General features: G+C 58.9%; 54 protein-coding genes and 1 other RNA gene (1 of these 55 running past the window's edge). 23 read left to right on the top strand and 32 right to left on the bottom strand.

The annotated features are described in order from the left end of the window. Both SWE17_RS08045 and SWE17_RS08050 read left to right on the top strand, forming a co-directional pair. Nucleotides 1–449, top strand: a 449-nt coding sequence (locus SWE17_RS08045; protein ID WP_322992583.1) for a serine hydrolase domain-containing protein, incomplete at its 5' end; no start/stop codon positions are given. 40 nt (nt 450–489) lie between these two features. Continuing rightward, a complete protein-coding gene (locus SWE17_RS08050) occupies nt 490–2,109 on the top strand; it encodes a long-chain-fatty-acid--CoA ligase (RefSeq protein ID WP_322992584.1) in 1,620 nt (539 codons plus the stop codon). A gap of 69 nt (nt 2,110–2,178) precedes the next feature. Here the strand turns inward: SWE17_RS08050 and SWE17_RS08055 are convergent, their stop codons facing one another. After that, on the bottom strand, nt 2,179–2,796 hold the full coding sequence (locus SWE17_RS08055; RefSeq protein WP_322992585.1) for a glutathione S-transferase family protein: 618 nt from the start codon (nt 2,794–2,796) through the stop codon (nt 2,179–2,181). A gap of 173 nt (nt 2,797–2,969) precedes the next feature. On the opposite strand from SWE17_RS08055, the gene SWE17_RS08060 reads away from it, so the two are divergent. After that, on the top strand, nt 2,970–3,785 hold the full coding sequence (locus SWE17_RS08060) for an SDR family oxidoreductase (protein ID WP_322992586.1): 816 nt from the start codon (nt 2,970–2,972) through the stop codon (nt 3,783–3,785). A 78-nt stretch (nt 3,786–3,863) separates the two neighbouring features. On the opposite strand, the gene SWE17_RS08065 is transcribed toward SWE17_RS08060, so the two are convergent. Both SWE17_RS08065 and pyrF read right to left on the bottom strand, forming a co-directional pair. Further along, on the bottom strand, nt 3,864–5,222 hold the full coding sequence (locus SWE17_RS08065) for an MFS transporter (protein ID WP_322992587.1): 1,359 nt from the start codon (nt 5,220–5,222) through the stop codon (nt 3,864–3,866). 7 nt (nt 5,223–5,229) lie between these two features. Next, nucleotides 5,230–6,072 carry an orotidine-5'-phosphate decarboxylase gene (gene pyrF / locus SWE17_RS08070; RefSeq protein WP_322992588.1) on the bottom strand — a complete coding sequence of 281 codons (843 nt, stop codon included), beginning with the start codon at nt 6,070–6,072 and terminating at the stop codon, nt 5,230–5,232. A gap of 34 nt (nt 6,073–6,106) precedes the next feature. On the opposite strand from pyrF, the gene SWE17_RS08075 reads away from it, so the two are divergent. After that, nucleotides 6,107–6,994, top strand: coding sequence for a DMT family transporter (locus SWE17_RS08075; protein ID WP_322992589.1), 888 nt, complete (start codon nt 6,107–6,109; stop codon nt 6,992–6,994). A 34-nt stretch (nt 6,995–7,028) separates the two neighbouring features. Here SWE17_RS08075 and lpxC read toward each other — a convergent pair whose 3' ends face one another. The 17 genes from lpxC to dksA all read right to left on the bottom strand — a co-directional run bounded on the left by lpxC (nt 7,029) and on the right by dksA (nt 26,553). After that, the gene (lpxC, locus tag SWE17_RS08080; RefSeq protein ID WP_322992590.1) at nt 7,029–7,952 is read right to left on the bottom strand and encodes a UDP-3-O-acyl-N-acetylglucosamine deacetylase; all 924 of its coding nucleotides are present in this window, start codon (nt 7,950–7,952) and stop codon (nt 7,029–7,031) included. 102 nt (nt 7,953–8,054) lie between these two features. Next, nucleotides 8,055–9,263, bottom strand: coding sequence for a cell division protein FtsZ (gene ftsZ, locus SWE17_RS08085; protein WP_322992591.1), 1,209 nt, complete (start codon nt 9,261–9,263; stop codon nt 8,055–8,057). Nucleotides 9,264–9,406: 143 nt separating this feature from the next. Next, nucleotides 9,407–10,636: a cell division protein FtsA gene (gene ftsA / locus SWE17_RS08090; protein WP_322992592.1), complete on the bottom strand. Its 1,230-nt coding sequence runs from the start codon at nt 10,634–10,636 to the stop codon at nt 9,407–9,409. 40 nt (nt 10,637–10,676) lie between these two features. Beyond that, nucleotides 10,677–11,453 (bottom strand): cell division protein FtsQ/DivIB, encoded by a 777-nt coding sequence (locus tag SWE17_RS08095; protein WP_322992593.1) that lies wholly within the window; start codon nt 11,451–11,453, stop codon nt 10,677–10,679. An 8-nt stretch (nt 11,454–11,461) separates the two neighbouring features. Further along, nucleotides 11,462–12,427 carry a D-alanine--D-alanine ligase gene (locus SWE17_RS08100; protein WP_322992594.1) on the bottom strand — a complete coding sequence of 322 codons (966 nt, stop codon included), beginning with the start codon at nt 12,425–12,427 and terminating at the stop codon, nt 11,462–11,464. After that, nucleotides 12,424–13,833 carry a UDP-N-acetylmuramate--L-alanine ligase gene (gene murC / locus SWE17_RS08105; protein ID WP_322992595.1) on the bottom strand — a complete coding sequence of 470 codons (1,410 nt, stop codon included), beginning with the start codon at nt 13,831–13,833 and terminating at the stop codon, nt 12,424–12,426. The genes SWE17_RS08100 and murC overlap by 4 nt, the downstream gene beginning before the upstream one ends. Then, nucleotides 13,830–14,894 (bottom strand): undecaprenyldiphospho-muramoylpentapeptide beta-N-acetylglucosaminyltransferase, encoded by a 1,065-nt coding sequence (gene murG, locus SWE17_RS08110; RefSeq protein ID WP_322992596.1) that lies wholly within the window; start codon nt 14,892–14,894, stop codon nt 13,830–13,832. Before murG ends, murC begins: the two co-directional genes overlap by 4 nt. Then, nucleotides 14,891–16,141: a putative lipid II flippase FtsW gene (gene ftsW / locus SWE17_RS08115; protein ID WP_322992718.1), complete on the bottom strand. Its 1,251-nt coding sequence runs from the start codon at nt 16,139–16,141 to the stop codon at nt 14,891–14,893. Before ftsW ends, murG begins: the two co-directional genes overlap by 4 nt. Before the next feature lie 47 nt (nt 16,142–16,188). Next, complete coding sequence (murD, locus tag SWE17_RS08120; protein WP_322992597.1) at nt 16,189–17,883, bottom strand: UDP-N-acetylmuramoyl-L-alanine--D-glutamate ligase; 1,695 nt, start codon at nt 17,881–17,883, stop codon at nt 16,189–16,191. A gap of 3 nt (nt 17,884–17,886) precedes the next feature. Next, nucleotides 17,887–19,065, bottom strand: coding sequence for a phospho-N-acetylmuramoyl-pentapeptide-transferase (gene mraY, locus SWE17_RS08125; protein WP_322992598.1), 1,179 nt, complete (start codon nt 19,063–19,065; stop codon nt 17,887–17,889). After that, nucleotides 19,055–20,515 carry a UDP-N-acetylmuramoyl-tripeptide--D-alanyl-D-alanine ligase gene (locus SWE17_RS08130; RefSeq protein ID WP_322992599.1) on the bottom strand — a complete coding sequence of 487 codons (1,461 nt, stop codon included), beginning with the start codon at nt 20,513–20,515 and terminating at the stop codon, nt 19,055–19,057. The genes mraY and SWE17_RS08130 overlap by 11 nt, the downstream gene beginning before the upstream one ends. Further along, entirely contained in the window at nt 20,512–22,065 is a 1,554-nt protein-coding gene (locus SWE17_RS08135) for a UDP-N-acetylmuramoyl-L-alanyl-D-glutamate--2,6-diaminopimelate ligase (protein WP_322992600.1), read from the bottom strand. Before SWE17_RS08135 ends, SWE17_RS08130 begins: the two co-directional genes overlap by 4 nt. Beyond that, nucleotides 22,065–23,798: a penicillin-binding protein 2 gene (locus tag SWE17_RS08140; RefSeq protein WP_322992601.1), complete on the bottom strand. Its 1,734-nt coding sequence runs from the start codon at nt 23,796–23,798 to the stop codon at nt 22,065–22,067. Before SWE17_RS08140 ends, SWE17_RS08135 begins: the two co-directional genes overlap by 1 nt. Then, entirely contained in the window at nt 23,795–24,091 is a 297-nt protein-coding gene (gene ftsL, locus SWE17_RS08145; protein WP_322992602.1) for a cell division protein FtsL, read from the bottom strand. Before ftsL ends, SWE17_RS08140 begins: the two co-directional genes overlap by 4 nt. Continuing rightward, nucleotides 24,088–25,017: a 16S rRNA (cytosine(1402)-N(4))-methyltransferase RsmH gene (rsmH, locus tag SWE17_RS08150; RefSeq protein WP_322992603.1), complete on the bottom strand. Its 930-nt coding sequence runs from the start codon at nt 25,015–25,017 to the stop codon at nt 24,088–24,090. The genes ftsL and rsmH overlap by 4 nt, the downstream gene beginning before the upstream one ends. Nucleotides 25,018–25,022: 5 nt before the next feature. Further along, nucleotides 25,023–25,451: a division/cell wall cluster transcriptional repressor MraZ gene (gene mraZ / locus SWE17_RS08155; protein WP_108311949.1), complete on the bottom strand. Its 429-nt coding sequence runs from the start codon at nt 25,449–25,451 to the stop codon at nt 25,023–25,025. Nucleotides 25,452–25,800: 349 nt separating this feature from the next. Beyond that, nucleotides 25,801–26,553 carry an RNA polymerase-binding protein DksA gene (dksA, locus tag SWE17_RS08160; RefSeq protein ID WP_416234999.1) on the bottom strand — a complete coding sequence of 251 codons (753 nt, stop codon included), beginning with the start codon at nt 26,551–26,553 and terminating at the stop codon, nt 25,801–25,803. Between the two features lies 1 nt (nt 26,554). Here dksA and SWE17_RS08165 point away from each other — a divergent pair, with 1 nt between their 5' ends. Beyond that, nucleotides 26,555–26,941 (top strand): hypothetical protein, encoded by a 387-nt coding sequence (locus tag SWE17_RS08165; RefSeq protein ID WP_322992605.1) that lies wholly within the window; start codon nt 26,555–26,557, stop codon nt 26,939–26,941. A gap of 250 nt (nt 26,942–27,191) precedes the next feature. On the opposite strand, the gene SWE17_RS08170 is transcribed toward SWE17_RS08165, so the two are convergent. The 4 genes from SWE17_RS08170 to dapF all read right to left on the bottom strand — a co-directional run bounded on the left by SWE17_RS08170 (nt 27,192) and on the right by dapF (nt 30,968). Continuing rightward, nucleotides 27,192–28,271, bottom strand: coding sequence for a GTP-binding protein (locus tag SWE17_RS08170; RefSeq protein ID WP_322992606.1), 1,080 nt, complete (start codon nt 28,269–28,271; stop codon nt 27,192–27,194). 119 nt (nt 28,272–28,390) lie between these two features. Then, entirely contained in the window at nt 28,391–29,365 is a 975-nt protein-coding gene (locus SWE17_RS08175; RefSeq protein ID WP_322992607.1) for a tyrosine recombinase XerC, read from the bottom strand. Between the two features lie 18 nt (nt 29,366–29,383). Beyond that, entirely contained in the window at nt 29,384–30,073 is a 690-nt protein-coding gene (locus SWE17_RS08180; RefSeq protein WP_322992608.1) for a DUF484 family protein, read from the bottom strand. A gap of 25 nt (nt 30,074–30,098) precedes the next feature. Next, nucleotides 30,099–30,968 carry a diaminopimelate epimerase gene (gene dapF, locus SWE17_RS08185; RefSeq protein ID WP_322992609.1) on the bottom strand — a complete coding sequence of 290 codons (870 nt, stop codon included), beginning with the start codon at nt 30,966–30,968 and terminating at the stop codon, nt 30,099–30,101. Nucleotides 30,969–31,018: 50 nt separating this feature from the next. Here dapF and SWE17_RS08190 point away from each other — a divergent pair, with 50 nt between their 5' ends. The 3 genes from SWE17_RS08190 (at nt 31,019) to SWE17_RS08200 (ending at nt 34,080) form a co-directional block, all read left to right on the top strand. Next, nucleotides 31,019–32,665, top strand: a complete 1,647-nt coding sequence (locus SWE17_RS08190) for an MBL fold metallo-hydrolase (protein WP_322992610.1) — start codon at nt 31,019–31,021, stop codon at nt 32,663–32,665. Nucleotides 32,666–32,693: 28 nt separating this feature from the next. Beyond that, on the top strand, nt 32,694–33,389 hold the full coding sequence (locus SWE17_RS08195; RefSeq protein ID WP_322992611.1) for a S4 domain-containing protein: 696 nt from the start codon (nt 32,694–32,696) through the stop codon (nt 33,387–33,389). A gap of 169 nt (nt 33,390–33,558) precedes the next feature. Next, nucleotides 33,559–34,080, top strand: a complete 522-nt coding sequence (locus SWE17_RS08200) for an Rrf2 family transcriptional regulator (RefSeq protein WP_322992612.1) — start codon at nt 33,559–33,561, stop codon at nt 34,078–34,080. 64 nt (nt 34,081–34,144) lie between these two features. On the opposite strand, the gene rnpB is transcribed toward SWE17_RS08200, so the two are convergent. Then, nucleotides 34,145–34,497, bottom strand: an RNA gene (gene rnpB, locus SWE17_RS08205) — RNase P RNA component class A. Between the two features lie 105 nt (nt 34,498–34,602). Here rnpB and SWE17_RS08210 point away from each other — a divergent pair. Beyond that, the gene (locus SWE17_RS08210; RefSeq protein ID WP_322992613.1) at nt 34,603–36,420 is read left to right on the top strand and encodes an NAD(P)/FAD-dependent oxidoreductase; all 1,818 of its coding nucleotides are present in this window, start codon (nt 34,603–34,605) and stop codon (nt 36,418–36,420) included. Between the two features lie 56 nt (nt 36,421–36,476). Here the strand turns inward: SWE17_RS08210 and SWE17_RS08215 are convergent, their stop codons facing one another. Then, nucleotides 36,477–37,121 (bottom strand): response regulator transcription factor, encoded by a 645-nt coding sequence (locus SWE17_RS08215; protein WP_322992614.1) that lies wholly within the window; start codon nt 37,119–37,121, stop codon nt 36,477–36,479. 185 nt (nt 37,122–37,306) lie between these two features. Continuing rightward, entirely contained in the window at nt 37,307–37,942 is a 636-nt protein-coding gene (locus tag SWE17_RS08220; RefSeq protein ID WP_322992615.1) for a response regulator transcription factor, read from the bottom strand. Nucleotides 37,943–38,179: 237 nt separating this feature from the next. On the opposite strand from SWE17_RS08220, the gene SWE17_RS08225 reads away from it, so the two are divergent. After that, the gene (locus SWE17_RS08225) at nt 38,180–38,434 is read left to right on the top strand and encodes a VF530 family protein (protein WP_322992616.1); all 255 of its coding nucleotides are present in this window, start codon (nt 38,180–38,182) and stop codon (nt 38,432–38,434) included. Nucleotides 38,435–38,457: 23 nt separating this feature from the next. On the opposite strand, the gene SWE17_RS08230 is transcribed toward SWE17_RS08225, so the two are convergent. Beyond that, complete coding sequence (locus SWE17_RS08230; protein ID WP_322992617.1) at nt 38,458–38,937, bottom strand: SET domain-containing protein; 480 nt, start codon at nt 38,935–38,937, stop codon at nt 38,458–38,460. Between the two features lie 112 nt (nt 38,938–39,049). On the opposite strand from SWE17_RS08230, the gene SWE17_RS08235 reads away from it, so the two are divergent. Then, complete coding sequence (locus SWE17_RS08235; RefSeq protein WP_322992618.1) at nt 39,050–40,525, top strand: amidase; 1,476 nt, start codon at nt 39,050–39,052, stop codon at nt 40,523–40,525. A gap of 170 nt (nt 40,526–40,695) precedes the next feature. Here SWE17_RS08235 and SWE17_RS08240 read toward each other — a convergent pair whose 3' ends face one another. Both SWE17_RS08240 and glmS read right to left on the bottom strand, forming a co-directional pair. Beyond that, nucleotides 40,696–40,887: a hypothetical protein gene (locus SWE17_RS08240; RefSeq protein WP_322992619.1), complete on the bottom strand. Its 192-nt coding sequence runs from the start codon at nt 40,885–40,887 to the stop codon at nt 40,696–40,698. Nucleotides 40,888–41,114: 227 nt separating this feature from the next. Continuing rightward, nucleotides 41,115–42,977 (bottom strand): glutamine--fructose-6-phosphate transaminase (isomerizing), encoded by a 1,863-nt coding sequence (gene glmS, locus SWE17_RS08245; protein WP_322992620.1) that lies wholly within the window; start codon nt 42,975–42,977, stop codon nt 41,115–41,117. Nucleotides 42,978–43,117: 140 nt separating this feature from the next. Here glmS and SWE17_RS08250 point away from each other — a divergent pair, with 140 nt between their 5' ends. Then, nucleotides 43,118–43,603 carry an Lrp/AsnC family transcriptional regulator gene (locus SWE17_RS08250; RefSeq protein ID WP_322992621.1) on the top strand — a complete coding sequence of 162 codons (486 nt, stop codon included), beginning with the start codon at nt 43,118–43,120 and terminating at the stop codon, nt 43,601–43,603. A gap of 90 nt (nt 43,604–43,693) precedes the next feature. Beyond that, entirely contained in the window at nt 43,694–44,506 is an 813-nt protein-coding gene (locus tag SWE17_RS08255; RefSeq protein ID WP_322992622.1) for an SDR family oxidoreductase, read from the top strand. A 30-nt stretch (nt 44,507–44,536) separates the two neighbouring features. On the opposite strand, the gene glmU is transcribed toward SWE17_RS08255, so the two are convergent. Continuing rightward, nucleotides 44,537–45,946: a bifunctional UDP-N-acetylglucosamine diphosphorylase/glucosamine-1-phosphate N-acetyltransferase GlmU gene (gene glmU / locus SWE17_RS08260; RefSeq protein WP_322992623.1), complete on the bottom strand. Its 1,410-nt coding sequence runs from the start codon at nt 45,944–45,946 to the stop codon at nt 44,537–44,539. A 204-nt stretch (nt 45,947–46,150) separates the two neighbouring features. Between glmU and SWE17_RS08265 the strand changes: the two genes are divergently transcribed. The 4 genes from SWE17_RS08265 to ilvA all read left to right on the top strand — a co-directional run bounded on the left by SWE17_RS08265 (nt 46,151) and on the right by ilvA (nt 51,992). Continuing rightward, a complete protein-coding gene (locus SWE17_RS08265; RefSeq protein WP_322992624.1) occupies nt 46,151–46,681 on the top strand; it encodes a proprotein convertase P-domain-containing protein in 531 nt (176 codons plus the stop codon). Continuing rightward, nucleotides 46,681–47,535: a DUF6279 family lipoprotein gene (locus tag SWE17_RS08270; RefSeq protein WP_322992625.1), complete on the top strand. Its 855-nt coding sequence runs from the start codon at nt 46,681–46,683 to the stop codon at nt 47,533–47,535. Before SWE17_RS08265 ends, SWE17_RS08270 begins: the two co-directional genes overlap by 1 nt. Nucleotides 47,536–47,855: 320 nt before the next feature. Further along, nucleotides 47,856–50,372 carry a TonB-dependent receptor domain-containing protein gene (locus SWE17_RS08275; protein ID WP_322992626.1) on the top strand — a complete coding sequence of 839 codons (2,517 nt, stop codon included), beginning with the start codon at nt 47,856–47,858 and terminating at the stop codon, nt 50,370–50,372. Between the two features lie 42 nt (nt 50,373–50,414). Continuing rightward, the gene (gene ilvA / locus SWE17_RS08280; protein WP_322992627.1) at nt 50,415–51,992 is read left to right on the top strand and encodes a threonine ammonia-lyase, biosynthetic; all 1,578 of its coding nucleotides are present in this window, start codon (nt 50,415–50,417) and stop codon (nt 51,990–51,992) included. Nucleotides 51,993–52,001: 9 nt separating this feature from the next. On the opposite strand, the gene SWE17_RS08285 is transcribed toward ilvA, so the two are convergent. Then, nucleotides 52,002–52,478 carry a type II secretion system protein N gene (locus tag SWE17_RS08285; RefSeq protein WP_322992628.1) on the bottom strand — a complete coding sequence of 159 codons (477 nt, stop codon included), beginning with the start codon at nt 52,476–52,478 and terminating at the stop codon, nt 52,002–52,004. A 21-nt stretch (nt 52,479–52,499) separates the two neighbouring features. On the opposite strand from SWE17_RS08285, the gene gspG reads away from it, so the two are divergent. The 6 genes in view from gspG to gspL are tightly spaced (at most 12 nt apart) and all read left to right on the top strand, a layout consistent with a single transcriptional unit that may run on beyond the window. After that, entirely contained in the window at nt 52,500–52,937 is a 438-nt protein-coding gene (gene gspG / locus SWE17_RS08290) for a type II secretion system major pseudopilin GspG (RefSeq protein ID WP_322992629.1), read from the top strand. Next, nucleotides 52,912–53,394, top strand: a complete 483-nt coding sequence (locus SWE17_RS08295) for a prepilin-type N-terminal cleavage/methylation domain-containing protein (RefSeq protein ID WP_322992630.1) — start codon at nt 52,912–52,914, stop codon at nt 53,392–53,394. The genes gspG and SWE17_RS08295 overlap by 26 nt, the downstream gene beginning before the upstream one ends. Next, complete coding sequence (gene gspI / locus SWE17_RS08300; protein WP_322992631.1) at nt 53,391–53,765, top strand: type II secretion system minor pseudopilin GspI; 375 nt, start codon at nt 53,391–53,393, stop codon at nt 53,763–53,765. The genes SWE17_RS08295 and gspI overlap by 4 nt, the downstream gene beginning before the upstream one ends. Beyond that, complete coding sequence (locus SWE17_RS08305; RefSeq protein ID WP_322992632.1) at nt 53,765–54,460, top strand: PulJ/GspJ family protein; 696 nt, start codon at nt 53,765–53,767, stop codon at nt 54,458–54,460. Before gspI ends, SWE17_RS08305 begins: the two co-directional genes overlap by 1 nt. After that, nucleotides 54,457–55,413, top strand: coding sequence for a type II secretion system minor pseudopilin GspK (gspK, locus tag SWE17_RS08310; protein WP_322992633.1), 957 nt, complete (start codon nt 54,457–54,459; stop codon nt 55,411–55,413). Before SWE17_RS08305 ends, gspK begins: the two co-directional genes overlap by 4 nt. Nucleotides 55,414–55,425: 12 nt before the next feature. Next, a protein-coding gene (gene gspL / locus SWE17_RS08315; protein ID WP_322992634.1) for a type II secretion system protein GspL crosses the window boundary here: on the top strand, nt 55,426–56,510 show its 5' portion. The gene runs 148 nt beyond the window's last position; only the first 1,085 of its 1,233 coding nucleotides appear in the window; the start codon lies at nt 55,426–55,428; its stop codon lies off the right edge, out of view.

Genomic DNA, 56,510 nt, shown 5'->3' on the forward strand with positions numbered 1-56,510 from the left:
ACCCCGATGGCGGTGTGCCCATGAAAGTGCTGGAGCCTCGCCAAGTGCCCGCCATGGAAGGCGGTGGCGGCGGTCTGATGTCCACCGCCATGGACTACGCCCGCTTTTTGCAATGCCTGCGCAACCGGGGCGAGCTGAACGGCGTGCGCCTGCTGGGCCCGCACACGGTGGACTACATGACCGCCGACCACTTAGGAAACATCCCGGCCGATGGCACGCTGCTGCCCCCAGGCCACGGCTTTGGCCTCGGGTTTGCGGTACGCACCCATTTGGGCATGTCGCCAGTGCCCGGCTCGGTGGGCCTGTACTACTGGGGCGGTATCGCGGGCACCACCTTTTTTGTGGACCCGGCGCTCGACATGGTGGCCATGCTCATGATCCAGGCCCCCAACCAAAGGGATTACTATCGCCCCCTGTTCCGCGACCTGGTGTACGCGGCGCTGCTGTGAATTTGACCTGCAAAAAACCATTGATCTTCAGGAGACAAACATGCCACAACCCGGCCTCATGATGAACCGCCCCATGCTCATTTCGGGCATTCTTGAACACGGCGCTGCGCAGTTTGGCGAGCAGGAAGTCGTCTCACGCGAGACGCATGGCCCGCTGCACCGCAGCACCTATGCCCAAGTGGCCCGCCGCTCCCGTCAACTGGCCAACGCCTTGGCGCAGATGGGCCTCAAAGCGGGCAGCGCCATCGGCTCGATCGCCTGGAACAACCACCGCCACTTGGAAGCGTATTACGCGGTGTCTGGCAGCGGCATGGTCATGCACACCTGCAACCCGCGCCTGCACCCGCAGCAGCTCATTTATGTGATCAACCACGCCGAAGACGAAGTGGTGCTGTTCGATGCCACCTTTGCGCCACTGGTCAAAGGCATTGCCGCGCATTGCCCCAAAGTCCGCGCCTGGGTGTGCCTGGCCGATGCGGCCAACACACCCGCCATTGACGGTGTGAGCGTGCTGAACTACGAAGACCTGATCGCGGGTCACCCAGGCACCTTCGACTGGCCCGAACTCGATGAAAGCACGGGAGCCGCGCTGTGCTACACCTCGGGCACCACCGGCAACCCCAAGGGCGTGCTGTATTCACACCGCGCCATCGTCATGAACGCCACCACCGGCTGCATGCCCGATGTGCTGGGCCTGTCTGCACAAGAAACCATCTTGCCTGTAGTGCCCATGTTCCACATCAACGCCTGGTGCATCCCCTACGCCGCACTGATTGCGGGCACCAAACTGGTGTTGCCCGGCCCCAAACTCGACGGCCCCAGCTTGTACGAGCTGATGGACGCCGAGCAGGTCACCATCAGCGCGGGCGTGCCCACCATCTGGATGGGCCTGATCCAGCATGTGGAGCAAAACAACTTGCGCTTTGCCCACATGAAGCGCACCTGCGTAGGCGGCTCGGCCATGCCCATGGCCCTGATCGCCAAGTTCGTTGACGTCTATGGCGTGGAGGTGCGCCACGGCTGGGGCATGACCGAGACCACTGCCGTGGCCACCATGAGTTTGCTGACGCGCACCGACCGCCAAAAACCTGCAGCCGATCAACACGCCATCGTGGCCAAACAGGGCCGCGCGGTATCGGGCATCGAAATCAAAATCGTCGATGAAAACGGCACCACCCTGCCCCGCGACGGCACATCCCAAGGCGAGCTGATGGTGCGCGGCCAGTGGATCGTGGAGCGTTACTTCAAGGCCGAGAAGACCGCATTGGTGGACGGCTGGTTCCCCACGGGCGACATCGCCACCATCGACGCGCAGGGCACCATGCAGATCCGTGACCGCACCAAGGACGTCATCAAGACCGGTGGCGAGTGGATCAGCTCGATAGACCTGGAAAACGCCGCCATCGGGCACCCTGCTGTGGCCATGGCCGCCGTGATTGGCGTCAAGCACCCGAAGTGGGACGAACGCCCGCTGCTGTTCATCGTGCGCAAGCCGGGGCAAACGGTTGAGAAGCAAGAGATCCTGGACTTTTTGGCCACCAAGGTCGCCAAGTGGTGGGTACCCGACGATGTGGTCTTCCTCGAATCCCTGCCCGTGGGCGGCACTGGCAAGGTTCAGAAAAACGAACTGCGCAAAGACTACGGCGGCGTGTTCAGCTGAACCTCTGCCTACCGGCAGCAGCGCCAGCCTCCTCACTTGTCATGCCGGACTTGATCCGGCATCCATCCCTCAAACCTTGGCGCTCGGCCGCTCGTTCATGCGGTCGCGCCAGGCTTGCAGGGCCAGCATGCCCTCGTCGCCGGGCACGAACTTCATCAAGCCCCGCGCAAACTCCAGCGCGCAAAACGCAGTGATGTCGGCAATCGTGAAGCGCTCACCCGCGATCCAGGGCTGGTTTTGCAGCCGCTGGTCAAAACCCCGCGCCACCTCGCGCACCTTCTCGGCCTGCGAACGGCCAAACTCTGGGAACTGGGGCTTCTCCAAAGCCGCCAATCCCGGGTGGCTGTGGCGAATCGCGTTGGCAATGCCGCCCAGCAGATACAGCTCCACCTGACGGTCGGCCATCTCGATGAAGCCGCGCTCGTCGCCCTCACCCATCAGGTTGGGCTCCGGGTAGCGGCCCTCCAGCAAAGTGCAGATTGCCCGCGTCTCGGTGATCACGCGGCCGTCATCCAGCTCCAGCGCAGGCACTTTGGCCAGTGGGCTTTTGGCCAGGTATTCGGGCGTGCGGTGCTCGCCGCCATTCAGGTCCATGTTGACCATCTCGATGCCGGTGATGTTTTTCTCGACCAGGAACATCAGCACCCGGCGAGGGCTGGGGGCACGGTGGGCGGTGTAGAGCTTCATGGCTTGTCCATTTGTTGGCGGGATGCCTTCTATCGTAGACGCTTCTTGCTGTTGGTATCTGTTTTCAAATCTGACCTGTTGGCTCATGGATAGTACTGAGATGCCTGTGACCAGTGTCTGATCAAATATCAGGAGACGACGCTCGCACAATCTTTCGCAAACTTTATTCAGCCATGAAAAAAATCAGCAATTCAGGTCCCGTGGTGGTGGTCACTGGAGGTGCCCGCGGTATTGGTTTGGAGATTTGCAACACATTCTTGAAGCGCAGTTTCCGTGTCGCAGCTCTGGATGTAGACAAGGAAACGCTGGCCAAAACCGAAGCCAATTTCAACAGCCCAGATTTCTTGGCGATCCACTGTGATGTGTCCAACCCCATCCAAGTATCGCGCTCTATCGCTCGAATCGAGAAAAAGTTCGGCCGCATCGATTCACTCGTCAACAATGCAGGCGTCGCCATTTTCAAACCGATATTGGAAGTGACTTGGGAAGATTGGCGTCACATCATGGACACCAATTTGGATGGTGCCTTTTGGTGCACCCAGGCCTGTGCAAAGGTCATGCTCAAAAACGGGGGTGGCAGTGTGGTCAACATTGCCTCAATATCGGGCCTCAGAGCCAGCACACTCAGGGTGGCCTATGGCACCAGCAAAGCCGCCATCATCCATCTCACGAAACAGCAGGCTGCAGAATTGGGAGATGTTGGGATTCGCGTGAACTGCGTTGCACCAGGCCCCGTGGCCACTGAAATGGCCAAGCTGGTTCACAGCAAGGCGATCATCAAGGACTATCACGACACCATTCCCATGAACCGCTATGGCAGCACAGCAGAAATAGCCAACGCAGTAGCCTTTCTTTGCAGCAGTGAGGCCAGCTATATCAATGGCCAAACCATCGCTGTAGACGGTGGTTTTGATGCCTCTGGTGTTGGTTTGCCCACTTTGCGAAAAAGTCGCAAAAGCCCATCACGACAAAAAGTCGATTCAAACTAATTGGGTGTTCAAGCCACGCCATTTCCGGCTTTTCGTCATGACTGAACACTCGCGCTGATGCTTTGCTGAGACCCAGCGTCAGCGAGCGCGCAATCTGGCCATGCTCAGCAAAGCGCCCAGGCCTGCCGTGAGCGCGCCCAGCATCACCGCATGGCCCGCACCCAGCGGTCCGAACAGGTTGAAGCTCAAGGCCACCAAGGCCGCGCCGGTGGCTTGTCCAGTCAAGCGCGCCAACGCGACCATGCCACTGGCTCCGCTGGCGCGGTGGGCTGGCGCACTGGCCATGATGGCGCGCAGATTCGGCGACTGAAACAGCCCAAAACCCACACCGCACAGTGCCATGCACAAGGCCATGGCGCCAAATGGAACCTCCACCCCAGACACCCCCAAACCGAACATGCCCAGGCTCAGAATGCCCAGGCCCACGCCCCCCAAAATGGCGGGCGGATATCGGTCGGACAAGGTCCCCGCCACGGGTGCCATCAAGGCCACCACCAGTGCCCAGACAGACATGAGAACACCGGTTTCTACAGGGGGCCGATCGAGCTGCTGTTGAAAAAAGAAAGGCAATGCCACGAACGCCAGTCCTTGTGTGGTGAAGGCGCTCAACGAAGTGAAGACCGACAGGCTGAACAAGGGCCGACGCATCAGGTCCACGGGCAGCACAGGGGCTGCATGACCTCGCTGGCGCAGCAGCAACCAACCGCCGCTGCCCAACATGAGACCCAATGCGGTCAGCACCACAGCCAAGCCTTTTTGCTGAGCCACGGCACTGAGCGTGAACACCAGCGACGCAAAACAGACGGCCGACAGCAGCGCCAACACATGGTCATAGGGGGCGTCGGTCTTGGCAGGTTCGTTGCGGGGCAAGTAACGCCACGCCAAAAAGAACCCCAGCATGCCCAGCGGAGCCTGCAAGCCAAACAACCAGGGCCAAGGCAAAACCGCCAGCAAGAGCGAAGCCACCGTCGGCCCCAGGCTGTAGCCCAGGCCCACGATCAGGGCGTTGATGCCCGCGCCGCGCCCCAGCTTTTCCGGAGGGAAGATGCCTTGGATCAAGGCCAGGTTGACGCTCATCACCCCCGCCGCACCCACGCCCTGAATGGCGCGGAAAAAGGCCAGCCACTCCAGCTGCGTGGCGCAGGCACTGGCCAGTGCCGCCAGATTGAAGAGCACCATGCCCAGCAAAAACACCTTGCGTGCGCCCCAACGGTCACCCAAAGCGGCCAAGGGCAGCAGCACCGCCACCACCGCCAGCTGGTAGGCATGAACCACCCAAACCGACTCGGCAGGCGTGCTTTGCAAAGCCGCACCGATGGCGGGCAAGGCCATGTTGGCAATCGACTGATCGAGCGATCCGAGGAAAACCGCCATCAGCAGGGACAGCAAGGCCATCCAGGGCATGCCGTTTGGCGCTGGCTGGGTGGCAGCGCTCATCAGGGCATCAGGCCTTGGCCGCTTCGAGCGTGTCCCGCGTCTGCATGGCGACCTGGCGGGCGGCTTGTTCGAAGTCGTCACCGCTCGATGCATACAGCACGGCCCGCGAGGAGTTGACGATGATGGAGCCAGCGCTGCTGCCATCGGCATTCGCCCGCCAACCGGCTTTGACGGTGGCGACCGCATCACCACCTTGCGCGCCCACGCCGGGAATCAGCAGGGGCACGGTGGGGGCCAGTTCGCGCACGCGCTCGATTTCGGCGGGATACGTGGCACCCACCACCAGGCCCAGTTGGCCGTTCAGATTCCAGGGGCCTTGGGCCAGGCGGGCCACATGTTCGTACAGGCGTGGCTGGCCCTCGACCGAGGCCAGGCGCTGGTTTTGCAAATCATCACCACCAGGGTTGGAGGTGCGGCACAGCAGGAATGCGCCTTTGCCTTCGTACTGGAGGTACGGCGCCACAGAGTCCCAACCCATGAAGGGCGAGAGGGTGACGGCGTCAGCGCCGTAGCGCTCAAAGGCTTCTTTGGCGTATTGCTCGGCCGTGCTGCCGATGTCGCCGCGCTTGGCGTCCAGGATGATCGGCACCTGAGGTGCCACGCGGCGCATATGCTCCATCAGGCGTTCGAGCTGGCCTTCGGCGCGGTGCGCGGCAAAGTAAGCGATTTGGGGTTTGAAGCTGCTGACCAAGTCGGCCGTGGCGTCGACGATGCGGGCGCAAAAGTCGTAGATCTTGTTGGCATCGCCCTTGTAGGCGGCAGGGAACTTGGTGGGTTCGGGGTCCAGGCCCACGCAAAGCATAGAGCCGTTTTGGCGCTCGGCGGCGCGCAGCATGTCAAGGAAGGTCATGGCGGGATTTTAAGGGCCGACTAAGATGCACCCCATGCAAAAGCTTTCTTCGCGCCAATGGACCATCCTGGTCTTGCTCACCATCGTCTGGGGAATCAACTGGCCCATCCTCAAAATCGGTGTCACCGGCTTTCCGCCGCTGACCTTTCGGACACTGTGTCTGTGGCTGGGCACCCCTGTTTTAGGTCTGGCACTGGTGGCCATGAAAGTACCGTTCCGGATTCCCCGTGCACATTGGCGCGAGCTGCTGGTGCTGGCGGTGTTCAACATGTTCATCTGGCACGCCTTGATCATCATCGCGGTGCAATCGCTGTCCAGCGGACGCGCTGCCATTCTGGGCTACACCATGCCCATGTTTTCGGCCTTGTTGGGCGCTTGGTTTTTTGGTGACCAATTGGCCAAACGTTCATGGGCAGGTGTCGCGGCAGCCAGTGTGGGTGTGGTGCTCTTGCTGTGGCATGAGCTGTCCAATTTGAGTGGACGCCCAACGGGTGTGTTGTTGGCATTGGGTGCAGCCAGCACCTGGGCGCTGGGTACCCAGATGCTTCGCAGAACACAGATACCGGTGCCCACTTTGGCGATTTCTTTCTGGATGACTTTGATGACCACCGGGGTGATGACAGTGCTGGCCTTGGTGTTTGAAGCCGATCAATGGGTGGCACCCACACCTTCCAACTGGTTTGCGATTGTCTTCAACGCGGTGCTGGTGTTTGGCTTTGCACACGCAGCGTGGTTTTATCTGGCTCGCAGTTTGCCGCCTGTCGCCTCGACCTTGAGTGTGATGCTCATCCCCGTGCTGGGCGTGTTCAGCGGCGCGGTGTGGCTGAACGAAATTTTGCACTGGCAGGATTGGGCCGCTGTGGGCTTGATGGTGGCTTCCATTGCCTGTGTGCTTTGGCCCCAAAAAACACGCTCACCCTAAACAGGGGTGAGCCTCCAGCCCACCTGGCCTGGTCTCACCAGGCAGGTTGCAGGGCCGCCATGCCCTTGGGGGCCTCGTTGGCTCGGTCAAAACTCACCACCTCATAGGCATCAGGTTGGGAGAAAAGTTCGCGAAGCAGCAAGTTGTTCAAGGCATGGCCCGAGCGGAAAGCCGTATAGGCCGCCAGCAAGGGCTTGCCGGCGATGTACAAGTCACCCATGGCGTCGAGGATCTTGTGCTTGACGAACTCGTCGTCATAACGCAGCCCATCGGCGTTCAGCACTTTGTAATCGTCCATGACAATCGCATTGTCCAGACCACCGCCCAAGGCCAGGCCATTGGCACGCATCATTTCCACATCTTTGGTGAAACCGAAGGTGCGTGCACGGGCAATATCGCGTGCATAAACGCCTTCGGACATGTCAAACACCACCTGCTGTCCGGTGGAGTCCACCGCGGGGTGACGGAAATCGATCTCAAAGCTGAGTTTGTAGCCGTGATAAGGCTCCAGCCGGGCCCACTTGATGTTGCTGCCCTCGCCTTCACTGACCTGAACCGGTTTGAGCACGCGCAAAAAGCGCTTGGGGGCGTTTTGCTCGACGATGCCGGCGCTTTGCAGCAAGAAAACAAAAGACGCTGCGGAGCCATCCAGAATGGGCACTTCCTCGGCCGTGATGTCCACATACAGGTTGTCGATGCCCAACCCGGCGCAGGCCGACATCAGGTGCTCCACGGTGAAGACCTTGGCTTGGCCCTTGGAAATGGTGGAGGCCAATCGGGTATCGGTGACCGATTCGGCGCGTACAGGAATATCCACCGGCTCAGGCAGATCCACCCGGCGAAAGACAATGCCGGTATCGGGCGCAGCTGGGCGCAAGGTCAGCTCTACCCGCTGGCCGCTGTGCAAACCCACGCCAACGGCGTGGGTCAAGGTTTTGAGGGTGCGTTGAGCAAGCATGCCTTGATTTTAATGGCCCAGCCAAGACTGGACCTGACGCAGAACCCGACAGGCCAATGCCCATCGGGTGCTTCGTCAGGTCAACCGACCCCAACCATGCGCTCAGTCGGCCTGTTTGCGCAAGAAGGCTGGGATTTCGATGTCGTCCATGCCCGCATTGGCCATGCCATCCACGCGAGCAGCGGCGTGGGTGCGGTTGCTGCGCCAGATGGCTGGCGTGTTCATGCCGCTGGCGCTCAGACTGGCGGCCGTGTTCAGGGGCGCTGAAACCGCGTCCTGGCCACCCATCATGAAGGGCATGTTGTCCGTGCCCGTGCGCAAGACCTTGAGCTCAGGACGTGCAGCGCCGGCTTTGGCCAGGCCTGTGGCCACCACGGTGACGCGAATCTGGTCACCCAGGCTTTCATCGTAAGCCGTGCCGTAGATGACGTGGGCTTCTTCGGAAGCGCAATCACGGATGGTGTTCATCGCTTGCTTGGATTCAGACAGCTTCAAGGAACCCTTGGCTGCGCTGATCAGCACCAACACACCGCGTGCGCCCTTGAGGTCAACGCCCTCGAGCAATGGGCAGGCCACGGCCTGTTCGGCCGCAATGCGCGCACGGTCGGGTCCGCTGGCGGCGGCAGTGCCCATCATGGCTTTGCCGGGCTCGCCCATCACGGTACGCACGTCTTCAAAGTCGACGTTCACATGGCCCGGCACATTGATGATCTCGGCAATACCGCCCACAGCGTTTTTCAACACATCGTTGGCATGCGAGAAGGCCTCGTCTTGCGTCATGTCTTCGCCACCAGGCAATTCCAGCAGTTTTTCGTTCAAAACCACAATCAGGGAATCCACATTGGCTTCCAGCTCTCGCATGCCCTCATCGGCATTCGACATGCGGCGCTTGCCCTCGAAGTCGAAAGGCTTGGTCACCACACCCACCGTCAGGATGCCCATTTCTTTCGCAATTTTGGCGATCACCGGCGCTGCGCCCGTGCCCGTGCCGCCCCCCATGCCTGCCGTGATGAACAACATGTGCGCGCCTTCGATGGCTGCACGGATATCGTCCTCGGCGGCCTCAGCGGCTTCGCGGCCTTTGTCTGGCTTGCTGCCAGCGCCCAGACCGGTCTGACCCAATTGGACAAAACGGTGCGCAGCACTGCGTGCCAGGGCTTGCGCATCGGTGTTGGCGCAAATGAATTCAACACCTTGCACTTCGCGCTCGATCATGTGCTCGACAGCGTTGCCGCCGCCGCCGCCCACGCCGATCACCTTGATCTGGGTGCCTTGGTTGAACTCTTCGGTTTGGATCATTTCAATGGTCATGGTGCTCTCCTAAATATCTGCAGTTGCCTGAATTTGTAAACGTGTTTTTTTAAAAATGAATGTGCGGGTCGGGGCCGGTCAACATCGACAAGGCCTGGACCAGATCGGACTGCCGCGGATTGCAAAAGCAGGGTTCCATTGCATCAGAAGGTCCCCACGATGAAGTCCTTGAAGCGCCCAAAAGCGTTGTTCACCGAACTTTTCTTCTGGGTGACCTTGTAGCCACGCAAACGGGCCAGTCGGGCTTCTTCGAGCAAGCCCATGACGGTGGCTGCACGCGGCTGACTCACCATGTCGGCCAGTCCACCTGCGTATTTGGGCAAGCCCCTTCGAACGGGCTTGAGGAAGATGTCTTCGCCCAATTCAATCATGCCGGGCATCACCGCGCTGCCGCCGGTGAGGACAATGCCCGATGACAACACCTCTTCATAGCCCGACTCACGGATGACCTGGTGGACGAGTGAAAAGATTTCTTCGATGCGCGGCTCAATCACGCCGGCCAGCGCTTGGCGGCTCAGCATGCGGGGCCCACGATCGCCCAGACCCGGGACCTCCACCTGCGCATCGGGATCTGCCAGCAGTTGCTTGGCGAAGCCGCTTTCAACCTTGATGTCTTCGGCGTCCTTGGTCGGCGTGCGCAAAGCCATGGCAATGTCGCTGGTGATCAAATCGCCTGCGATCGGAATGACCGCTGTGTGCCGGATGGACCCATTGGCGAAAATGGCCACATCCGTGGTGCCTGCACCAATGTCCACACAGACCACGCCCAGCTCTCGCTCGTCTTCAGACAACACCGCCAGGCTGGACGATTGGGGGTTGAGCAACAACTGGTCAACTTCAAGGCCGCAGCGGCGCACACATTTGATGATGTTCTCTGCCGCGCTTTGCGCGCCGGTCACGATGTGTACTTTGGCCTCCAGCCGCATGCCACTCATGCCGATGGGCTCCTTCACCTCTTGCCCATCAATCACAAACTCTTGTGGTGCGACCAGTAGCAAACGCTGATCGCTGGAGATGTTGATGGCACGGGCCGTCTCCATCACCCGGGCCAGATCGGCTTGGGTGACTTCCTTGTCCTTGATGGCCACCATGCCGCTGGAGTTGATGCCACGGATGTGGCTGCCCGTGATGCCCACGTTGACGCGGGTGATTTTGCAATCGGCCATCAACTCGGCTTCTTTCAAAGCCTGCTGGATGCTTTGCACTGTGGCATCGATATTGACCACCACCCCACGCTTGAGGCCGTTGCCAGGAGCGATGCCCAGACCGGCGATCTTGAGCTCACCATCGGGCATCACCTCGGCCACCACCGCCATCACTTTGGAGGTGCCAATGTCCAAGCCCACCACCAGATCTTTGTACTCTTTTGCCATTTGAATCACCGTTTCTGTTTCATTCTTTTGCTCTGATCACTCAGAGCTTTTTCTTGCCATCTGTGTCGAGCGTGGTCACACCCCGCAAACGCAGGGCATAGCCGTCTTTGTGACGCAAATCTGCACCTGCCAAAGCGGTAGGCGTGCGGCCATAACGGGCCGTCACTTGCGACAACGTCTTGAAAAACACCTGCAACTGGGCTGTCATCTCTGCTTCTGTTCCTCGGCCCAACTCCAGCAATGCGCCACGATCGGTCAAGACACGCCAACTGCCTCGTGGCGTCAACTCCAACTGATCGATGCCCATGTCCATCGTCTCAAAGATCGGCAAGAGATGGCGGTACATCTGCACCACCGCCGCTGACTGGGCATCGGGGCCCTTCAAGCGTGGAAGCTTGTCAATGTCGACGTCCTCCACATTGGCCTCGAACACGCGGCTTTGCTGGTTCACCATCTTGTTGGCACTCTCATCGCCCCACAAGGCCATGGGCTCATGCTCCACCAACACCGTGCGCAAACGGTTGGGGAAATCACGGTGCACCACAGCACCCCGAACCCAAGGCACGGCTTCAAATGCTTCTTTGGTGCGATTCAAATCCATCGTGAAAAAGTTGCCCTGCAATTGCGGCACCACGTTGGCCCGAAGGGTGATGGCGTTGTTGCGCGTGACTTCACCTTGCACTGTGATCGCCTGGATCGCAAAAAGAGGATGACGCAACAACCACCAAGCGCCACCGCCCAGCAACAGCAACACAAACACGGCCAACAACGAGGCAGCGGCCATGTTCATGAGGCGAACGTCCAGTGGCAATGGCATGGTGGCTTTCACCCTTTAGCCTCCTGCACATGGTCCAGTGAAGCCGAAGCCAGCAAATGACAGCACAAGGCTTCATAGCTCATGCCTGCGGCCTTGGCCGACATGGGCACCAATGAGTGACCAGTCATACCCGGCGAGGTGTTGATTTCCAACAAATAGGGCTGACGGGTGGTGGCATCGATCATCACGTCAATGCGCCCCCAACCACGGCAACCCAACACTTGGTAGGCCTTGACGATCAGTGCCTCAATGGCAGCTTCTTCGGCCGCAGGCAAACCGCAGGGCACCAAATACTGGGTGTCGTCAGTGAAGTACTTGTTTTGGTAGTCGTAATTGCCTTCGGGCGCCACGATCCTGATCACAGGCAATGCGCGGGCCGAAGCGCCTTCCCCCAATACTGGGCAAGTCACTTCATCACCCACGATGCATTGTTCGCACAGGATGTCGGCATCGCATTGCGCGGCAGCATTCAAAGCGGCAAACAGATCTTGGACCTGCGTGACTTTGGTCACGCCAATCGATGAACCTTCACGGGCAGGTTTGACGATCATGGGCAAACCCAGACTCGAAACCAAATCGCTCAAGGAGACCTTATTCAACTCCTCACGGCGCACCAGCACATAACGCGGCGTGGGCAGACCCTCGGCCAGCCAGACCCGCTTGGTCATGGTTTTGTCCATGGCGATGCTGGAAGCCATCACCCCCGAGCCCGTGTAGGGCAAACCCATCAACTCCAAGGCCCCTTGCACGGTGCCATCTTCGCCATAACGACCATGCAACGCAATGAAGCAGCGGGTAAAGCCCTCGCGCTTGAGCTCGCCCAAGTCACGCTCTGCGGGGTCAAAGGCATGCGCATCCACGCCCGATGCGCGCAGAGCCTGCAAAACACCTTGGCCAGACATCAATGACACTTCGCGTTCGGCCGATTGCCCGCCCAGGAGAACGGCAACTTTGCCCAAATTCACAGTGTTCATGCAGCCCCCCCCAACTCGACCACTTGGCCAGGCACCGCCCCAATGGAACCCGCACCCATGCAAATGAGCACATCGCCATCGCGTGCATTGCTCAGCACGGCTTGAGGCATGTCGGCAATTGCATCGACAAAAATGGGCTCGACCTTGCCCGCCACGCGCAATGCACGTGCCAGAGAGCGACCATCGGCGGCCACAATCGGCGCCTCGCCTGCGGCATAAACTTCGGCCAACAAGACGCTGTCGCAGCCTTGGCCAATCACTTTCACAAAGTCTTCGAAGCAATCGCGGGTTCGGCTGAAGCGGTGCGGCTGGAAAGCCAATACCAAACGACGCCCTGGAAATGCACCACGGGCAGCCGCCAAGGTGGCCGCCATCTCCACGGGGTGATGGCCATAATCGTCAATCACCGTGAAGTGACCCGAACCGCCCGGCACAGTCACTTCGCCGTAACGCTGAAAACGGCGCCCCACCCCTTTGAAGTTGGCCAATGCCCGCTGCACCGCAGCGTCTTCCACACCCAACTCCACAGCCACAGCCACGGCGGCCAAGGCGTTGAGCACGTTGTGGAGCCCAGGCAAATTCAGCACCAAAGGCAAATCAGGCAAGGTCACACCATTGCGGCGTTGCACTGTGAAACGCATCTGACCTTGTGCGGCTTGCACATCGACGGCGCGCACTTGTGCACCTTCGTTCAATCCATAAGTGGTCACTGGCCGTGCAATGTCATTCAGAATGGATTGCACGCCCGGATCGTCAGAGCAGAGAATGGCTGTCCCGTAAAAGGGCATGCGGTGCAAAAATTCAACAAATGCACCCTTGAGTTTGCCCAAGTCATGGCCGTAGGTTTCCATGTGGTCAGCGTCGATGTTGGTCACGACAGCCATCACGGGCAACAAGTTCAAGAACGACGCATCGGACTCGTCAGCCTCCACCACGATGTAGTCGCCCGTGCCCAACTTGGCATTGGCCCCGGCGCTGTTCAAGCGACCACCGATCACAAAGGTCGGGTCCAACCCGGCCTCGGCAAGCACACTGGCCACCAAACTGGTCGTGGTGGTCTTGCCATGCGTGCCGGCAATGGCCACGCCTTGTTTCATGCGCATCAACTCTGCCAGCATCACGGCACGGGGCACGATCGGGATATGGCGCTCACGAGCGGCCAGCACCTCTGGATTGTCGGCTTTGACAGCGGTCGAAGTGACCACGGCATCGGCGTCTTTCACATTCGCAGCCGAGTGCCCCACGTGGGTAGCGATACCCAGAGCCGCCAAGCGGCGAAGCGTGGCGCTGTCGGACAAGTCTGAGCCCGAAATTCGATATCCCAAATTGAGCAAGACCTCGGCGATACCGCTCATGCCGGAGCCACCGACACCAATGAAGTGAATTTTCCGGATGGCGTGTTTCATGCAGCCAACTCCTCACAAGCCATCACGACCTCCCGAGTCGCATTTGTTTTTTTCTGAACATGGGCTTTTTCGGCAGCAGCCAGCAAGCGCGGGCGTGTCATGCCTGCCAAAAAGTCAGCCAGCGCTTGGGCGGACAATTCCGCTTGTGGCATGAGCCAACCACCACCCTGCGCCACCAGAAACTGTGCATTGGTGGTTTGGTGGTCATCCACTGCGAAGGGGAAAGGTACATAGACGGCTGCCACGCCGACTGCTGCCAACTCGGTCACAGTGCTGGCGCCCGCGCGGCAAATGACCAAATCAGCTTGCGCAAATGCCGAAGCCGTGTCGTCAATGAAAGGCGTCAACTCGGCCTCCACACCAGCTGCTTGGTAGTTCGCACGCAATGCGTCGATTTGTTTGGCGCCACTTTGGTGAACCACCACGGGACGGACCGCCACAGGCATCAAGGCCAAGGCCTGGGGCACGGTGTCATTCAAAGCCTTGGCACCGAGACTGCCGCCCACCACCAAAACGCGCAAGGGACCTGTGCGTCCAGCGAACCGATCGGCTGGTGCAGCTTGCTCGGTGAAAGCACGACGCAGCGGATTACCCACCCAATGCCCTTGTTTGAATACACCTGGGAACGCTGTGAACACCCGGTCTGCCACTTGGGCCAGCACTTTGTTGGCCATACCCGCCACAGAATTTTGCTCGTGCAAAACCACAGGTTTGCCGCTCAGTGTCGCCATCATGCCGCCAGGGAAAGTGATGTAACCGCCCAAGCCCAGCACCACGTCGGGCTGGACACGGCGGACCACTTGCCAGCTTTGCCAGAAGGCACGCAGCAGCATCAAGGGCAAGACGACCAGCGTTTTCACGCTCTTGCCTCGCACACCACCAAAGCTCACGGGCTCAAAGGCGAAGCCACGCGGCGGCACCAACTGGCTCTCCATGCTGTTCGGTGCACCCAACCAGTGGACGCGCCAACCGGCTTCGCGAAGGGCTTCGGCCACAGCCAAGCCCGGGAAAATGTGCCCACCTGTTCCGCCGGCCATGACCAGTGCGCATTTGGCGCTCATGAACGACCTCCGCGCATCATCTGTTTGTTTTCGGCATCGATGCGCAGCACCACCGCGATGGCAATCAGGTTCATCATGATGGCTGAACCGCCATAACTCATCAATGGCAGCGTCAGACCCTTGGTGGGCAATGCGCCCAGATTCACACCCATGTTGATGAACGCTTGAAAACCAATCCAAATCCCCACGCCCTGGGCAACCAATCCGGAGAACACTTTGTCCAATGCGATGGCTTGCCGACCGATCACCATGATGCGACGGCTCAGCCACAAAAATAGGCAGATCACCAAGGTCACACCGACCAAACCAAACTCTTCGCCAATCACGGCCAACAAAAAGTCGGTGTGTGCCTCAGGCAACCAGTGCAACTTTTCAACACTGCCGCCCAAACCTACGCCCCAGACCTCGCCACGACCAATGGCGATCAAGGAATGCGACAACTGGTAACCCTTGCCCAAAGCATGCTCGGCGCTGAAAGGGTCCAGATAGGCAAAGATGCGGTCACGGCGCCATGGAGAGGCCGCAATCATGGCCACAAAAGCCCCGACCAAGACGGCAAAAATCAGGAAGAACATGCGGGCGTTCACGCCACCCAAAAACAAAATACCCATGGCGATGATCGCGATCACCATGAATGCGCCCATATCGGGTTCGGCCAACAAAAACACACCCGCGAGTGCCACAGCAGCCCCCATGGGTAGGACCGCACGGAAGAAACGTTCTTTGACCTCCATCTTGCGCACCATGTAATCGGCCGCATAAATGATGGTGGCGAATTTGGCCAACTCAGAGGGCTGGAAGTTCATGATGCCAAATGAAATCCAGCGTCGCGCCCCATTGACGCCTTTGCCAATGAACGGCAGCAGCACCATGGCCAACAAAATCAGCGACACCACAAACAATGGCCTGGCCACCTTTTCCCAAGTTTCTGTGGGAACTTGGAAAGCGAGAAGGGCCATGACGCCACCCACCACCATCGAGATCACATGCCGGGTCAAAAAATGTGTTTGTGAGTAACGGGCAAAACGCGGGTTGTCTGGCATGGCAATGGAGGCCGAATAGACCATGACCATGCCCCACATCATCAAAGCCACAACGACCCAGACCAGCGCTTGATCGATGCTTTGCAAGCGTGCACCGGAACCCACGCCTTGTCGGCTGGCGTCATAGCCCCCCAAATTGACCGGCAAACTGGCCGATCCAGCCGCTGTGGGTTGCCAGCCTTGGCCTGATAACAATTGGCCCATGCGAGAGATGCCGGCTTGAAGGCGCTGCGAAAAAGTCAGTGCATCACTCACAGCCCACCCTCCATGACCACGCCTGCAGCTTCGGCCAAATGGGCCACCGCTTGGCAAAACACCTCAGCCCGATGGCCATAGTTTTCAAACATGTCAAAACTGGCGCAAGCGGGCGACATCAACACCGCGTCGCCGCTTTGCGCTAACTGGGCAGCTTGCACAACAGCATCGGTCATATCGGTAGCGTCATGCAGCTTGACGTTGGTGTCCTGCAACACTTCGCGAATCAGGGGAGCATCACGACCGATCAAGACCACAGCACGGGTGTAGCGCGACACGGGGTCTGCCAAGGGCGAGAAATCTTGCCCTTTGCCGTCGCCACCCAAAATAACCACCACACGCCGTTCTGCGCCCAAGCCTTGCAAGGCTGCAACTGTCGCGCCCACGTTGGTGCCCTTGCTGTCGTCAAAAAATTCAACCTCGTTGATGATGGCCACGGGCTCCACGCGATGCGGCTCACCTCGGTATTCACGCAAGCCATAGAGCATGGGGCCCAAGGCGCATCCTGCGCTGCTGGCCAATGCCAAAGCAGCCAGCGCATTGATGGCATTGTGTCGCCCGCGAATGCGCAAGGCATCAGCAGGGATGAGACGCTGAAAGTGCAACTCTTGCACTTCATCTTTGCGGCGACGGCGTGTTTCATCGGCTTCCAGCGCACGCACCAGCCAAGTCATGCCGTTGGTCACTTCGATGCCGAAGTCGCCTGGATGCTGAGGCATGTCGCCACCAAAAGTCAAACAGGCACGTTCCATGGGCTTTTGCAGTTTCACCTTGATGGGTGCAGGCCGCATCGCCATGACTTGTGCGTCATCTCGGTTCAACACCATCAAGGCTTGTGTACCAAAAATACGTGCTTTGGCCTGGCCATAAGCGGCCATGTTGCCGTGCCAATCCAAGTGGTCTTGGGACAGGTTGAGTACCGTAGCGGCTGAAGGCTCGAAGCCTTCGCTGCTGTCCAATTGAAAACTTGACAATTCCAGCACCCAAACCTGTGGCAAGGCTTTTGCCATAGGGTCTACGACCACCGGAAGCACGGGAGCCAGCACCGTCGAAATGGCTTCTTCATCGTCCAGACCTGGCTCGGTTTCTTCTGCGGCATCCATGAGATTCACCGATGCATGTGGCACTTCTGCCGCTTCTGGGGTCTCATCTTGTTGCGCCTGCAGCTCTACGTGGGCTTGCGCTTCCAGCAGGGCTTGGGCCAATGTGTCGAGCAAGGTGGGGCCAATGTTGCCTGCCACTTTCACGGTTTTTCCCGCATGCGCCACCAACTGGCCAGTCAGGGACGTCACCGTGGTCTTGCCATTGGTGCCGGTAATCGCCAAAACCTGCGGCGCGTAGCCAAAACGGGTTTTCAAATCCTGCAAACCTGCGGCGAACAAACTCAATTCGCCGCCTTGCCACAAGCCCATGGCTTGGGCGGCATCGACGACGGGGGCGACAACGTCGGGTGCGAGACCTGGACTGCGGAACAAGGCGCGGACCGATGTGCCCTCGACCAGACTGGCCACGAATGCCCCCGACACAAAACGCACGGCAGGCCACTCGGTCTGCAAAGCAGTCAACTGGGGCGGTGTTTCACGCGTGTCCGCCACAGTCACGTCGGCACCGGCTTGCGCGCACCAACGGGCCATCGCGAGGCCCGAAGCACCCAAGCCGAGAATCAGAACGTGTTGACCTTGGAGCTGCATGGTTTATCTCAGCTTCAGGGTCGACAAGCCGACCAGGCACAGCAGCATGGTGATGATCCAGAAACGCACAACCACCTGCGTTTCCTTCCATCCGCTCTTTTCAAAATGGTGGTGCAAAGGCGCCATTTTCAAGATGCGTCGACCTTCACCGTATTTTTTCTTGGTGTATTTGAAGTAAGTCACCTGCGCCATCACAGACAGCGCCTCGACCACAAAGATGCCACCCATGATGGCCAAAACAATTTCCTGCCGAACAATGACGGCAATGGTGCCCAAGGCTGCGCCCAGCGCCAAAGCGCCCACATCGCCCATGAATACCTGCGCAGGATGGGTGTTGAACCACAAGAAGGCCAGGCCTGCGCCCGCCATCGCGGCACAGAAAATCATCAGTTCGCCCGATCCGGGAATGTGAGGGAAGAACAGGTACTTGGAATACACCGAGCTGCCCGTGACATAGGCAAACACGCCCAACGCTGAACCCACCATGACCACCGGCATGATGGCCAGACCATCCAAACCATCGGTGAGGTTGACCGCGTTGCTGGATCCGACGATGACCAGGTAAGTGAGCAATACAAAGCCCAGAACGCCGAGTGGGTAATTGATTTCCTTGAAGAAAGGCACCTGCAAACCAGCCTTGGGCGGCAGGCTCACGTCAAAACCCGACAGAACCCATTGCGCAAACAAGTCCAAGACGCGCAGATTGGACACTTCGGAAATGCTGAACACCAAATACAGCGCGGCCAACAAGCCGATGACCGATTGCCAGAAATACTTTTCGCGCGAACTCATGCCCTCAGGGTCTTTGTTGACCACTTTGCGCCAGTCATCGACCCAGCCAATCGCCCCAAAGCCCAGCGTCACGATCAGCACGATCCAGACAAAACGGTTGGACAAGTCAAACCACAGCAACGTGGAAATCGCGATCGACAACAAAATGAGCACCCCACCCATGGTCGGTGTGCCACTTTTGGACAAGTGCGACTCCATGCCATAGCCACGGATGGGCTGGCCAATCTTGAGAGAAGTCAAGCGACGAATGACCCAAGGACCCGCGGCCAAGCCGATCAAGAGCGCCGTCATGGCGGCCATCACTGCTCGGAAGGTGATGTATTGGAAAACGCGCAAAAAGCCCCACTCGGGCGACAAACTTTGCAACCATTGGGCCAGGCTAAGCAGCATGGGGCTCCCCTTTTTTATTGTGGTGTTGTGCGTGGTGGGCAGCGCCAGTTGACAAAAGGGCTTCGACGACGCGCTCCATCTTCATGAACCGCGAGCCTTTGACCAGAACACTTTGAAACGTCTCCACGTGGGTTGTGGCCACAGTCAAGAGCTTGTCCGTGTCGGCAAAATGTTGCGCAGCACCAAATGCCTGAGCGGCGTGCACGCACAACTCACCCACGGTGTAGAGCGCCTCGATCCCACGTTGGGCGGCATAAGAACCCACTTCAGTGTGAAACTCAGCACCTTGGTTCCCCACTTCACCCATGTCCCCCAAAACCAGCAAACGCGGCGCAGGCAATTCGGCGAGCACATCGATGGCGGCTCGAACCGAATCGGGGTTGGCGTTGTAGGTGTCATCCACCAAGGTCACGTCATGACCTGAGGTGTGCAATACCAATGCACGCGAACGGCCTTTGACAGGTTCAAATGCGATCAAACCTTGAGCCACAGCGGCCAAAGGCACGCCAGCTGCCAGGGCGCAAGCACTGGCCGCCAAGGCATTTTTCACGTTGTGTCGTCCGGCAATGTGCAAATGCACCGGGGCAGTTCCCTGAGCTGATTTGAGGGTGAACTGCCAAGCCCCCGATTGCCAGACCACAACCGCTGATCGGACATCTGCGGACTCAGAAGCAGCATCTGCTGCCATCGAAAAAGTGCGCTGGTCACGTTGACCCGACAAAGACTGCCAGACAGCGGTGAAGGCGTCATCAGACGGAAACACGGCCACACCTGATGCTGGCAGAGCTTGCAGCACGGCGCCGTTTTCATGCGCCACAGCCTCGACCGTTCCCATGAACTCTTGGTGTTCACGCTGCGCGTTGTTGACCAGCGCTACTGTCGGTTGGGCTAACCGAGAAAGGTAAGCGATTTCGCCAGGGTGGTTCATGCCCAGCTCAACCACAGCCACGCGGTGGTGGGCACGCAAATTGAACAAGGTCAGCGGCACCCCAATGTCGTTGTTCAAATTGCCCTGGGTTGACAAAGCAGCCTCACCCGCATGGGCACGCAGGATGCTGGCGATCATTTGCGTCACGGTGGTTTTGCCGTTGCTACCGGTCACCGCAATCAAGGGGAGTTCGAATTGCGAACGCCAGCTTGCCGCCAACTCGCCCAAAGCGATGCGCGCATCGGGCACCACCAGGGCAGGCAAATCGTGCGCAGCAGCTTGTGCCTCACCAGACGCTTCGCAAACAACCGCCACGGCACCCTGTGCTTTGGCTTGGGCAATGAACTGGTTGCCGTCAAACCGCTCACCGCGCAAAGCGACAAACAAATCACCCGGCTGCAGACTGCGGCTATCGGTGTGCACGCGATCGGCGACCACGGACTGAACATTCACGCCTCGCCCTTGGCTCAGCCAGTTGAGGGCCAGCGCTAACTTCAAATGCATCGAAGTTGTAGCGTTCATGCGAGCACCCCTTGATGCTTTGCGGCGCGTTGTTGCAAAGCCATGCGGACTTGCACCTCATCTGAGAACGGATGCCGCACACCCATGATCTCTTGCTCTGTTTCATGGCCCTTGCCAGCCACCAAGATCACATCTTGATCGGCCGCTTGGGCGAGTGTCTGGGCAATTGCCAAAGCCCGGTCCAGCTGGACGTGGGCCTGCTGGGGGATTCGCAAACCCGCCACCATGGCCGCCAAAATGGCTTCGGGCTTCTCTGAACGGGGGTTGTCACTGGTCAACACCACCTGATCAGCGGCTGCTTCGGCGGCTGCTGCCATCAAGGGTCGCTTGCTGCCATCGCGGTCACCGCCGCAGCCCAATACACACCACAGACGACCACCACGGAGTTTGGCTTGTGAGCGCAATGCGGCCAAGGCGTGAGCGATGGCATCGGGTGTGTGGGCATAGTCCACCACCGCCAACGGCAAATTCCGGTCGCCCTGTGTGTTCATGCTGGCCAAGTCAACGTTCACACGCTGCATGCGTCCCGGCACAGCACTCAGGTGCGCACAAGCACGGACGCAGGAAAGCAAATCAAACCCCAGGGCACGCAAACTGCCGATCACGCCAAGCAGGTTGTCGATGTTGTACTCACCCATCAAGCGTGTGTGCAGTGTTTGCACCTCATCGCCTTCGATCACTTCAAAAGCCAGGCCATCCGCATGGGGCAATACTCTGGCCTGCAAACGCGCCGTTGAATGGTCTGCCGGGTTTTTAGAGCAGCTCCAGACTTGGAGGGAGCCACCTTCGAGTTGCTGGGCCAACGCAGCCCCTTGCGCATCGTCGATGTTGATGACAGCGGCCTGTAAACCCGACCAGTCAAACAGGGCAGCTTTGGCAGACCAATAAGTCGCCATGTCGCCGTGGTAATCGAGGTGGTCTTGGGTGAAATTGGTGAACACCGCCACGCGAATCCGTGTACCGTCCAAGCGGTGCTCAGCCAAGCCGATCGATGAGGCTTCGATGGCGCAATGCAACACGCCAGCATCGGCAAAAGTTCGGAATTGCCGTTGCAACAAAACTGGGTCGGGGGTAGTCATACCCGTGCTCACCAAGTGAGGCAACTGTCCCACACCCAAGGTGCCCACCAAGCCACAAGCTTGTTGCAAAGCAGGCGATGACAAGGCTTGCGCCAACCACCAAGCCGTCGAAGTTTTGCCATTGGTACCGGTGACGGCCAATACGTTCAAAGCCTGGCTGGGTTGCTCGTAATAAGCATCGGCCACCAAGCCGGTCTGAGCCTTAAGACCTGTCATGCATGCCAACTTGCTGTCCACTTGGGGGGCTTGCAACCCTGCCAACCAAGGGCTGTGGCCATCTTCTTCCATCAAGCAAGCCGCGGCCCCTTGCGCCAAAGCTTGGGCCACATAACGACGACCATCGGTGGCGGCGCCTGGCCAAGCAATGAAACCGTCGCCTTCTTTGACCAAACGGCTGTCGGTACGCAACTCACCCTTGACGTGCGTGCGCAGCCAACGGGCGGCTTCAGGGACGTTGTGCAGCATCTGCATCAGAACGACTCCTCAACCGACTTGGCCACAATCTGCGGCTTGACCGCCATGTCGGGCTGAACGCCCATCATGCGCAAAGTTTGCTGCACAGTTTGGCTGAACACGGGCGCTGCCACATCACCGCCGTAATACCGGCCATTGCTGGGTTCGTCGATCATCACCGCCACCACGATGCGCGGCGCTTCGATGGGCGCCATTCCGACAAAAAAGCCGCGGTATTTTTTACCCGCATAACCCTTGCCTTCTTGCTTGTGGGCTGTACCGGTTTTACCGCCCACGGAATAACCCATGGTTTGCGCTTTTTGTGCCGTACCACCCGGGCCTGCTGCCATTTGCAGCATCTTGCGCATGGATTTGGCGTTCTCAGCGCTGAACACCCGCACGCCTTGCACTTGCTGCTCGGCCTTCATGAGGGTGGCAGGAACCACTTCACCGTCGCGTGCAAAAACTGTGTAAGCACGCGCCACTTGGAACAAACTGCCCGAAATGCCATAGCCGTAGCTCATGGTGGCCTGCTCAATCGGACGCCAGGTTTTGTAAGGCCGCAAACGCCCACTCACCACACCCGGGAAAGGCAACTGAGGTTTTTGCCCAAAGCCCACTTGTGCAAACATTTCCCACATTTCGCGGGGCTGCAACTGCATCGCCATTTTCACGGTACCCACGTTGCTGGACTTTTGAATCACTTCATTGACCGTCAACACGCCGTGCGGGTGGGCGTCAGAGATGGTCGAGCCTGTGATGGTGATGCGACCAGGGGCTGTCTGAATGGGCGTTTCGGGTTTGACCAATCCTTTTTCCAAAGCCAGCGCCACGGCAAAGGGCTTCATGGTCGAACCGGGTTCAAAGGTGTCGGTCAAGGCACGGTTACGCAGCTGCTCACCGCTCAGGTTGACACGTTTATCGGGTGAGTAGCTGGGGTAATTGGCCAGCGCCAATACTTCACCCGACTGAGCATCCAGCACCACCACGCTGCCCGCCTTGGCCTTGTGTTCCAAAACCGCTTCACGCAGTTTTTGGTAGGCGAAAAACTGGACTTTGCTGTCAATGCTCAGTTGCAAGTCTTCGCCATCCACTGGCGGCACGGTCTCGCCCACGTCTTCGACCACACGCCCCAAGCGGTCCTTGATGACACGGCGCGAACCCGGCTTGCCAGACAGTTGTTTTTGGAAAACCAGCTCCACGCCTTCTTGGCCTTGGTCTTCCACGTTGGTGAAACCCACAATGTGCGCAGCCGCCTCGCCCTCAGGGTACAAACGCTTGTACTCCTTGATGTCGTACACGCCTTTGATGCCCAGCGCCAAAATTTGCTTGACCACGGGCTCATCCATTTGACGACGCAACCAGACAAAGGTTTTTTCATCGTCCTTGAGTTTCTTGTCCAGATCAGCGGGCGACATGTCAAGCAAGCGGGCCAATTCACGCAGCTTGGCAGGATCGCGCTCGATGTCCTCTGGGTTGGCCCAAATGCTGGGCGCAGGTACGCTGGACGCCAACAACATGCCGTTGCGGTCCAGCACGCGGCCCCGGTTGGCGGGCAAAGTCAGGGTCCGGGCAAAACGCACCTCACCTTGGCGCAGGAAAAAATCGTTGGCAAACACTTGCACATAGGCAGCACGGGCAATCAAACCGGTAAAGCCCAGGGCAATGGCCGCCACAATGAATTTGCTGCGCCAAACGGGCGTCTTACTGGCCAGCAATGGACTGGACGAGAGCTGAACGCTGCGGCTCATGGACGCGCCTCCTGCACCGAGGGAGCAGCACCGGGCTTGCTCACATACTGTGTGATGCCGGGAGAAGCTGGGCGCATTTGCAATTGCTGACGCGCAATTTGTTCAACGCGCAAAGGCGTGGCCTGTGCGCGTCGCTCAACCTGCAGGCGGTCGTGGTCGACTTCCAGGCGCTTGGCTTCTTTGTTGGCCGACTCGAGCGCCATGAACAAACGACGTGTTTCATACTGGCTGTGCACCAAAGCCAAGGCGCTGACCAATACGGCCAGCAACAAAAAGATGCTCAAGCGCGTCATGCCGGCACCTCGGTGCGCTCAGCCATGCGCATGATGGCGCTGCGCGAACGGGGGTTGCCACGCACCTCCGCTTCGCTTGGGCGAATGCGGCCATGGGTCTTCAAGCGCATCTTGACCGGTTCGGCAAAAGGCACACGGCGGTCAACCACTTCTTTGGAGTGCTTGGCCATGAACTGTTTGACGATGCGGTCCTCCAGCGAATGGAAACTGATCACCACCAAACGGCCACCAGGTGTCAAGACCTGCAAACTGGCGTCTAACGCTTGTTCGAGCTCCGCAAGCTCTGCGTTGATGAAAATCCGAAAAGCCTGAAATGTCCGCGTTGCAGGGTTCTGGCCCGGCTCGCGAGTTTTGACCGTGTCAGCCACGAGCTGGGCCAAATCGGTGGTGGTTGAAATTGGGCCCCGCTCTTGTCGGCGAGCCACAAGCGCCTTTGCAATCTGAAAAGCAAACCGTTCTTCGCCATAGTCACGTATCACCTCCGTGATTTGATCCACCTCTGCGGTGGCCAGCCAATCGGCCACACTTTGTCCGCGCGTGGTGTCCATGCGCATGTCCAGTGGGCCGTCAAAACGAAAAGAAAAACCCCTCTCGGGGCTGTCAATTTGGGGAGAGCTGATGCCCAGATCCATCAAGACGCCGTCGACACTGCAGGGAGGCAGTTCACCCAGGTTCGAAAAGCCTTCATGGCGAATCGAAAAACGGCTGTCTGCAATGCGCCCAGCTTCTGCAATCGCCTCGAGGTCTTTGTCGAAAGCTTGCAAGCGCCCTTGGTCCGACAAGCGCGAAAGGATCAGGCGGGAGTGACCACCGCGGCCAAATGTGGCGTCCACGTAAGTCCCATCAACCCCGGCAGATGCTTGCAACAATTCGTCCACAGCCTCATTCAAGAGCACGGTGGTGTGGGTTAATACGCTGTCGGTCATGGCATTCAGAAGGAGAAGTCCTTGAACACATCGGGCATGTCGCCCTGCATGGCCTGCGCTTCTTGCGCGTCGTAAGTGGCTTTGTCCCACAACTCAAAGTGGTTGCCCATGCCCAGCAACATGGTGTCTTTGGCGATGCCTGCAGCCTGACGCAGCTCCGGGGAAATCAAAACACGGCCCGTGCCATCCATTTCGACATCCATGGCATTGCCCAGAAAAATCCGCTTCCACCACTGCGCAGACATGGGCAACTGCGCAATGCGCTCACGGAACTTTTCCCACTCAGGACGGGGGAACACCATCAGGCAGCCGTGGGGGTGCTTGGTGATCGTCAGCTGGCCCTGCGCCGTGGCGCTCAGGACGTCACGATGCCGGGTCGGTACAGACAACCGCCCTTTGGCATCCAGACTCAGCGATGAAGCCCCTTGAAACACAGAAACGACCTTTTTCAGTTGAATTGCACCAGCAGAGACACTTTTCCCCACTTAATTGCACTTTTTTGCACTGTATCAGGAATTCGATCCAACTCAACCGGTGTAGATCGTTTTTTTTCAATGAAATCAATGGCTTAGCGCTGAAATTGAAGCCAACCAGAAGCGGATTTTCTTTGTAAATTAGGCACTTACAGAGGGCAATGAAAGTAACCTGTGAAGGATTAAAAAAAATTAAAAATAACAAATGCAACAAAGCCAATAGCGTTTTTCCGATGTACCAACCAGTCTCCGGACGTAAAAAAACCCCTGAGAAGGGGTTTTTTTACGGATGCTGCAGCCAGTGTGCCGCTCAATCACCAAACATTTTCTGCTTCAACTCTCGACGTTGCTGCGCCTCAAGGGACAAGGTGGCGGTAGGACGCGCCAACAAACGACCGACACCAATGGGTTCACCCGTTTCGTCGCAATAGCCGTATTCGCCGCCGTCAATCAATGCGATGGATTGCTCGATTTTTTTCAGCAGCTTGCGCTCACGGTCACGGGTGCGAAGTTCAAGCGCATGCTCTTCCTCGATCGTGGCGCGGTCGGCCGGGTCGGGCACGACCACCGTGTCTTCTCGCAGATGTTCTGTCGTGGCGCCCGCACTGTTCAAGATGTCCTGCTTCAAAACCGACAGCTTGCGCCGGAAGTAGGCCATTTGAACGTGGTTCATGTACTCGTCGTCCGACATGGCCAAGATTTCGGCATCGGTCAATGCTTCCACGGGCTTGTTCTTCCAATTGTTGGCCAGTTTGGGGTCTTTCTTGATGGGCACGAAAGGCATCGAAACGACGGCCACAGGCGTGGTGGGCATGAAACTGGACTTGGCCGCGGTGGAGGCCACCGCTGGAGGCAAGGAAGGCACCGTGATTTGGGCCAAACGCGCCGAAGGCCGTGTTGCACGGACCAATTGATCGGGCGCTGCGGGAGATGGCGCAGCAGGTGCTGCCACCGTTTCGACCACTGGGGCGGGCGCAGGAGTCGGCGCCGCCACTTTTTTAACTGTCATAGATTTCGCTTCAGGTACGGGGGTCGCCTTTTTGAGAGACGACGCGGGAGCCACCTTGGCCTTGCCGGCAGGGGATGACTTAGAGGCTGCTACGACCGATTTGGGAGCGGGCGCAGCAGCTTTTGTTTTGGCCGCAGGCAACTTGGAAGTGGCCGTGGCTGTCTTTGTTTTGCTTGGGGTCTTGGCGGTAGGAGGCGCTGCTTTGGGTTTGGAAGCCACAGGGGTCGTTGCTTTGGCCTTGCTCACCGTTTTAACGGAGGGTTTGGCTTTGACAGCAACGGTCTTTTTGGCCAGCGGTTCTTTCACAGCCACGGCTTTTTTAGCAGGGGCTGTTTTGGCTGGCACAGACTTCTTGGCTGCAGCCGCTTTGGCCGAGTTGGTTTTCACAGGGGCCGCCACTTTTTTCTTCGGGGTCGTCACGTCTTGTCTCCTAGCCGCGTGAAAAGGCAGGCCCACACCTTTTGCTACCAAGTAGCAAGCGATTGAAAAACCTGTTGATTTGCAATTCAAACCCCTGCTGCAGACCTGTCGGGGTTCAGGCCACCCCTAAAAGGGGGAGGCTTCAGGCGGGCGATTGTAGCGATAAGAACGGTTGAAAAATGCCCTGACCAAGATTAAAGGGCGGGTTCACTGTGCATTGACACACCAGAATGTCCGTGCATGCCTGGGACAGAGCTAGACCTGAGCCACAGTCACACCAAGCATTGCTCCAGGCCCTGGAGCAAGATGTCTTTGGGCAAATCGATGCCGATGAATACCATTTTGCTCGTTTTAACTTCGCCATCGGCCCACATGGGGCCCAAATCGCTGCCCATGAGCTGGTGAACGCCCTGGAAAATCACCTTGCGTTCGGTGCCACGCATGTTCAACACCCCTTTGTAGCGCAGCATGCGGGGGCCGTAAATATTGACGATCGCCCCCAGGAAATCTTCCAACTTGGCCGGGTCAAAGGCTTTGTCCGATCGGAAAACGAAGCTTTTGACATCGTCATCGTGGTGATGGTGGTGGCCTTGCTCGTGGGCATGCGAAGGGTGGTCACAGTGCTCGCCGTGTTCGTGATCATGTTGGTGAGACGGGTGATCGCAATGCTCACCATGCTCATGGTCATGGGCATCTTCTTTGAGGAAGTCCGGGTCGATGTCCAATTTGGCATTCAGGTTGAAGCCCTTGAGGTCGAACACCTCAGACAAGGCTACCTCGCCGAAGTGCACCACTTTTTGCGGCGCACGGGGGTTCATGTGTTTCAGGCGGTGCTGCAGGGCTTCGAGTTCTTCGGGCGAGACCAAATCGGCCTTGCTGATGAAGATCTGGTCGGCAAAGCCCACCTGACGACGCGCTTCCTGGCGATCGTTGAGCTGCTGGGCCGCGTGCTTGGCGTCTACCAGGGTCAAGATGGAGTCGAGCAAAAAGGTCTCGGCGATCTCGTCGTCCATGAAAAAAGTCTGCGCCACCGGGCCGGGGTCGGCCAGACCCGTCGTCTCTATGACGATGCGGTCAAAGCTGAGCAAGCCCTTGCGGCGCTTGGCGGCCAGCAGCTGAAGCGTGACACGCAGGTCTTCGCGGATGGTGCAGCAGATGCAGCCGTTGCTCATCTGGATGATCTGCTCATCGGTGTCCGAGACCAGGATGTCGTTGTCGATGTTTTCTTCGCCAAACTCGTTCTCGATCACGGCGATTTTTTGGCCATGGGCCTCGGTCAGCACGCGCTTGAGCAGTGTGGTTTTGCCCGAGCCCAAAAAGCCGGTCAGGATGGTGGTGGGGATCAGGGACATGGCGCGGTTCCAGTTCAGGACAAGAAAACAAGAGTTGGGGAGTGTAGCGATGAATTCAAGCGCCGCACCTGCCCGCCGGGCATGGCCTTACTCCGCAACCGAGCAGCCCGGGCGGGCCTTTATTTGCGTTTGGCGCGGGGGTGGGCTGCGTCGTAGGTTTTGGCCAGGTGCTGAAAATCCAGCCGCGTGTAGACCTGGGTGGTGCTGATGTTGGCGTGGCCCAGCAACTCTTGCACGGCCCGCAAGTCGCCGCTGGACTGCAGCACATGGCTGGCAAAAGAATGGCGCAGCATGTGCGGGTGCACCGGGGTGGCCAGACCCGCCAACAGGCTGCGGCGCTTCAGGCGCTGCGCCACACTGCGGGGCGTGAGGCGTGTGCCATGCCGCCCAGGAAACAATGCCAAGGCCAAATGGGATACCCCTTTGACGGGCTGCGTCAACATGCCAGTCAACTGAGAGCGCAAGGCCAGCCAATGCGTGAGCGCCTCGATGGCCGAACGCCCCAAAGGCACGGTGCGGCGCTTGCTGCCTTTGCCTTGCACCTGCACTTCGGCATTGGGTAAATCGATCCAGCCGCGCCCGGCACGGGCAGCCTCGGTGCTGGCCACCACGTCCAGCCCGGTCAGCTCGGCAATGCGCAGGCCGCAGCCATACAGCAGCTCGACCATGGCCGCGTCGCGGGCTTCCAGCCAGGGGTCGTCGTTGTCCTCTTCGTGCTCGGCCAATTGCACCGCTTCGTCCACGCCCAGCGCTTTGGGCAGGGGCTTGGCCACCCGCGGGGCCCGCACATCGGCCACCGGGTTGTGCGGGATCAGGCCCTCGCGCCCCAGCCAGGTGTAAAACCCGCGCCAACCCGACAAGATGAGCGCAATGCCGCGCCCGCTGCGCCCGGCGCTGTGCATCTGCGCCACCCAGCGGCGCACATGGCCACTCTGCACCTGCAGCAATGGCACTTGAGAGGCCAAAGCCATCTCGGCCAAGCGCATCAAATCCAGCTGGTACAAGGTGCAGGTGCGTTCGGCCAATCGCTTTTCAAAGCGCACATGGTCCAGATAGCGGGTCACCAGTGGGTCGGTGACCGTCTGATCCGCCATGGCCGCGTCCGGCACCGTTCAAGCCTGCGGGTTTTGCAGGACCGACAAAGCAGCGCCCGCCAGTTCGGCCAAGCGCTCCAGCAGATCGGTGCCCATTTGGCTGTTGAAGCGCTGCGCATCCGGCGAAGCCAGCACGAGCAAACCAAAAGCGGGCTGCCCCGGTGCGGCACGCAAAGCGAGCAAAGCGACTGAAGCCGCCTGCGTCGGTTGGTCCAGCCACTGCACGGCTTCGTAACCCGAGTTCGGTCCCACATAAGGACGGTCAAGTGAGGTGGCCAGCACCTGCACCGCCTCGGTCACGCCCTGTGCATAAGTCGCTTGCGCATGCTCGCTTTGCAGCGACCACAAACGCAAAGCCACCTGAGGCACCTGAAACAGCTCGCGGATGTTGTCCACCGCCGACGCGGCCAGTTGGTCTTGCGGCGTCACCAGCAGCTCGCACGACCAGCGGTGCAGCTTGTCGGTGAGGATCATGTTCTCGTTGCCGTGCCGAATCATGTCCATGATGCGGTGTTCCAGGCCCTTGATCTTGTCCCGCAACATTTGCGCCTGGCGCTCTTGCAGGCCCACCGCGCGGTGACTTTGCGGGTGGGTCAACTGCACCGTGGCCAAGAGCGAGGCGTGACGCTCAAAAAAGTCCGGCGTGTTGACCAAATAGTCGGCGATGTCGTCTTCGGTGATGGGGCTCATGGGTTCAGGCGTGGTCATGGAAAGGCTCCAAAAATTCAAAAAATCAGAGTGAATCAGGCACGTCGATGCTGCCCTCAAAAACAGAAGTGGCCGGGCCGGTCATCAACACCGAGCTGCCGGCCTGGCCCGCCCACTCAATGGTGAGCACACCGCCATGGGTCTGCACATCCACACGCGGCTCCAGCCAGCCCTGACGAATGCCAGCCACGACGGCTGCACAGGCGCCCGTGCCGCAAGCCAAGGTCTCGCCCGCCCCGCGCTCGAAGACCCTCAGCTTGATCTGGCTGCGCGAGACGATCTGCATGAAGCCCGCGTTCACCCGATTCGGAAAGGCGGGATGGTTTTCAATCAAAGGGCCCTGGGCCAGCACTGGGAATGTGTCCACGTTGTCCACGCGCTGCACAGCGTGCGGGTTGCCCATGGAAACCACACCCACACGGGCAATGCCCAACTCGCCCAGGGTCAAATCGAACACAGGCCAGCCATTGACCTGGTCGCTGATGAGGCCGATCGGATGGAACGGCACGCGATCCCAATCAAACACGGGGGGGCCCATGTCCACCGTGACACGGCCATCGGGATTCATGCGCAGCTCAATCTCGCCTTGCTGCACCTTGACGCGCACGTTGTTTTTGTCGGTCAGGTTTTTGTCGCGCACATAGCGCACAAAGCAACGGGCCCCATTGCCGCAGTGCTCCACCTCACCACCATCGGCGTTGTGGATCACATATTCAAAATCCAATCCAGGTGCAGGCGAAGGCCGCACGGTCAGGATCTGGTCAGCCCCCACGCCAAAGTGGCGGTCGGCCAAAAAGCGGTACTGGGCCGTGCTCAGGCCCAGGCGGCCTTGCGTCTCGTCGAGCACGACAAAATCGTTGCCGGCTCCTTGCATCTTGGTAAAGTGGATGTGCATGGTCGCGATTATCGCCCGGGGATGGGGCACCAGCCGCCTGATAATGGGGCATGGCACGCACATCCCAACTCCTACACCCCCAACGTGAACCTGCGCCTCTGCGCCCCGCCGCCACCGTGCTGCTGATGCGCGATGGGCCGCAAGGCATCGAAGTGCTGATGACACGCCGCTCTATGACGGCCAGTTTCGCACCTGGAGCCTATGTCTTCCCGGGCGGCGGCATCGACGCCGCCGATGCCCAAGCCCACGGCATGGCGCAGCGCCGCCCCAAGCAAAGCGACTTGCACCTGACGCAGGCGATTGCCGCCATCCGCGAAAGCTTTGAAGAGCTGGGTGTTTTGTTCGCTCGCCACGCCGATAGCCGCTGGGCCAACAACAGCGACATTGCGCAAATTGACCGCAAAGCCGCTTTTGCCCCACAGTGCCAAGATCGGGGTTTGACACTGGCCGCCGATCAGGTCTTCGTGCTGGCCCACTGGATCACCGACCGCGACCTGCCACGCCGCTTTGACGTGCCCTTTTTGGTGGCCCGCATGCCCGAAGGCCAGACCCCGGTGGCCGACGAGTCCGAGCAATTCGAGCCCGTCTGGGTGCGCCCGGCTGACGCCCTGACCCGCCACGAAGCGGGTGATTTCTTAATGGTCTACCCGACCATCCGCACACTCGAGCGCCTCAAAGCCTTTTCCAGTGTGGACGCGGTGCTGCAGGCCTGCGCCGTGAACGACGAGCCCCTGTGGACCAGCTGCCCCCGGGCCGGTTGGCTGGCAGGCAACGAAGCTCGGTACATGGAGCACGAAGCCCCGTTTGGAGAGCTGGCCCTGGTCACGCCCGATGGGCAAATCCACCACCACCTGGACTGGCGGACCGACCAAGCTGTGCCGCTGCTGCAAAACGTGCAGCGCCTCACCGCCCCCAACCCCGGCGTGATGACCGGCCCCGGCACCAACAGCTATTTGGTGGGCGACCCGAACACCGGCTACATCGTCATCGACCCCGGCCCGGCCGACAACGAGCACCTGCAACGCATCTGGCGTGCCGCAGGCGGGCAGATCAAAGCCATTGTGTGCACCCACTCTCACCCGGACCACTCCCCCGGAGCAGCACCCTTGCAGGCACTGTGCACGCACAAGCCGCCGATTCTGGGCCTGGCCTCCAAGCCCACAGCCCGCGCCAACAGCCACTTTTCGCCTGAACGCGAACTGGCGGATGGCGAAAAACTGGTGCTGCAAGGCATTGGGGTGGACGGGGAAATCACCCACACCCTGCGCGTGGTGCACACCCCCGGCCACGCGGCCAACCATTTGTGTTTGGTGCTGGAAGAAGACGGCCTGCTGTTTTCGGGCGACCATGTGCTCAATGGCAGCACCACCGTGATCGACCCTCCCGATGGCCACATGGGCGATTATTTGGATTCTTTGGACAAACTGGCGGCCGCCTGCGAGGACGGAAACATCGAATTCATCTTGCCCGCGCACGGCCATGTCTTGGGCTTTGCGCACCAGGCTATCACGCACCTGAAAGCGCACCGACTCAAGCGCGAGGCCAAAATTGCTGCCGCCATGCAGGCCCTGCCCCAGGGCAGCTTGCAGGAATGGGTGGAAAAAGCCTATGACGACGTACCCTCCCGCCTTTGGCCCGTAGCGGCCCGGTCGCTCCAAGCGCATGTGGACCACATCCGCGAACAAGCCCTGTCTTGATCCGATTTGAGATTTATTGAAAGCATTGATGATTTCCTCTGAAGAAGGCATCCGCCTGGCCAAACGCGTGGCTGCCGAGCAAAACTGCTCGCGCCGCGAAGCCGAAGCCCTGATCGTGGCTGGTGGCGTGCAGGTGGCGAGCAAAGTCGTGACCGATCCGGCCCGGCGCGTGCGCGAGGAGCAACCGGTGCAGGTGAACCGCTTGGTCTCCATGGCTGCGCTGGCACCCATGACGCTGGTGCTGTTCAAACCCGCCCACCGGGTGGCCAACCTGGCCTGGCTGCAAGACACGGCAGGCCTCAAAGCCTCCCAGCCTGGCATTTGGGGTCCTGAACGCTTGGCCAAGATGCAAATGCCTTTGCCATTGGCCAAACCCGCCAGCGGGCTGTGCATCTTCACGGACGATGTGGGCGTGCTGCGCCACTTGGAAGACCGCCGCAGCCCCATGGAACAAGAATGGATGGCCACGGTGGGTGGTGAAGTGCCGGAGAGCCTGATCAAGGCCCTGAACGGACCGGGTATCCGCGCCAGCATCAACCGCCAGACCGACTCCCTCACGGTGCTGCGCATCGCGGGCAAGGACATTGACGGGCTGGATTTGGGCCGTTGGCTGGACGAACAATGCCCGCTTCAGGACTTGCGCCGCCAACGGGTGGGCCGTTTGAGCTTGGCGCCCTTGGAGTCTGGTCAGTGGCGGCAACTGGAAAGCTACGAGCGCTTTTAGTTGATTTCCGACAAAAACACACAGGATTTACCCTTGAAATCAAACGGGCAATCCCCATTTGTGTCAAGACTCTGAGAAAATTACTGTTCAGTCACACTCTTGCGAACTCCGCAGTCCGTGACCAGGGTCATGCCCCTGAGGGTTTGTCCAAAGAAACAAGGAATACACCATGCGTTTGAGCACCAAAAGCCGATTTGCCGTCACCGCAATGATCGACGTGGCACTGCGCGAAGACCGCGGTCCTGTCTCGCTGGCTGCCATCAGCGTCAGACATCAAATTTCGCTGTCCTATCTGGAGCAGCTGTTCAGCAAGTTGCGCCAGCATGGCTTGGTCGAAAGCACCCGTGGCCCAGGCGGCGGTTATTCGCTGTCGCGCCACGCTGAAAAAATCACCATGGCCGACATCGTGGGCGCTGTCGATGCGCCCTCTGAAGAGGAAGTAGCAGCCGAAGGCGGTTGGATGAACAGTGATCTGTGGGCCAGCCTGAACGAAAAAATGCTGACCCATTTGCAATCCATCAGCCTGCGCCAATTGGTCGCCGAGCAACGCACCAAAGGCGTCACGGTCGAACCGGCTCCGCAGCCGGCCGTCAAACGCGGTGTGTTTGCCAAGCCGAAAAGCACCCTCAAAATCACGGCGCCAAATTCGGTGTTTGCCCTTGGCGCGAGCCTGATGCCGTCTCGCGGCTGAACTGTCCAGACAATCCCCAAAAACCCGCTTCGGCGGGTTTTTTGTGGCCAGAAAACTGAAAAAAGTGTGAAGCTCGCCGATAAGCCGGATTCTGTGCACAGCGGTTACCCGCTGCGTGACCGCCATTACTCTGGGCCGGGGGTCGCCCACCCGGCTCGATGCTACCTACCCGCCAACTCACCCCGCGGAACCACAGGGAGAAGCAATGCGGTGAACCGCACCCCTTCAGGAAGGCCTACTTGGTATTGCTGCGCGTAGAGATTGCCCGTTTCACCCGAACTTAATCGGCTCGTCTCTGTTGCTCTGATCCTCACCTCACGGTGGAGAGGCGTTGCCTCCTACGCTGTCCTGTGCAGTCCGGACGTTCCTCCAGTGCTTCCTTTCGGAAATTGCACCAGCGACGGTCTGGCGAGCTTCACGCTTCGATTATCGCCCACCCCATGCGTTCAAGCTCGGAGGGCGCCGACCTGCCTGAGATAATGGCGGCTTCTTGCTTGATAACCACAAGCCACAGAGGCAGACATGATCCGGATTTCAGAACTCAAACTCCCCTTATCGGCTTTGCCGATTGAAGTGCGCCGCGCCGCCGACGCACCTTCCGAGACCGACGAAGACCGTCTGCCCACGCCGCACCCCATCGCAGCGCTGCGCCAACTGGCGGCTCAGGCCTTGGGCATCATCGCCGCCGACATCGCCACCCTTCACGTCTTTAAACGCAGCTTTGACGCCCGCAAAGCCGATTTGCTCGCGGTCTACATCGTGGACCTGTCGCTGCTTGATGCACCCACCGAAAACCGCATGCTGCAGCAGTTTGAAAAGACCCCCCAAATCCAGCCCACGCCCGACATGGCTTGGCACCCGCCTTGCCAGGCTCCGGCCAGTTTTGGCGCAGAGGAAGGCGAACGCCCCGTGGTGGTGGGCTTTGGGCCGTGCGGCATGTTCGCAGCTCTGGCTTTGGCCCAAATGGGCTTCAAACCCATCGTGCTGGAGCGCGGCAAACCCGTGCGCGAACGCACCAAGGACACCTGGGGCCTGTGGCGCAAAAAAGTGCTCAACCCCGAGAGCAATGTGCAGTTTGGCGAAGGTGGTGCAGGCACCTTCTCTGACGGCAAGCTTTACAGCCAGATCAAAGACCCGCGCCATCTGGGCCGCAAGGTCATGGACGAATTCGTCAAGGCCGGAGCGCCTGCCGACATCTTGTATGCGGCGCACCCGCACATCGGCACCTTCAAGCTGGTCAAGGTGGTCGAGCACATCCGCGAGCAAATCATCGCGCTGGGCGGTGAGATCCGTTTTGAGCAGCGCGTGAGCGATGTGCTGCTCGCACCCAACGCAAGCGGTCAGCAGCTCACCGGGCTGCTGGTGCAAGACTTGCGCACGGGCCAAAGCCAGACCCTGCACACCCGCCAAGCCGTGCTGGCCCTGGGCCACAGTTCGCGCGACACCTTTGTCATGCTGCACCGCCGGGGCGTGGCCATGCAGGCCAAAGCGTTTTCGATTGGCGTGCGCATCGAGCACCCGCAAAGCGTGATCGACCAAGCCCGCTGGGGCCGCCACGCAGGCCACCCGCTGCTGGGCGCAGCCGATTACAAGCTGGTACACCACGCGCAAAACGGCCGTGCGGTTTACAGCTTTTGCATGTGCCCCGGTGGCACGGTGGTGGCGGCTACGAGCGAGCCGGGCCGTGTGGTCACCAACGGCATGAGCCAGTACTCTCGCAACGAACGCAACGCCAACGCGGGCATGGTGGTGGCCATTGACCCGCCCGACTACCCGCTGAACACCGAGGCTTGGCAAGCCGCCTTTGGCGAACAAGACGGCTTAGCCCTGTCGCAAGAAGCCCAAGCATTGGCCGAACTGCAACCACCCCAAGCTCACCCGCTGGCCGGTATTGTTCTGCAGCGCCAACTCGAAACGCGCGCCTTTGAAGTAGGCGGCAGCAACTACGAAGCACCCGGCCAACTGGTGGGCGACTTTCTGGCGCAACGCCCCTCCACCACTTGGGGCAGCGTGCAGCCGTCTTACAAACCCGGTGTGAAGCTCGTCGATTTGGCGGAAGTATTGCCTGACTACGCTGTGGCCGCCATGCGCGAAGCGCTGCCCGTTTTTGGCCGCAAGATCAAAGGCTACGACATGGCCGATGCCGTCATGACTGGGGTAGAAACACGCACCTCATCGCCCTTGCGCATCCCGCGCGGGGAAGACCACCAAAGCACCAACACCCAAGGCCTCTACCCAGCAGGAGAAGGGGCCAGTTACGCAGGCGGCATCTTGTCGGCGGGGGTGGACGGCATCAAGGTGGCCGAGTCTTTGGCCCGCCGCATCACTGCAGTGACCTGAACCGAACCACCCTTTCGCTCGCAAGCCCCCTGCACTTGGGTCTTTGGCTCGGCTTGCTAGACCGCGACCATCTGATTGCGAATGGCGTAACGCGTCAAATCGGCCACCTTGTGCAAACCGATTTTTCTCATGATGTTGCGGCGGTGCACTTCCACCGTGCTGGGTGCGATCAAGAGGCTGCGCGCAATCTCTTTGGACGAATACCCATCGGCGATCAAGCGCAGCACTTGCTCTTCGCGCGTACCCAAAAGGCTTTTTGCAGGGCCATCACCTGAGCGAACTTTCCTGAAACAGTCCATCATTTCAGACGCCGCCGATTGGCACAAATACACGCGGCCCGATGCCGCAGCGCGAACCGCCGACATCAGCTCGTCAATGCTGCTGGTGGTCGACACGTAGGCTTTGGCACCTGTATCCAAAATTTCAATGATGGAGTGCCGATCCGAATCGCTTGAAAACGCGACCACGCTTCTTGCTGGATGTTCGCTTGCCATTTGCTGCATCAACTGCAAACCTTGTCCGTCGTTGGCTTGCGTGCCAATCAACACCACGTCAGGGTCTTCGGTTTGACACAGCGCGTGGGTCTGTTGTCCGTTGTCAGAAACGCCCACCACATTCATGTCTTGGTGGGTCCGCAAAATGGCAGCAATGCCTTCAGAGATAACGGTGTGTTTGGAGGAAAGAAGAACGCGAATACACATGAGACTGGCTCCTTAGCGGTGCAGTACAGTGCCTGTTGTGACATGAAAATAGAGTTTTTCTTAGGGCCTTGGCCAGGGGCATCTCTTTTTCGCCATGCTGTTGGCCCCAGTCTAGGCAGATACCCGGCAGTTCTGTGTGCGCTAAGCCACATATAGAAAAATACAGCCTCTCTTATTTATGCACCTCAGGACACACCTTGCTCTAGCATGCAACGCTGTAAAGACATTCGACCTGGACAACTGAGCTTTTGATAGATGTGATGCAAATGGAGTTTGGCCGTCCCCTCGCTGATGGCCAATTGGCTGGCTATTCTCTTGTTGGGCAAGCCCTCGGTCACCATGCGGGCGACCGTCATTTCTCGGGGCGTCAACAAGTGAGAGGAATGGGCCTTCTTGCGCTTTTGCTCCAGCAAGAGCGTCATGGTCTTGTCGGATAGATCATGGTCCAGCCACTTGCCCCCCTCGTGCACAAACTTGATGCAGCGGGCCAGAAAATCCTTGGTTTTTTCTTTGGACACCAGGCCTTGTACGTCCAAATCCAAGGCCAGCATGACTTCACCGATAGGCGCACCTGTGAACACCACGGGTTTGGTCAGCCATTTTTGCATTCTGATCTCGGCGAGCAACGCTAGGCCTGATCGGTGGGACAGGGACAAATCCATGACCAAAATGTGCGGACGATGCTGCTTTAAAGCGTGCAAAGCGTCCTCGCCATTGGTCACGCACGACTTGACCGAAAATTCAGACGACCCCTCAAACGCTTGTGCCAAGCCTTCGAGCATCATCGGGTAGGGGTCGGCCAGTACAAGGTCGATGCACATGAGTCTCTTCTTTCATTGATCACACGGACCGCAAGCGTTTGTTGGGTTATCAAGCACGGGCCTGTGGTGGATTGAGAATAAGGCGCAAAGTCCCGCATGACGATCCTCTGTATCGGGGATAACGACTACTCAATAACCGTTAAACGGAATCCAATAAGCCCAACCATGCAGCCTGTAATGGAGGGAAGCGGAATTGCCCCAGAAGGTGGACGCCACGGCGCTGCGTAAAATCGAGGCATGTCTTTTCCACCGCCCGACAACACCCAAGCACGCAATCCTCTGCACGGCCTGACATTGGAGGCCATCGTCACCCAACTGGCCGATTTCTATGGTTGGGATGATCTGGGTCAACGCATCCAGATCCGCTGCTTCACCCACGACCCCAGCGTGGGTTCCAGCCTCAAGTTTTTACGCAAAACACCCTGGGCGCGTGACAAGGTCGAAAGCCTTTACCTGTTCATGCTACGTGAGCAAAAAAGACAAGGCTTTTGAAGTGCAGGGCCTGAGCGCCTAACTCAGTCCGACAGCATCGTGCCTCGGCATTTGGACGCACCACAGCGGCAGACATAACGAGCCTTTAAGGCATCCGTCATCGGCTCGTCGCTGAACAGACCATAGTCAAACGTCAGCTCTTCGCCTTTGAAAACAGGTCTGCGCGTTCTGATGAAAATGCGCCCTTTTCGCTCGTCGGGCACACAATTGGGGCGGCACGAATGGTTGATCCATTTCGAGTCGTTGCCACCGTAAAGCGCATCGATCACCCGGCCATCGTCCAGGTGAAAGTAAAAGGTGTGGTCCGGGTTGCTGGCGTCGTGCGGGTGGCGGCGGATCGCCTCGGCCATGCTGATGACCTCGCCCACATATTCGATCACCCGCTCGCCTGCGGCAATGTGGCGGGTCGCGAACACACCTTTGCCGTGCACGTCAGAAGAATGCACATGGATCAGGCTGGGGGCAGGCAGATGGCTCAAAGTGACTTCTTCAAAAAGGCCCATTGGGTATGGCCTGACTATAAAGTCATTACGCAGCATCACGCCAGCGACAGGCCAGCCAACTTGGCTCTGATTTAATTTACCCACATTGAACCAAACACAAAGGCAAACAGCTATGTCACTCGTCATGGGTTGGGATGAATGGGCCAGTCACGATGCGGTCGGCCTGGCCGAGCGGGTCAAGCGCGGCGAGTTGACGCCCACAGAGCTGGCCCGCCAAACAGCGGCTGCCATTGCCTTGGTCAACCCCACGCTCAGCGCCGTGGTCGAAGTGTTTGACGACTTGGTGAACAACCCCACAGGCGACGGCATGAACCCCGACGGTCCATTTGCGGGCGTGCCCTACCTCATGAAAGACCTGGGGCCCACGCTTAAAGGCCGCTTGCAAGAGATGGGCTCTCTCTTGATGCGCGGCAACCGGGCCTGCGCCGACAGCTACCTGGCCGGGCGCATCAAACAAGCTGGACTCAACGTGATCGGCCGCACCACCACGCCCGAGTTTGGTGTGTGCAGCTCGGCCGAGAACCCGGCCGTGTACGTGACCCGCAACCCCTGGGATCTGGAATACACCACCTGCGGCTCGTCGGCGGGCACTGCTGCGGCTTTGGCAGCGGGCGTATTACCCTTGTCCCACGCCACCGACGGCGGTGGCTCGATCCGCATCCCGGCGGGCTTCACCGGCAACATCGGCCTCAAGGCCTCGCGTGGTGTGTTCTCGATCGCGCCTGGCGCTTCCGACATCACCGGCTTTGTGTCGACCCAAGGCTGCCAGAGCCGCACCGTGCGCGACACCGCCGCGTTTGTGGACCACTGCCGTGGCGGCGCACCGGGCGAGTTCATGCCTTATTGGTCTGCGCCTGAGCCTTACAGCACACTCATCCAGCGCGATCCGGGGCGACTGCGCATCGCCTTGTCGCACGAGTGGGGCCACTACCGGGCCGTGCCGCACTTTGTGGCCGAGCTCGAAAAGGCAGGGCGCTTTTTGGAGAGTCTGGGTCACCACGTGGAATGGGCACTGCCCCAAGTGGACCTGGAAGCCGCCTTTGCGGCGCAGACCACCTGCTACATCAGCAACTTTGCGCAGACCATCACCAACCTGATCAAGCCCCTAGGGCTGGAGCGACCACCTGCAGACTTGGTGGAGCCGATCAACATCAAGATCTGGGAGGAAGGCCTCAAAACCAGCTACGCCGAACGCGCCCGCATGCAGGCCGTGTTCAACACCACGTCGCGCGGCTTTGGCGAGTTCTTCGAAAACTGGGACATCATCCTCACGCCCATCACCGCGCTGCCCACGCCCAAGCTGGGCACCACCGAATACCTGACGATCAGCGACAACCCTTCGGTGTACGACTGGTTCGAAAATCTCTGGCAAAACTTTGCCTACACCCCACTGTCCAACCTGTGCGGCATTCCCGGCATCTCACTGCCCATGGCCACGCAAGACAACGGGCTGCCACTAGGCATCCAGGCCCAAGCACGCCAAGCGAATGACGGCTTGCTGCTCCAATTGGCCGCGCAGATCGAGCGGGCGCTGGGAGGCAAGTGGAACGATGGGCGCAGACCTGGGGTTCACGTCAGTCTGTATTGACCCAGTGGAAGTGATGTGAAAATACAATCACCACCGCCCGAATATGGCCTTGGGCGGCATAATCCCAAAGCAGCGACTGGCCATGGCGCCATAGGCGTTCTAATTCTCGCTTCAGTGCAAAACGGGGGGGTACCCGCAGTCCCCGAACTCTAAGGTGGTGACTGTGGTAATTACTTTGTGATTTTTTGTTCTAGGTTGTAGAGGTCGGATTTTGTGGCCATCTTTTCTTCTAGTTTTTGCTCAAGAATTTTTAGCCTTCTCTCAAGATCATCAATTTCACTGCTGTGCCATTTAATATTTTGAAAATTTGATCGCAAGACCAAACCAATAAAAACGACTGCAACAAAGAAGATTATTTCCATTGCGTTGTCCTTTTTCTATTATTTACTTTTCGTGAATCTTGTTCGGGCTAGCTGAGCAATGCACCATTAAAGTCGAATTACACCGAACGAACTTATTACCCCCGTGACCTTAACGATGCTTGCCGAAGAGGCTAGTAGTGCAGTGACCGTAGCTACTTGAGCCATAGTAGTCAGTACCGTCTGAAAGCGGACGCGAAAATAAGACTCCGGAATACCCAAAAACGGAATTACTCCACAGTGACCGACTTCGCCAAATTCCTCGGCTTATCCACATCCGTCCCCCGCGCACATGCCGTGTGATAACTCAGCAGCTGCAAGGGCACCACATGCAAGATGGGTGAGAGCACACCGTAATGCTCAGGCATGCGAATGACGTTTACGCCTTCGCTGCTTTCTATTTTTGTGCCGCCGTCGGCCAGCACATAAAGCACGCCGCCACGGGCGCGCACTTCTTGCATGTTGCTCTTGAGCTTTTCCAGCAGTTGGTCGTTGGGGGCTACGGTGACCACAGGCATGGCGCTGGTCACCAAAGCCAACGGGCCGTGTTTCAGCTCACCTGCGGCGTAGGCCTCGGCATGGATGTAGGTGATCTCTTTGAGTTTGAGCGCGCCTTCGAGGGCGATGGGGTAGTGCGTGCCCCTTCCCAAGAACAGTGCGTTTTCTTTGCTGGCGAATTCTTCGGCCCAGCTGATGATTTGCGGCTCCAGCGCCAGCACGGCTTGCAGCGCGGCGGGCAAGTGGCGCATGGCTTTGATGTGCGCGGCTTCCTCTTCGTCACTCAGGCGCACTTTGGTCTGCGCCAGCGCCAGCGTCAACAAAAACAGTCCGGCCAGTTGGGTGGTGAAGGCCTTGGTGGAGGCTACGCCGATCTCGGCCCCGGCGCGGGTCACATAGGCGTGTTTGCATTCGCGCACCATGGCGCTGGTAGACACGTTGCAAATGGTGAGCGTTTGCGTCATGCCCAGGCTTTGCGCGTGACGCAGCGCGGCCAGTGTGTCGGCGGTCTCGCCGCTTTGGGTGATGGTGACGATCAGCGTGTTGGGGTTAGGCACGGATTCGCGGTAGCGGTATTCGCTGGCGATCTCGACCTGACAAGGCACTTTGGCAATGGCTTCGATCCAGTACTTGGCCACGCAGCCGCTGTAGTAGCTGGTGCCGCAAGCCAGGATCAGCACGTTGTCGATGGCCTTGAAGGTGCTGTAGGCGCCGTCGCCGAACAGCTCGGGCGTGATGCCCTCCACACCTTCGAGCGTGTCGGCAATGGCGCGGGGCTGCTCGAAGATTTCCTTTTGCATGTAGTGGCGGTACGGCCCAAGTTCTGCCGCGCCGCTGTGGGCGCGCACGGTTTTCACGGTGCGGGTCACGGCCTTGTGGTCGCGATCCACCACCCAGTATTTGCCCAGCTGGATGTCGACCACATCGCCCTCTTCCAGGTACACGATTTGGTCGGTCACACCCGCCAGCGCCATCGCGTCGCTCGCTAGGAATGTTTCGCCCTGGCCCACACCCAGAATCAGTGGCGAACCTGCGCGGGCACCGATCACGCGCTGGGGCTCGTCTTTGTGGAACACGGCAATGGCGTAGGCGCCGTGCAGTTGTCGGATGGCAGTTTTGACGGCCTCAAAAATATCGCCGTCGTACACGCTGTCCACCAGGTGGGCGATGACTTCGGTGTCGGTTTGGCTCAAAAACACATAGCCCTTGGCTTGCAGGGCGGCGCGCAGTTCTTCGTGGTTTTCGATGATGCCGTTGTGCACCAGGGCAACCTTGCCCGGCTTGGCGTCTGCCGCGCCTGTGCCGTGGCTGAAGTGCGGGTGTGCGTTGTGCACAGCAGGTGCACCGTGCGTGGCCCAGCGGGTGTGGGCAATACCCGTGCCGCCTTCGATGTGGTCGGCGTTCACCTGGTCCATCAACTCGGCCACCCGCGAGGTGCTGCGGGCGCGTTGCAGGCCGCCCGTGCCGCCGCTCAGGCTGGCCGCGTGCACGGCCACGCCGCAGGAGTCATAGCCCCGGTATTCGAGCCGTTGCAGGCCTTGAACGAGGATGGGAACGATGTTGCGGGAAGAAACTGCGCCGACGATGCCACACATGAAGGGGCTCCTAAAAAAAAAGGGAATGGCAGCGATGGTAAGCACACTAAATTAAAATATCAGATCAATTTTCAGTATATTTCGGTTTTTTATTTCACCAATTACCCTGAATGGAATTTAATTTCATTAAAATTATTTTTATGGAATACAAAGAACTCGACGCCATTGACCTGCAACTGCTCGACAGCCTGCAGCGCGACGCCAGCCTGAGCAATGTGGCGCTGGCCGAAAAGGTCAATGTCTCGCCCCCGACCTGCTTGCGCCGCGTCAAGCGCTTGGTGGAAGGCGGCTGGGTCGAGCGGCAGGTGGCTGTGCTCAGTACCAACCGGCTCGCCGCGACCTTGGGCCATGGCCTCACGGCACTGGTTGAAGTGTCACTCGACAAACAGGGCAGCGAACACCTGGACGCCTTTGAATCCCGCGCCGTGGCGCACGATGCGGTGCAGCAATGCTGGCGCGTGTCGCCCGGGCCCGACTTCATGCTGGTGGTGCAGGCCCGCGACATGCCGCACTACTTGGCCATCAGTCAGACGCTGTTCACGCAAGACGCCAATGTGCGCAATGTCAAAGCCTTCTTTGCGACCAAACGGGCCAAGTTCACGACGACTTGGCCCTTGCTGCGGTAGAAGTTCCGCATGAACAGCCCAAGCGTGAAAGAATCCCTGCATGAGCAGTGACTGCGCATTTTCGGCAAGGCCAACACCAGGAGAACAGACATGGAAGTGATCGTCATCACAGGCGCATCCGAAGGCATTGGGGCTGAACTGACCACGCAGCTAGCCCGCACAAAAGGGGCCGCCGTGGCGCTGGTGCTGGCGGCCCGCCAGGCCAGCAAGCTCGAAGCGGCGGCCAATGCCTGCCGCCAACATGGCGCGCAGGTGCTGTGCGTGCCGACCGACGTGGGCGTGCAAGCCGATTGCCAGGCTTTGATCGACCGCGCTGTGCAACAGTTCGGCCGCATCGACACCCTGATCAACAACGCGGGCGTCTCGGCCCACGCCCTGCTGCAGGAGGTGGATGCCTCGCACCTGGGCTGGTACGAAGACCTGATGCGCGTGAACCTGTGGGGCACCGTTTGGTGCACACATGCGGCGCTGCCGCACCTGAAAGCCTCACGCGGTCGGCTGGTTGGTGTCTCGTCGCTCGCTGGCCTGGCTGGGGTGCCAGGACGCACGGCTTACTGCGCCAGCAAGTTTGCGATGAACGGTTTTCTGGAAGCGCTGCGCACCGAGCTGCTGTCAGACGGGGTGTCGGTCACCATTGCCTACCCGGGCGTGGTGGCCACCGACATCCGCCGCCGTGGCTACAACGCCCAAGGCCAGCCTGCAGGTTCCAGCGGCCTGAGCGAAGACAAAGCAATGCCCGTGGACGTGTGTGCCCGCAAAATCTTGCAGGGCACCGAGCAACGCCAGCGCGATGTGATCATGAGCCCGCTTGGCCATGTGGGCCGCTGGCTCAAGCTGATCGCGCCGTCGCTGGTCGATCGCTTGGCCTTTGCTGCCCTTAAACAGTCCAATCAGCCCCACTGAAGCCAGCGCTGCGGCCTGCAAACCCTGGCTTCAGTCCTTGGGCAGCTTTTGGGGGCGCTTCCAGTTGGCAATGCTGACCTGCTTGCCGCGGGCCACGCTGAGCGAGCCCGGTTCGGTGGTCTTGGTCAAAGTTGATCCACCGCCCACTGTGCCACCTGCGCCAATGGTGATCGGGGCGACCAACACGCAGTTGCTGCCAATGTGCACATCCGCCTCGATCACGGTGCGGTGTTTGTTGGCGCCGTCATAGTTGGCGGTGATGCTGCCCGCACCGTAGTTCACCCGTTCACCCACTGTGGCGTCGCCCAAATAGGCCAGATGGTTGGCTTTGGCGCCTTTGGCCAGGGTGGAGTTTTTGACCTCGACAAAGTTGCCAATGTGCACTTCGGCCCCCAGCTGTGCGCCAGGTCGCAGACGAGCAAATGGGCCGATCAGGGCGCCCTCACCCACCGACACGCCGAGTTTTTCGCCGTCGATGTGGGTGAAGGGGTGAATAACCGCACCCGCCGCGATGGTGCAGTTGGCCAGCACGCAGTTGGCGCCGATCTTCACGTCTTCGCCCAATGACACACGGCCTTCAAAAATGCAGTTCACGTCGATCTCGACGTCTTGCGCGCAATCGAGCTGGCCACGCAGATCAAAGCGTGCAGGGTCTTTCAAGCGCACGCCTTTTTCCATCAGGTGATGCGCCTGGCGCAACTGGTGGGCACGTTCCAACTCGGCCAATTGCACGGGGCTGTTGATGCCCGCGACTTGCAGTGCATCCGTTATTTTGTGTGCCACCACGGACACACCGTCGGCCACGGCCAACTTGACCACATCGGTCAGGTAGTACTCCCCCTGGGCGTTTTGGTTGTCAATGCGGCTCAGCCAGCCTTTGAGCTGATTGGCGGGCACGGCCATGATGCCGCTGTACACCTCTTGGATTTGGCGCTGCGCCTCGGTCGCGTCTTTGTGCTCGACGATGGCTTGTACCTGTTCGCCTTGGCGCACGATGCGGCCATAACCCATCGGGTCGGCAAAGTCGATGGTCAGCAGCGCCAACTTATGGCCGCCGCACTGCTCGATCAGAGCTTGCAAGGTGCCCGCTTGGGTCAAAGGCACATCACCCGACAAAATCACCACCACGCCATCGTCGGCCAGCGCGGGAACGGCCTGCTGCACGGCGTGCCCTGTGCCCAGCTGCGGCTCTTGGCGCACGCATTGCACGGCCAAAGCCTGGCCGGGGGCCAGCAACAGCGGCTCAACCTGTTCAGCACCGTGTCCGGTGATGACCACGGCCGAGCGTGCGTTCAACTGTGCGGCCGTGTTCAGCACATGTTGCACAAGGGGCACTCCAGCCAGGCGCTGCAACACTTTGGGCAATCGGCTTTTCATGCGGGTGCCTTTGCCAGCGGCCATCACGACGACATCGACAGGAAGCGGGGCTTTCAGACTCATGGTTCTCTTTCTTTGGCTTTCCCAAGTTCGGGCGAGCGTTCAGGGCTGAATTATCTCCAGACTCTGCACCGAAGCACGTCACCGATGGGCGGAATGATCTGACGGTTTTTGCAAACAGTACACAATGACACACCACCGGGCCTCCACTGCCCGCACCTCATCCCTTGACCGGGTATTGGCCAACCCCTTTCTGAGAACCCTTGCATGCGATCAACCCTCTGGACTGGCCTCTTTCTTACCCTGACCGCATTTTTGGCCAGCTGTGGCGGAGGCGGTGGCAGCCCCCCCCCAACGACAACCTCGACTCAACCCAGCGCTACCAGCTGCGACTCCAACATCTTGTGGGCCGCACACCCCGCCACATCCGGCAGGGAGATTGCGGACAATGACGGCACGGGTATATCGGTGCGCTGGGACAACCAAAATTGCAGCTTGCGAAACATCTCTTCCGCTACGGTCGAGATCTGCTTGGACCATCCACGGCCCAGGGACTTGACCTGGACCATCAGCTCACCTGGTTTCAGCGCTCCTCTTACACTCACGCCCCCTGCAGACTGGAACGGCAGCGGTTCAGCCTGCGGTTCAGTACCCGGCAAGCTTCAGCGCATTGATCTTTTGACCTTGGTGACACCGACTGCCACCCGCGGAAATTGGACGCTCAATGTCAAGGATCAGCAATTGGGGGTCATTGGTCATCTGATTCAATGGCGCATCAGCATTTCAGGCACAACATGATGCGCGCCTGGATCCCGCTCCTCGCGCTGTTGCTTTTGCAAGGCTGCAGCGCTATCAAGCTGGGTTATCAGCAACTGCCCACCTTGTCTTATTGGTGGTTGGACAGCACGGTGTCCTTCAACAGAACTCAAACTGCGTCGACCAAACAAGCACTTGATCACCTTCACCAATGGCACCGCAGTGAGGAGTTGCCTGCGTATGCCGATCTGCTGCAACGCGTTCAAGCTTTGTCTGCTGGACCGGTTCAAACCGAACAAGTCTGCCGCGTATGGGCGGATGTTCAAATTCGACTAGACGTCCTCATGCGTGAAGCGGTGGTGCAGGCCGCACCTGTTGCCATGGCGCTGGGTCCTAAGCAGCTGAGCCACATCGCACGCCGTTGGGAGAGTCAAAACGAAGATTGGGAAAAAGAATGGCTGCAGGGCAGCGCCAGCGAACGGCTTGAGCGTCGTCTGGACAAAACCCTCGAGCGCTACCGCTCTTTCTATGGCGAGTTGACGCCCGCCCAATTCAACTTGGTCAAGGCACAGTTGGCTCAGTCACCCTGGACAGCCGAATGGGGCAGGCAAGATCGCCAGCGCAGGCAACAAGATTTGCTGTCCACCCTGCAAGGCATCAGCCAAAACAAACTGTCACAAACCGAAACCGAAGCGCAACTTTGGGGTGTTTGGCAACGTTGGCTGAAGCCGCCTGAAGCTGGACAGCGGGCGGTGGTTCAAAGCTTGTCGCAACGCGCATGCGAGAACTTGGCCCAACTGCACAACTCAGCTTCACACGAGCAGCGTCAACAGGCCATTCGCCGATTGCGGACTTACGAGAGAGACATCAAAGACTTGGTCAAGTCGAGGCCCTGAAGAAGAGTCGTCGACGTGGTTTTTGTTGCATTGCAGCAAAAACCACGTACAATTACGAACAAGCGTGCTTTTTTGCATGCACCCATTGTCTCCTCCACCCTCTGAAAAGGTGGATTTGCCCCAAGTCGCAAGACTTGGGGCATTTTTTTGCCCGAAAACAATTGAGTACTATAAAACTCATAATTGTGTAATACTTTTCGACTAAAAGACCTGTGTCAAACATCGGTCTCAAGGAGAGATTTATGCACACGGCTCCCTACTTATGCTGCCTCAATTTTCAAAAACCAAGAGCTTTAAGGTCTCATTGGTCGGCAATGTTTATGGCTGGAGGGGCTTTGCTTTTCAGCGCTCCTATTTTGGCCCAATACCAAATCACCATCTTAGACAAGGTACCTGAATACCGACAATTCGAACGGGTCGAGATCACCGGCTCTAGCGTGATCAACCCACGCAGCAGAGAAGCTTTGCCCGTGCGCGTCATAGACCGCAAAGAAATCGAGCGTATGGGCGTGCAGTCGGTGCCCGAATTGATTCAGGGACTGTCGTCCATGCACTCATTCACAGAAGCAGGCGGCACCAACATCTCTGGCCAAGGAGGCTACCGCTCCGCCGCCATCCACGGATATGAAGCGGGCACGCTGGTCTTGATCAACGGCCGCAGAGCACCTTCATTTGCCAAACAACGCGCCCAGGTGGACCGCACAGCTGTGGATTTGTCGATGGTGCCTCTGCGCGCCATTGAGCGGGTAGGAATTTTGACCGATGGGGCCTCTTCCATTTACGGCAGCGATGCGATCGCGGGTGTTGTCAACCTGATCACATTGAAGCAAGCGCCTGGACTGAGTTTGAGTGCCGAAAAGCTGAGCACGTCAGGTGCGGGGGATGGCCACAGTGCAGGCATCAGCTGGGGCCAAGGCAAGTTAGATTTAGACGGCTATGCCGTGTCCATGCATTTGGAAAAGTCACACACCGACCCGGTGCGTATGCGTGACCGCGCTTATACCGATCTGCGAACGCAGCTTTACGGACAAGACTCTCAGGGCAATCCGGTGTATTTCGTGCCCCAGAACATGTTTCCTCACAACGCGCCTGCACAGCTGCTGAGCAACAGCACCAACCCTGCGCTATGCCCTGGGGGGTTCGACTACAGCATCACACGCAGGGCTGCGACATGGCCAACACCCTACCAGTGTCAAAAAAGCCAGTTGCGTGAGACCTACCTCTACCCTGCTTACGACAACACAAACTTGTGGATGGCCTTTGAAAAGCAAATCGACGCCTCGCTAGCCGTATTTTCTGAAGTGGGCTACCAGCAGCAACTGAGCGCTTACCGCCGCATCGTCAACGGAAGACCAAGCAACGCCAGCATTCTCTACGATGCGGAATCATTCAACCCCGGGTTTGCCGAAGAGAGACAAAACAACCACCGAGCGGTGGTCGGCTTGCGCGGCGAATGGCACAACTGGCAGTACACCATCAGTCATACCCGCGCAGAAAATCACTTCAAAACGATCAACACAGGTGGCTTCACCAATGGCAGCAATTGGGGGACCATCTTGACCGAAGCTGAGCGTCAACAAGACCCGGCCACATACTCCGACGCGACTTGGGCAAAAATCAGAGCGCGATTTGCCGAGCCCACCATATTTCAAGAGTACCGGACCCGCCTGCAAGACACACAATTGCAGGCCTCTCGGACCATCGGCGAAACCGATTGGGGAGAGATCAAATTGGGTACAGTACTTTTCAGTACTCAATCTCAGCTGATCAATGAGAAGGCTACCAACCCTGAAGACTATCCATTCAAGCGCACCAACAATGGTGCAGCACTGGAACTGCAGTTGCCCCTTTTTGATCGACTTGAACTTGTGTCGAGTTTACGAACAGAACGCTACAGTGACTTTGGCAACGTCTTGACGGGCAAACTTGGGGCCAAGTGGGAAGTTGCAAGCAACACTCATTTGCGCATCAGCAAAGGCACCGGCTTTCGCGCTCCCACACTCGCGCAAACCAACCCCAGCAACTACGCCATTTACAGCAGCACCACTACGACCGATAACTTCTCCTTTGGCAACCCGAACTTAGAACCCGAAAAATCTCGCCAGTGGAGCCTGGGCGTTTTGTGGCAACCCACGCAGCAGCTGAGCGTGAGCGTGGATTACTGGGCACTGGACGTGCGTGACGTCTTTGGAACCTGGACAACCAGACAGATATTCAACGACCCCGCGCTCAAAGCCCTTTATTTCACGACGAATTACAACGGCACTGGAAAAAATCGCAACATCATCACGCCCCTGAATCAGGGCACCATGGCCAAATCAGGCATTGATTACCAGTTGCGTCACCGCTGGCCTGTCAGCTGGGGGCGTGTGTGGCTTGGGCTTGAGGGCACTTACAACCTGGAATCCAGGCGCAGTACATTTCCGGGTCAGGACCCTGTCTCCAATTTGGCGAACTACGACACAGCCACTGGGACGGTCACAGCCCGCAACCTGATTCGTGTCACATCATCTCTCGAATCCAAAAATTTCGGTATCACCGCGCTTGTCAATTACCACTCTGGCAACAACGAGATCATGCAAGCGTTGATCGACAGCCAAGGACTTGACGCTGCGCCGCGATTCGAGCACCGAGTCCCTGGACACTGGACACTGGATCTGTCGGGAACCTACAAGTTCACGCAAGGCATCAGCTTGCGAGTGCACATTGCCAATTTGACCAATAAGACACCGCCAGTTCGCTACAACAGCCCTTACCTTGGCTCTACCTTGGCTGACACTCGGTATGACGACTACTATGGTCGTACCGTCAGGCTGGCCATGGACATCAAGTTCTAAAGAAAGCGCAAGAACAGCGCGATATGATCAAAGCATCGCCTCTTGCCTACTCAGGCCTGCCAAACTGCCGACATGACCACCTCCAAACTCAGCCCCGCCGATTACCTGATCAAAATTCTCAATGCCCGCGTGTATGACGTGGCCACCGAGTCGGCTTTGGAGCTAGCTCCCAACCTGTCGCGCCGCTTGGGCAACCAAGTGTTGTTAAAGCGTGAAGACCAGCAACCCGTTCACAGTTTCAAGCTGCGCGGCGCCTACAACAAGATGGCCCACCTCACAGCCGAACAGCTCAAAAAAGGTGTGATTTGCGCCTCCGCGGGTAACCACGCGCAAGGCGTGGCGCTCAGCGCCAGCCGACTGGGTACGCGCGCCATCATCGTCATGCCCACCACCACCCCTCAGGTCAAAATTGACGCGGTCAAGGGTTTTGGTGGCGATGTGGTTTTATTTGGCGACAGCTATTCAGACGCCTACAACCACGCGCTGACTTTGCAAAAAAAGCAAGGGCTGACTTTTGTTCACCCCTTTGACGACCCTGATGTCATCGCGGGCCAAGGCACCATCGCCATGGAAATGCTGAGCCAACACCAAGGCCCGCTTGATGCGGTGTTCGTGGCCATTGGCGGCGGCGGCCTGATCAGTGGCGTGGCCAACTACATCAAAGCCGTGCGCCCGGACGTGAAGGTGATCGGCGTGCAAATGAACGACTCGAACGCCATGATGCAGTCGGTCGCCGCCAAAAAACGACTGACTCTGACCGATGTGGGCTTGTTTTCGGACGGCACCGCCGTGAAGCTCGTGGGCGAAGAAACCTTCCGCGTGGCCAGCAATTTGGTGGACGAGTACATGACGGTGGACACCGATGCGGTGTGCGCGGCCATCAAAGATGTCTTTGTGGACACGCGCTCCATCGTGGAGCCTGCGGGTGCATTGGCCGTTGCCGCCATCAAACAGTACGTGGCCAAGCACAAGACCAGAGGCCAGACCTATGCGGCGATCTTGTGCGGTGCCAACATGAACTTTGACCGTTTGCGCTTTGTGGCCGAGCGTGCCGATGTGGGCGAAGAAAAAGAAGCCTTGTTTGCCGTGACCATTCCGGAAGAACGCGGCAGCTTCAAGCGCTTTTTGGAGCTGATTGGCAGTTTGCCAGGTGGTCCGCGCAATGTGACAGAGTTCAACTACCGCATGAGCGACTCCGACCGGGCCCATGTTTTTCTGGGCCTGAGCACGCACGGCAAAGGCGAGAGCACCAAAATCACGGACAAATTCAACAAGCAAAAGTTCAAGGCGATTGACCTGACGCACGACGAGCTGGCCAAAGAACACATCCGGCACATGGTGGGCGGGCACTCGGCGCTGTCGCAAGATGAACGCCTGTTGCGCTTTGAGTTCCCCGAGCGCCCCGGTGCTTTGCTCAAGTTTTTGAGCCTCATGCGTCCGGGCTGGAACATCAGCCTCTTCCATTACCGCAACCAGGGCGCGGATTACGGACGCATTCTGGTGGGCTTGCAGGTGCCGCCCAAGGACGACAAAGTCTTTGACAAGTTCTTACAGACCTTGGGTTACCCCTTCGCAGAAGAAACCCACAACCCGGTGTATCGCTTGTTCTTGCGGGCCTGAGACCGGGCCTTAATTAGACGGCAGACCCGCAGCGTTGGCTGGTAACTCAAGCGTCCATTGCGCTTGACCATTGGGCTCAGTCCCCAATTCGGCACGCCGGGCCTGCAAGCGCTGGAGCACCACACCTTCGGTGATGGTCTGGCCAACTTTGAAAGCTTTGGGTGGCAAGCCGCCGACCGAGATCAACGCACTGCCTGAGCCTGAACCACCAGCGATGACACCCAGCAGCTGAAAGCGCAAATCAGCAGCCAGCGGGGCACTGGGAGAAGCCGTCCTATGACCCAGCGACCGAGCGACATCGGCCGACAACTGTGCGCCCGTCTGCACAGCAGGCGCCTGTGCCACGGTGACGGGCATCCCAACCGTCTGCACCGGAAACTTCAGGGTCCAAACCACAGCAGCACCCGCAGCCAAAAACCACACCAGCCCAGTGAGGGATTTGACGGCCCAATGATAAGGTCCAGAAGAAGTTTGAATGCGTAACATGCGCAGATTATGATCTACGACATGCATACCAACAACCACGCCCATACCCGCCGCCAACGCGGTTTTACCTTGATTGAACTGATGGTGGTGCTGGCCATCATTGGCGTATTGGCCGCCATGATCGTGCCCAATGTGCTGGGCCGTGCCGACGACGCGCGCACAACCGCCGCCCGAACCGATGTGGGCAATTTGATGCAAGCGCTCAAGCTCTACAAACTGGACAACCAGCGTTTCCCAAGCGGTGAGCAGGGCCTGAACGCCCTCATTCTGAAACCCACCACCGAGCCGGTACCAGGCAACTGGAAACCTTATCTGGACAAACTGCCCAACGACCCATGGGGACGCGCTTACCAATACATGAACCCAGGCATCAAGGGGGAAGTGGACGTGCTTTCGTTTGGCGCTGACGGACAAGCCGGTGGTGAGGGCAACAATGCGGACGTTGGCAGCTGGCAGTAAGCCACTGTCAGCCACAGGTTTCACGCTGCTGGAGTTGCTGGTGGTGGTGGCCTTGATCGCTGTGGCCACCGCAGGGGTGAGTCTGTCGCTGCGCGACAACGCCCAAAGTGCATTGGCACGCGATGCCCAGCGACTGGCCAGCTTGCTGGAAGCCGCAAGGGCTCAGGCCAGAGCCAGTGGCGTCGCCGCCCAATGGCAGCCCACGCCTTCAGGCTTTGAATTCAGCGGCTTGCCGGGGCAGACATGGCCCTCCGAATGGCTAAGCGACAGGACCCGGGCTTCGGTCAATGCCCCGATCATCTTAGGCCCTGAGCCCATGATCGGCCCCCAAACTGTGGCGTTAATTGGTGCGCCAAACAATGCGCAAAGTTCACCTGCAAGCTTATGGGTGACCACCGACGGCCTGCGTCCTTTTGTGGTTCAAAACCATTTACCCCCTCTGGAGCGGCGGCCTTGAAACGACGCATTGGCTGGGTCGGGACTCGCGGCTTCACCTTGATCGAGGTCTTGGTGGCCCTCAGCATCACGGCTGTGGCTTTGCTCGCTGGCTTGAAAGCCACGGGCTCTTTAAGCCGCAATGCCGAGCGGCAGAGCACGAGCCTCTTGGGTCAAATTTGCGCCGAAAATGAACTGATCCGTTTGCGCCTCTTAAGGCAACTGCCTGACAACGGCAATAGCGTGGTGACATGCGTTCAGGCGGGCCAGCCCCTGCAAGTGGAACTGTCGGTGCGACCCACACCAAACCCCAACTTCAGACGTGTCGACGCGCGGGTCTTGACCCAAGGCGACTACGTGTTGCAGCTGTCCACCGTGATGGGGCGCAACTGATGCAGACATCTCACAACCGCGGCTTCACATTGATCGAAGTGCTGGTGGCCATCGGTGTCATGGCCTTGATGACCCTGATGGCTTGGCGCGGGATCGATGGCATGCTGCGCACCCAATCGGGTTTGCAACAACGCAGTGACCAAATTCGCACCTTGCAAGCGGGTTTGGCCCAATGGCAAGTCGACCTGGACCAGATGACCGAACTGACGGGTACCCCTGCTTGGGACTGGGATGGTCAGGTGTTGCGCCTGACTCGGCGCACTGCCACGGCCAACGATGTGCAAGTGGTGGCCTGGACTTGGCGAAGCAACCCCACCAACGGCAACGGTGGTCAGTGGCAACGCTGGCAATCCCTGCCCCTCCAAAAAGTCAGCGACTGGCAAGCAGCATGGCGTCTGGCCGCCCAATGGGGGCAGACGCCTGACGACAGCACGCAGGCCGGGCAAACCCAAATTCACCCTTTGCAGGGCTGGCAAATCTTTGTCCACCGGGGCGGCAGCTGGGCCAACCCCTTGTCCAGTGACATCGTCACCCCCAATGGCGCGCTGAAACCCAGTCAACCGACTCTTGGGGCCGTGCCAGATGGGGTGCGCTTGGTCTTGAACTTGTCGGCTTCTTCGCCCATCGCTTCTGGGAAAGGCGGGCCCATCACCCTCGACTGGATCAGACCCACGTTTTCAGGGCCGAAGTCATGAGGCGCACAGAACGAGGCGCAGCACTGCTGACGGCCATGCTCACCGTCACTTTGGTGGCCACCATCGCATCGGCTGCCTTGTGGCAACAGTGGCGGCAGGTCGAAATCGAGAGCGCAGAACGTGGCCGCAGCCAAACCGCCTGGATGATGACGGGCGCCCTGGACTGGACCCGCTTGATCTTGCGCGAAGACGCGCTTTCTGCCCAAGGCGCGGGGGTCGACCATTTGGGTGAGCCGTGGGCCTTGCCTGTACAAGAGTCCAAACTGTCCACCTTCTTGTCCCAAGACCAGCAATGGCGTGAGGGCGATGCCGAAGTTTTTTTGTCAGGTCAAATCAGCGATGCGCAGTCGAGACTTAACGTAATGAACCTGCTTGAAAACGGCCAAATTTCCCTGCCGGCCCTTCAGCGTTTTGGGCGTTTGTTTGAGCGGCTGAACTTGCCTTTACAAGAGTTGCAAACCATGGCTCGACAGCTCCAAGCTGCGGCTGCGGCCAGCAAGTCAACAGGCGGTGCACCCACATCGACTGCGTTGATGCCTCAGCAAACCCATCAATTGGTTTGGCTGGGTCTGAGCCCCAGCACTTTGGCAGCGCTGAACAACTTCATCACGTTGTTGCCCGAGGCCACTCCCGTGAATTTAAACACGGCCCCAGCGGAGGTCTTGATGGCCAGTTTGCCAGGGGTTGACTTGGCCACCGCACGCCAATGGGTGTCTCTGCGTGAGCGAGGGCACTGGGCTTCCTTGGATGCGGCCCGGCAAGCCATGGGGCCAGCGGGTCAATATTTGCAAAGCGAACAACACGCCGTCCAAACCCGGTACTTTGAAGTGACAGGCCGCATGCGCATCGACGATGTGGTGCAAGTCGAGCAATTGCTGGTGAAACGTGAAGGCAATCAAGTCCATATGGTCTGGCGTTTGCGCAGCCCGGTGCTTGTCACGCGCGCCCCCTAAAATGAAAGCGCCATGCGTACTTTGATTGTTCAGCTACCCTTGGGTTCGCCCACACACAACACGGTCTATCCTTATGCCGAGGTGCATACCGACACGCCTGAGGCAGTCTGCACTGTGAAGTGGTCAGCGGCCGCTTTGCTCCCCTCGGCAGATCGGCAAACCGATGTGGTGGCGCTGCTGCCTGCTCAAGCCTTGTCGTGGCACCGCGTGACGATGCCTGCTGGTCTTAATAAACCAACGGCCAGACGCCAAGCAGCCTTGCAGGGTCTGTTGGAAGACCGTCTTCTGGACGACCCCACCACCTTGCACATGGCTTTGGCCCCGGATTGGCAACGCACCGCGCAACCCTGGGTAGCGGTGTGTGACCGTGAATGGCTGAGCGCCCACTTGCAGGCCTTGGAAGCCTCGGGTCTGAATGTGCACCGCATCGTGCCCGAATTCGCACCGACATCCGAAATCCTTCATTTGCACGCGCTGGGTGATACCGAACAAGGCTGGCTGTGGAGCAGCCAGGCCGAGCGAGGCGTCTGGGGCATGCCTTTGAGCGCCCTGAGCGCCGATGGTCAGGGTTTGGGGGCCCAAGACGACAAACTGGCCGATTTACAGGCTGAACCCGCCGTGGTGGCCTTGATTTCACAGCGTTTGGGGCGGCAAGCCCGGTTGGTGGCACCGCATCAGCACTGGTTGAGTGCCCTGGCCAGTGGCTGGGATTTGGCGCAATTCGACTTTCAAGCCAACGCCCAAAACCGCAGCTTCAAACACATGCAGCGTGTTGCCAGTCATTTTTGGCACCACAACGCCTGGCGTCCTGTGCGTTGGGGCCTCTGGATGCTGCTGGCCACACAGATCGTGGGCTTGAATGCATGGGCTTGGAAAACACGGACTGATTGGAAAAACCAACAACAAAGTTGGAGCCAAATGCTTCAAGAGACTTTTCCACAAACCCGTGTGGTGGTGGACGCCCCTGTTCAAATGGCCAAAGAAGTGGCTCGTTTACGCCAGGACTCTGGCCAATTGGCACCGCAAGACTTGGAGGCCATGCTGGCCGCATGGGGGCAGGCGCAGCCAGCCCACATGGCCACCCCAAGCGCTTGGCG

The sequence above is a fragment of the Limnohabitans sp. genome (assembly GCF_034680285.1).
Lineage (GTDB): Bacteria > Pseudomonadota > Gammaproteobacteria > Burkholderiales > Burkholderiaceae_C > Limnohabitans_A.

Bases quoted from the DNA above. Each gene is read 5' to 3' on its own strand.
- SWE17_RS08250 (WP_322992621.1), top strand. From the start codon at position 43,118: ATGGAATACAAAGAACTCGACGCCATTGACCTGCAACTGCTCGACAGC.
- SWE17_RS08305 (WP_322992632.1), top strand. From the start codon at position 53,765: ATGCAGACATCTCACAACCGCGGCTTCACATTGATCGAAGTGCTGGTG.
- rsmH (WP_322992603.1), bottom strand. From the start codon at position 25,017: ATGACCGACAGCGTATTAACCCACACCACCGTGCTCTTGAATGAGGCT.
- ftsA (WP_322992592.1), bottom strand. From the start codon at position 10,636: ATGGCAAAAGAGTACAAAGATCTGGTGGTGGGCTTGGACATTGGCACC.
- SWE17_RS08075 (WP_322992589.1), top strand. From the start codon at position 6,107: ATGCAAAAGCTTTCTTCGCGCCAATGGACCATCCTGGTCTTGCTCACC.
- SWE17_RS08235 (WP_322992618.1), top strand. From the start codon at position 39,050: ATGTCACTCGTCATGGGTTGGGATGAATGGGCCAGTCACGATGCGGTC.
- SWE17_RS08050 (WP_322992584.1), top strand. From the start codon at position 490: ATGCCACAACCCGGCCTCATGATGAACCGCCCCATGCTCATTTCGGGC.
- SWE17_RS08140 (WP_322992601.1), bottom strand. From the start codon at position 23,798: ATGAGCCGCAGCGTTCAGCTCTCGTCCAGTCCATTGCTGGCCAGTAAG.
- gspK (WP_322992633.1), top strand. From the start codon at position 54,457: ATGAGGCGCACAGAACGAGGCGCAGCACTGCTGACGGCCATGCTCACC.
- SWE17_RS08200 (WP_322992612.1), top strand. From the start codon at position 33,559: ATGCGTTTGAGCACCAAAAGCCGATTTGCCGTCACCGCAATGATCGAC.
- SWE17_RS08265 (WP_322992624.1), top strand. From the start codon at position 46,151: ATGCGATCAACCCTCTGGACTGGCCTCTTTCTTACCCTGACCGCATTT.
- gspG (WP_322992629.1), top strand. From the start codon at position 52,500: ATGCATACCAACAACCACGCCCATACCCGCCGCCAACGCGGTTTTACC.
- SWE17_RS08100 (WP_322992594.1), bottom strand. From the start codon at position 12,427: ATGAACACTGTGAATTTGGGCAAAGTTGCCGTTCTCCTGGGCGGGCAA.
- mraY (WP_322992598.1), bottom strand. From the start codon at position 19,065: ATGCTGCTTAGCCTGGCCCAATGGTTGCAAAGTTTGTCGCCCGAGTGG.
- murD (WP_322992597.1), bottom strand. From the start codon at position 17,883: ATGCAGCTCCAAGGTCAACACGTTCTGATTCTCGGCTTGGGTGCTTCG.
- SWE17_RS08210 (WP_322992613.1), top strand. From the start codon at position 34,603: ATGATCCGGATTTCAGAACTCAAACTCCCCTTATCGGCTTTGCCGATT.
- glmS (WP_322992620.1), bottom strand. From the start codon at position 42,977: ATGTGTGGCATCGTCGGCGCAGTTTCTTCCCGCAACATCGTTCCCATC.
- lpxC (WP_322992590.1), bottom strand. From the start codon at position 7,952: ATGCTTGCTCAACGCACCCTCAAAACCTTGACCCACGCCGTTGGCGTG.
- SWE17_RS08095 (WP_322992593.1), bottom strand. From the start codon at position 11,453: ATGCCATTGCCACTGGACGTTCGCCTCATGAACATGGCCGCTGCCTCG.
- SWE17_RS08270 (WP_322992625.1), top strand. From the start codon at position 46,681: ATGCGCGCCTGGATCCCGCTCCTCGCGCTGTTGCTTTTGCAAGGCTGC.
- murG (WP_322992596.1), bottom strand. From the start codon at position 14,894: ATGAGCGCCAAATGCGCACTGGTCATGGCCGGCGGAACAGGTGGGCAC.
- SWE17_RS08170 (WP_322992606.1), bottom strand. From the start codon at position 28,271: ATGTCCCTGATCCCCACCACCATCCTGACCGGCTTTTTGGGCTCGGGC.
- SWE17_RS08220 (WP_322992615.1), bottom strand. From the start codon at position 37,942: ATGTGCATCGACCTTGTACTGGCCGACCCCTACCCGATGATGCTCGAA.
- dapF (WP_322992609.1), bottom strand. From the start codon at position 30,968: ATGCACATCCACTTTACCAAGATGCAAGGAGCCGGCAACGATTTTGTC.
- ftsZ (WP_322992591.1), bottom strand. From the start codon at position 9,263: ATGACCATTGAAATGATCCAAACCGAAGAGTTCAACCAAGGCACCCAG.
- SWE17_RS08190 (WP_322992610.1), top strand. From the start codon at position 31,019: ATGGCACGCACATCCCAACTCCTACACCCCCAACGTGAACCTGCGCCT.
- SWE17_RS08240 (WP_322992619.1), bottom strand. From the start codon at position 40,887: ATGGAAATAATCTTCTTTGTTGCAGTCGTTTTTATTGGTTTGGTCTTG.
- ftsW (WP_322992718.1), bottom strand. From the start codon at position 16,141: ATGGGCCAATTGTTATCAGGCCAAGGCTGGCAACCCACAGCGGCTGGA.
- SWE17_RS08175 (WP_322992607.1), bottom strand. From the start codon at position 29,365: ATGGCGGATCAGACGGTCACCGACCCACTGGTGACCCGCTATCTGGAC.
- SWE17_RS08225 (WP_322992616.1), top strand. From the start codon at position 38,180: ATGTCTTTTCCACCGCCCGACAACACCCAAGCACGCAATCCTCTGCAC.
- glmU (WP_322992623.1), bottom strand. From the start codon at position 45,946: ATGAGTCTGAAAGCCCCGCTTCCTGTCGATGTCGTCGTGATGGCCGCT.
- SWE17_RS08255 (WP_322992622.1), top strand. From the start codon at position 43,694: ATGGAAGTGATCGTCATCACAGGCGCATCCGAAGGCATTGGGGCTGAA.
- SWE17_RS08180 (WP_322992608.1), bottom strand. From the start codon at position 30,073: ATGACCACGCCTGAACCCATGAGCCCCATCACCGAAGACGACATCGCC.
- SWE17_RS08275 (WP_322992626.1), top strand. From the start codon at position 47,856: ATGGCTGGAGGGGCTTTGCTTTTCAGCGCTCCTATTTTGGCCCAATAC.
- SWE17_RS08055 (WP_322992585.1), bottom strand. From the start codon at position 2,796: ATGAAGCTCTACACCGCCCACCGTGCCCCCAGCCCTCGCCGGGTGCTG.
- SWE17_RS08060 (WP_322992586.1), top strand. From the start codon at position 2,970: ATGAAAAAAATCAGCAATTCAGGTCCCGTGGTGGTGGTCACTGGAGGT.
- SWE17_RS08065 (WP_322992587.1), bottom strand. From the start codon at position 5,222: ATGAGCGCTGCCACCCAGCCAGCGCCAAACGGCATGCCCTGGATGGCC.
- SWE17_RS08230 (WP_322992617.1), bottom strand. From the start codon at position 38,937: ATGGGCCTTTTTGAAGAAGTCACTTTGAGCCATCTGCCTGCCCCCAGC.
- SWE17_RS08130 (WP_322992599.1), bottom strand. From the start codon at position 20,515: ATGAACGCTACAACTTCGATGCATTTGAAGTTAGCGCTGGCCCTCAAC.
- pyrF (WP_322992588.1), bottom strand. From the start codon at position 6,072: ATGACCTTCCTTGACATGCTGCGCGCCGCCGAGCGCCAAAACGGCTCT.
- SWE17_RS08215 (WP_322992614.1), bottom strand. From the start codon at position 37,121: ATGTGTATTCGCGTTCTTCTTTCCTCCAAACACACCGTTATCTCTGAA.
- SWE17_RS08195 (WP_322992611.1), top strand. From the start codon at position 32,694: ATGATTTCCTCTGAAGAAGGCATCCGCCTGGCCAAACGCGTGGCTGCC.
- SWE17_RS08285 (WP_322992628.1), bottom strand. From the start codon at position 52,478: ATGTTACGCATTCAAACTTCTTCTGGACCTTATCATTGGGCCGTCAAA.
- SWE17_RS08135 (WP_322992600.1), bottom strand. From the start codon at position 22,065: ATGCAGATGCTGCACAACGTCCCTGAAGCCGCCCGTTGGCTGCGCACG.
- ftsL (WP_322992602.1), bottom strand. From the start codon at position 24,091: ATGACGCGCTTGAGCATCTTTTTGTTGCTGGCCGTATTGGTCAGCGCC.
- murC (WP_322992595.1), bottom strand. From the start codon at position 13,833: ATGAAACACGCCATCCGGAAAATTCACTTCATTGGTGTCGGTGGCTCC.
- SWE17_RS08295 (WP_322992630.1), top strand. From the start codon at position 52,912: ATGCGGACGTTGGCAGCTGGCAGTAAGCCACTGTCAGCCACAGGTTTC.